Source organism: Pedobacter sp. UYP1 (assembly GCF_040547305.1).
In the GTDB taxonomy this organism is placed as follows: Bacteria; Bacteroidota; Bacteroidia; order Sphingobacteriales; family Sphingobacteriaceae; genus Pedobacter.
The window spans coordinates 1-57671 of record NZ_JBEPPL010000010.1; the positions used below are offsets into that span (position 1 = coordinate 1).

Sequence of the window (57671 nt, forward strand, 5' to 3'; positions counted from 1 at the left end):
TTTTGGGGGGTGGGGTGGTGGGGGTGGTCCGCCCCCATCACCCCCCCCCCCCCCCCCCTTCTCAACACCGAACACTGATACTTGCTGAATAGTTCATTGTCTTTCGTGAAACGATAATGATTAATTGATCTCTTTTGTTATTTATAACAGTATCATATCAGCTTCTTCTGATACCTGATTTATCTATCATTTGATTAAACGCATCTTTAATAACACGGTTTAATTCCTGCTGTTTATAACCAGCTGTCAATTGATCGAGCTGATGTAAAACAGACAAGCTTAATCTTGTATCCTGCAAATAAGCCTGCTGGAATTCCGGGGCCAGTGTACAGACATAGCTGAACTCCTGAGCAAGGAAACCAGCTGTTTCTTTAGTGAGCTGATTCGCCTCTTTAATCCGGTTCAGCGCATATAAATTCTGAATGGTACTAATCCTGTTTACCGTATCTCTTACCGAATAATTAGTCAGTGGTAAATCTTTCAGACATTTCTGTATCAGATGTGCGGCCTTTGCGGATTTTCCTTCCATAATCAGATTGCCAGCAAGTGTATTGTTAAATCCCCAGGTAGAAAATACAATTCTTTTGGATTCCTGATCCAGATAAGATGCCTTATTGAATCCGGTATAATCCATTTTTTGCATCACATTTGCATACATCACATCCGAATTAGTCTTGTCACTTTTATCTCTGCTATCCTCTGCTGAAGTTTTGAAAGGGAGTAAACGGTATGCATATCCTTCCAGGTAAAGATATTGATCAAGACCTATATAAGTATCTTGTGATACCGAGGTCGCAAAGTATATCGGGCGCTCCCAATTGTTATGAATGAGGATATCAAATAGGGCTAAATCGCCTTTACTGGCATAAGATTTATTAAAGTTCCACTCCATCGTTTTGCTCACCTGCGCTTGCTGAGCAGGAGTGATGGTATGCGTTTTAACGAGTTGTTCGGGATCTATAGTGAGTTTTAGCTTTTTAGTGGGCAGAAAATTCATAAATGTGCCATCGGTCATCTGTACCTGATCTTCTTTGTTTTCAGAAGTCATCACAGAAAACAAATCCTTCAACTCTACACTATCAGTCAATCCATAATCTACGTAAGGCAGATAATCCCTGACACCAGAAACATACTTTTCTTCAGCCATCGTGATAGGTAATGCTGCAGATTTATTCATTTGCTTCTTCAGTTGATTAATAAAAGAGGCATCGGGTAAAAACTGCATACAGATGACACGTACATCAGTTCTGAAACCTTCTACTTCCTGTGCATACCAAAGTGGAAAAGTATCATTATCTGCATTCGTAAAAAGGATCGCATTCGGTGCGCAAGAATTTAAATAATTCTTAGCCCAATCTGTAGCCGTGGTTTTATGGGAGCGATCATGATCATCCCAGCCTTGCACACCCATTAATACGGGTGCCGCCAGTAAACATATTCCTGTAGCGATGACCAGGCTTAACTTCTGCCTGGCTATTTTTGATAAAAGTTCTCTGAGGGCCAGTACACCAAAGCCGATACAAATGGCAAAGGCATAAAATGAACCTGCATAAGCATAATCTCTTTCTCTTGGTTGTAATGGATCTTGATTCAGGTAGAGGATAATTGCTATTCCAGTAAAGAAAAACAAGGTAATTACCACAATTCCGTCTTTTTTGTTTCTGCGGTAAAGCCAGATCAGTCCGGCAATTCCCATTAATAACGGTAATCCATAATACACCTGATGTCCGGCATTGGTGGTGATTGTGGCAGGGAGATCAGTTTGACTACCTAAACGTAAGCTATCCAGCGGTTTAATGCCGGTAATCCAGTTTCCATCTTGTACATTTCCAACACCCTGAACATCATTTTGTCTTCCTGCAAAATTCCATAAGAAATAACGCCAGTACATAAAACCTAACTGCCATGAAGTAAAAAAGCTCAGATTCTGGGTAAACGTTGGCGTTTGCCCTTCGCTCAGACTTAGCCATTGCTGATAATATTTATCATGTCCTGCTTTCTGACTGAAGGTTCTTGGAAAGAGGATGTTTTTGTCGTAAACAGTTTTATAGGTTTTTCCGGATATTTCGTATTTTGAAGCTCCTTTACGGTATGTATTTCCGGTTTCTTTATTCTCTACTACTTTAGCATCAAAAGTATTACCGTAAATTAAAGGTACAGATCCGTAATTTGTACGTCCCAGATAATCGTAGAGAGAAAATGGCTGATCCGGATTGCTTAAATTGATATTGGTTTTTGCATCTGCCCTGATCAAAATCATCAGGTAGGAGCTAAAGCCAAAAAGAACAAATACCAGGCAAAGCAGCCCCATGTTCAGGTTATACTTTTGGTGACGTATGGAGTAATTTATTACGCCATACAAAATTGCAGCAAAGAGTAAAATGAAACATATTGCACCTGAGCCAAAGAAAAGGCCAAAAGTATTGACAAAAAGAAGGTCAGCTTCTGCGGCGAAAAGAACAAAATACTGAATCAGGACAAACTGAACAATTCCGACGATCAAACAGCCAATTAAAAAGGCTTTAATTGTTCCCAGGATTCCAGGTTTATTCACCTTTTTAAAGTAATAAACGAGGGTTACAGCAGGTATGGTCAATAAGCTTAAAAGATGAACACCGATAGAAAGACCGACAATAAAGGAAATGAAAATGAGCCAGCGGTTATTGGTTTCGCTCTCCCATCTCAAAATGGCCCAGAAAGTAACTGCAGTAAATAGTGAGGAAAGCGCATAGACTTCAGATTCTACTGCTGAAAACCAAAAGGTATCCGAGAAGGTGTAAGCGAGCGCACCTATAGCTCCGGCTGCAGTGATACTGAAGGTTTTACTGCCAACTTTTTCTTTGCTATAAACTTTGGAAGCAAGCGCTGTGATGGTCCAGAAAAGGAACATAATCGTAGCTGCACTGGCAAGCACGGCACTGAAATTAATCCAGTAAGCAATTTTTGCCGTGTTACCCATGGCCAGCAGACTGAACATTTTACCGATCATCAGAAAAAGAGGAGCACCTGGCTGGTGTCCGACTTGTAATTTGTTAGCGGTCGCAATAAATTCTCCGCAATCATAGAAACTTGCAGTAGGTTCCATCGTAAGCCAATAAGTTAATAGCGCAATGCTAAAAAGCACAAAGCCAGCAATCGTATTGATCAGGCGATATTTCTTTTTTTCTTCTGGCGTATTGATCAGTTCGCTGAATTCTGCAGCGATCAATTCACGCACTTCAGTCATATTGAATTTAGCAGAAGCCGGTTTTTGTTCCAGAGCAGTAAGGAGATGATCATATAATTCATCGAGCATGTTTTCAGTGAGCGATAAGCTCAGCAGATGCTGCCGTATTTCTAAATGTTGCTGCGTAGTTAATTTCATGAGAGCTTAGATTTGAGGTTAAGCAGCAATTGCAGATTCCCAATAAAACTCTCGGCTTCCTGAAGTTTGTTTTCTACTTCTTTTTTGCCCGCAGTGGTCAGTGCATAATATTTGCGGACTCTGTTGTCCACTAATTCTGTACTGGTGCTTAACATACCATCAGCCTCCAGTTTATGCAGACTGGGATACATGGCTCCTTCTGTTAGTTTAATTTCTCCATTGGTGATTTCCTTCACCTTCTGGGTGATCTCATAACCATACATCTTCTCATTTTCCTGAAGAAGTTTCAAAATGATAGTTTGCAGGCTGCCCTTTAACATTCCGTTTGCTGTACTCATAACACAAATATATAACTTTCTTATATACATAAGAAAATTATGTATACTGATTTTTAGTTATTTAATGTGTTTTATTGAAGGGAATTGTAAAGAAACAGCCTTTTTAAAGCGAAAACCATGCTTACACTTACTGTATCTTGGTATAAATTTCCACGATTTCCTGATTGATATTTAAGCTGTCAATTTTCTCAATACCTTTCTGTGTGATCGTATCATTCTTTAAAGTCAGTGTGAATTTAAAATCTCTGTTTTCCCAGTCACGGTAATTACAATATTCTAAATGTTCCTGATATTGATCACCTTTAAGTGAAAAGGTCCCGGCGCCAGTATCGTAAACTGGAACTGGTAAAGCCCCTTTTGCTAAATCATGTTTAAAAAAGGCAAAATGTGTCCCATTAAATAATTTAATCATTTCCTGTCCCTTTACAGGGTAAGTAACCTCTGTTTTAGCACCTGTAGTGACCTTACTGGATACCAGTTTCCAGGTACCCGCAATAGATTGATTTGTTAATGTAGTAGAAGACGGAGCTTTGTCTGTGCAGGCAGCCAGGCTGGTAAGTCCGGCGAGCAGTAAGAATTGAAATTTCATTTAACTTGGTTAAGGGGTTAATTTAGGTTAAAGCGGCATTTAATTAAAAAATTAAAACAGATACAATCTAGTAAAATAATTGTATAACGGGGAATTTAAATTAAATAAACAGTTATCTATAGTGTTTTTAATTAGTTAGTTAGCTAAATTATTGCGTGTTAATACGCTTGGTAATCTGAAGGCATATCTGGTATTTTTATAAGACCCGTTATTCGCTTTCCCTGCGATGATTGAATCAGAGCTTAAAGGAGATTGCAACATCGGTTTCTGGGATCAGGCACCCTTGTTTAAAGAAGAGCTGCTGCTGAAAATAAAAAAACTAATGTCTATCGGATCTTCCTGCTTGATGAAGGACTTTCAGCTTTCTACCTCAGCTGGCTAAATATGCAAAAGTGGATGCAGGTGCACATGACTTCACTTTTTCAAATATGGGTTACGCTACTATTCAGGAAAACTACGGCCCGGTTGAAGTTGAGGTCATATATTCGCCGGTCACAATATTTCCTTTTGGAAACCCATCCACTTTATTTGCATCTGCTTTTAGGGGACAGCTTGATTTTATGATGACCTCAGATGAACATTTTCTTAAATATGAGGAAGCTGTAATGCTCAAAGATAAAGCTATGGAGTTGCTAAAAGTGCAGCTGGATTAATGATAGATTCCGATTTTATGTGTTCTTAATTGATAAGCTGAGATATCCGTTTTTCCAGCCTGCTGAAAAGTGATAACTCCGGAAACCTGTTTGGGCATGTGGCAGTCTATACAATTTGTTTTGACTATTGCATTTTTTAAAGTCAGCGCACTATGTTTAATTGTTGCATGGCAACTGATACAACGTTGAGAATAACTTGTCAAATTCCCTTTCAGGTTTTCATGTGTACGGTGACAGGAAGAACAATCCATCGTTTTGCTCTGAATAAAACATTTGCTTTCAGCTAACATTTCGCTTTGATTGCCATGTACATCCGGTGTTTTTTTTGCATTATTTCCGGCTGCATTGCTATAATAATCACGCAGATCATCACCAGGTTTAAAGGCGAATATGGATTTCAGTATTTCCATATCATTTCCTCCATGACAAGTTGCACAAGCATCTGTTTTTTGCTTCCTGGTCAGTGTTTGATATAGTGCAATATATTTAGCCGCTTTTTCCTGAGGATGTTCTAAATGGAATTCTACATGTTTTCCTGCCGGGCCATGACAACGTTCACAATCAATCCCATAAATCACAGCACTTTTAACTAATTCTTCTTTTACTTTTAAAGGCCCATCCTGCACTAATTTGCGCGCTGCAAAAGAGCTGTGGCATTCCAGGCAGTGCAGGTCAATTGTCCTGCCAAAATGTGCTGTGTTTTGCGGAAATCCAGGGCTGTTCACCCAGCTTTTTACCTTTCTGAAATAGGAGAGGGGGAGTTGTTTAAGCTGATTTCCTTCCCAGGTTCCATAAGTAACCGCTTTTTCTCCAGAACCAAAAGAAATATCAAAGCGACGGGCGATGGTTTCTACACCATCATGATAAGCAACTTGATAGGCGAAACCGTTCCGCTGCTCCACTTTCACTTTTAAGTGAGCATTAAAAGCATAAACTGATGAAGGTAGTGGAGAGTTATTTATAAGTTTAGTACCCGTAACTGCATGAGAGGTTTGCTGATGAGGGTTTTGAAGATAGGCATCCGAAATCTGTGCATGGCATTGCCTGCAAGTAGCAGCCCCGGCAATAGTTTTTTCAGTTGCTGGGGTTGCTTTTTTAAAATCGATACATTGAATGAGCAGTGCGACCAGCAAAGCCATCAGACTTAAAATATAGAATAACCGTCTTTTCAATTTTTAATAATTTAAAGATATCTTCCTGATCAGGTTTGCTAGAGGGGGTAAATAAGGAAGGTGAATGTAAAACATTCACCTTGCACTCAAAATAACTATTAATACTATTATTTAGTACCGCCCCATTCTTTACTTTGAACGAGTTTAGTATTCTCCAATTCTTTCAATGGAATAGGTAAAATTTCATGTTTCCCGGCAATAAAGCCTTTGGATGCTAAAACGGTAGCCGCTTTGCCCCATCTGATCAGATCGAACCATCTCTGACCTTCAAAAGCAAGCTCCGCACGTCTTTCTGTAATGATATTATCTAACGTCGCATCTACAGCATGATCTTTTCCGTCTTTAAAAGCACGGTTTCTTACTGCTGCAATTAAAGCTCTTGCTCTGGAAAGATCGCCGCCACCGCGTACTATGGCTTCGGCTTCCATCAGGTAAGTATCAGCTAATCTGATTTCGTATGTGTTTTGCGGATAGTTTAATTCTGAAGGCCCTCCTCCGGTAGATTTGTCTGATGCCCTGCCTGCAAATTTCTCCACAAAGAATCCTGTGTTTTCATAACTATTGTCATATTTAGCAACCCCTGCTTTTTTCAAGCTGTCCAGGTTGGCAACAGAAGTTTTATTACGGGGGTCAAAATGGATAAAGTCAAAGAAGTTTTTAGTGACTATCAGTGCGCCATATCCAGATACATAATCCGGTGCTCCAGGTAATAAAGCCGTATAAGCTCTTGGTGCAAGCATAATACTCAATAAGTTTCCTTCTGTACATTCTATACAAGACCAGGCTCCGTTTCCCTTAGAAGTATGGGAGATTTCTAATATCGACTCTGTATTAAATTTGTTCACAGTTTTCCAAAGCGCAGCAAAATCATCCAGCAATTTATAACCATAAACTGAATTCAGTTGACCAGGCACTCCATTTACCAATGCAAATTCAGCAGCAGATTCTGTGAACTTTTTCTCATAAAGATAGACTTTGCCTAAAAGCGCATGTGCAGTACCTTTAGTCATTCTTCCTGCCTCAGTTGCTTTAGGGACAGTATTTGGTAATTTGTCTTCTGCTATAGCTTCTTTCAGGTCTTTTTCAATCTGTGTATAAACCTCTTCCGGCGTAACTTGCAATACGCTATAAGCTTGTTCTGGTGCAACCGGTGTAAGCATTAATGGAATGTTCTTAAACAAGCGTACCAGATCAAAGTAGTAATAAGCTCTTAAAGCTTTAAGTTCTGCTTTATATCTCGACCTGATATCTTCGGGCATAGTTGCTCCATCTATTTTAGAAAGTAAGATGTTTACTCTGTATACGCCTAAAAATCCACCTTTCCATAGTGCATCTTGCGGCCCATTAGCTGGTATTAACGTATAATTGGAAATGGCCTGCAGCGGTGTAAAATCACTCGAACCTCCACCACCGGCAAGGTTATCATCTGAACCTGCGTTCATCGCCGTAATTTTACTCACATAATCACCACCTTGAAAGCCCAGCGGGTCATAAGCAGCAACCAAACCATTGAACACCTCTGCCTGATTTCTGTAATAACCTTCCTGAGTAAATTGACCTCTCGGATCAGTTTCTACGAATTTTTTGCAAGAACTGAATAATGAAAGTACAATTGAAAGTCCTGCTGTATATGTTATATATCTTTTCATTCTGTTTTATTATTAAAATCCAATATTTAAACCAAGCATAAATGATCTTGCCTGAGGATAGATACCTCTGTCAATACTTAATACGCCACCACCAATTTCCGGGTCATAGCCAGTGTAACCGGTAAAGGTGACCAGGTTTTCGCTCATCACATAAACACGGGCTTTTTGTAGTCCCAGTTTGCTGATTTTAGCTTTTGGCAGGTTATAGCCAATCTGAAGAACTTTTATTCTGAAATAGTCACCCTTCTCCAGGTAGAAATCAGAAGGGTTAGTGAAGTTCTTATTAGGATCTCCATCTACAACTCTTGGGTAAGTATTGCTTGTTCCTGCACCAGTCCAGCGATTTAATACACTCGTTTGATAATTGGCATTGTTGATATCCAGACGACGTAAACCCTGGAAAATTTTATTACCTGCAACACCTTGTCCGAATACGCTGATGTCAAATCCTTTATAGGCAGCATTTAAGGTAATACCAAATGAATATTTTGGAGTAGGGTTACCAATAAACTGACGGTCATTTTCACCAATCACGCCATCCCCATCTGTATCCACCCAACGGAAATCTCCAGGTTTAGCATTAGGTTGTATTTTTCCTTTTGGACCGATATAGTTATCTACCTCAGCCTGTGTCTGGAAAATACCTGCAGTCTTAAATCCATAGAATGAATTATAAGCCTGACCTACAGCTGTACGGGTAATAGGATAGGTGGTCGCTTTGAAACTCTGGCCACCTGACAGAAAATCAATACCATCACCCAGATTAGTCACTACGTTTTTCAGGTAAGAAAAATTACCATTTACACTAAAGTTAACTTCTCCGATTTGTTTACGGTAACCTAATTCAATCTCAATCCCGCTGTTTTTCATGTCTGCAATGTTCTCAGCTGGATTACTTGCTGATCCCAGGTAAGATGGAATACGAGGTTTCTGAAGAATATCTTTGGTTAGTTTATTATACCATTCTACGGTTAAAGTGAAATTTTTGAAAAACGTTAAGTCCATACCAATATTGGTCGCTCTTGTTTCTTCCCATTTCAAATTAGGGCTCGCATATGCAGCCTGAGGGCTATAACCAATGTTATAAACCTGATCGGTACCAAAAGTATAATCACGGCCATCACCAATCAGCGCAACATATTGGAAGTCATCAATGTTGTCATTACCTACCACTCCATATCCACCTCTGAATTTCAGACTGTTAATGACATCGTTTTTAGGAAAGAAGTCTTCTTTTGAAACCACCCATCCAGCAGAAACTGATGGGAAGACACCAAACTTATAGTTGGAACCAAAACGGGAAGAACCATCTCTGCGGACTACACCTTCAATAATATACTTCTCATCGTAATTGTAATTTAAACGGGCAAATACGGAAGCTACTTTATGTATATTTCCTTCAGAACCTAAGGCTACTTTTTTGTCATTAGGAACTTTGAAATTCAGGGATGCTTCTTTGAATGTAGTTACTGGGATTCCAAAATAGGTAATATCAGTACCGATGCTGTTATTGTCTGAGTATAAACCTTGTCCTATTAAAACACTGAAATTATGTTTGTCAAAGGCTCTGGTATAAGAAGCCGTATTTTCTAAATTCCAGCTGATCGTGCGGTTTAATTTACGGTTAAAGGAGGTTTGAGTCGTAATTGAAGACGAGTTCAAATAAGACATTGGCGAGAAGTTCTCATTGCCATAATAGGCCAACTTAGTACCCAATGTAGATCTCAGTGTTAATCCTGCAATTGGTTTTAATTCAGCATAAACGTTTCCAACAATATTGTCGGCCCAGCTATTATTTCCCTGTCTTACTTGCATGTAAGCAAGTGGGTTAGTCATCTCCTGTACTACAGACTGAGAGATCCCATAAGGACGGCCCAGTGCATCTCTTACAATATCAGGTCTATTGTATGGCGATAAAGCTGCTACTGCAGGATCTGTAATTACAGCCTGTGTAATAGGATCCAGGTTAATTGCCGAACTTAATGGGCCCCCAAATTCAGAATTGGTATTCCCAAGTCCGAGTGATTTGTCGTGCGAATAGCCCAGGTTCTGTCCAAGAGTTAACCATTTAGCTAATTTATGTGTTGAGTTCAAACGGATATTTGTTCTTTTATATTTAGAAATATCCGTTGCTACAATCCCATCTTGCTGTAAATAACCAACAGATGAATAGAAGGTAGATACATCATTACCTCCGCTTAAGCTGAATTCCTGAGATTGTCTTTTTGCACTACTGTTGAAGATAATATCCTGCCAGTCTGTTCCTTTGCCTAAAGATTGTGGATCTGCAAAAATAGCAGGCTTACCAGCATTTGTTTTGGTCTCATTCTGAATAATGGCATATTGAGTAGCATCCAGTAACTTTAGTTTTTTAGATGGCCCTGACACACCATAATATCCATTGTAATTTACGCGGATACCACCTGCTTTACCTTTTTTAGTGGTTACCAAAATTACACCTGCTGCTGCTCTTGCGCCATAAATTGCTTGTGAAGCCGCATCTTTTAAAACTTCAATAGATTCAATATCCGATTGATTGATAAAACCGATTCCTCCGTTATCTATAACCACACCGTCAACGACCCATAATGGCTGGTTATTGTCACCATTTCCATCTCTGTTAAAAGAGCTGATCCCTCTTACTCTTACTGTTGCTGCAGCGCCCGGCTGACCAGAACTGCTGGCAATAGTTATTCCTGAGGTTCTTCCTTGTAAGGATTGTTCAATACGTGTAACAGGCTGATTTTCCAGATCTGAAGCTTTTAAGCCAGATATCGCACCAGTGACTACGCTTTTCTTCTGTACGCCGTAACCTACGACAACAACTTCTGATAATGCTTTTGTATCTTCTGTTAAGGATATATTCAAAAGTGCATTGTCTACTACCGTAACTGTTTTATTAGACATTCCGACCAGTCTGATCAACAATTTTGCACCGATAGGGGCCGATATAGTAAACTTACCATTGGGATCTGTCGAGGTAGCCCTGGTAGTACCTTCTATGGTAATTGAAACACCAGGAAGCGGCAATCCGTCTACCTGGTCTGTTACTTTACCTAATACTTTGATATCCTGCGCAACTAATGTTGCGGGGAAAAAGAGTACACAGGTAAGCAAGAAAATAAGAGTAAATCTTCCTTTCATACATTGGGAATTTAAAAAGTAAATATTTGATTAGTTAATAGTTGCACGTTTGGGTAAACCGAGTTGTTTTTTTGAGATGGTGATTATCATTATCTGGTTAATTGGTTTCAAAAATGTTAATCATTTAATTTAATAAATAAGAACAATTCGTTAACGCCGGCGCAATTTAGAAAAGGCAATAAGTAACTCCTTACAGAAATGTGTTATATCAGCTCATTATACGTTTGTTTCTTGATTTCAAACGTTTGAAATAAATCGGGGTTTGTGTGCTTCTAAAGGAAGCTTATCGGGGAATTCATGATGGTGTAAATTATACGTTTAGTCCCGTAGTTTCCGGAGACTGCCAACGTTAAAAAACTGAACCTGACAGAGCCGGATTTCGGGTCATAGTAAATCCTGATTTATTTTCTCTATTAGAAAATAAACCGGAAATTATCCGGGAAAAATGTTTGAATTTTATGAATGCAGAACCAGCTCACAGTCTACCATAACTTCTTGGTATTCCGTTGCGTCTGTTTTCTGGTCAATTAACTTTAAAAGTAGTTTAATCGCATTTTCACCCATAGACTCGGGATTCTCTTCAATAGAGGCCAGAGGAGGGTTGTCCAGGTAACGGATAAATGGCATATTTCCGAAACCAATGAATTCTGTTTGTTCCATTTTTTCATATTTGTTGGCACGAAGGTATTTCATGGCATCAAACAGAATCTGCTCTTTAAAAGCTACTAATGCGGTAGGCGGGTTTTCACTATTGTAAAATAGCTCTTTAATTGCACTATTGGTATTCTCCTTGTCAAAGTCTGTATAAGCGACCAGGCTGGCATCAAAAGGGATATGGTTATCATTCAATGCGTTGATATAACCTTTAAACCTGTCATGCGTAAAACTGATCATTTTCGGGCCGCCCAGGTAGGCAACTCTTTGATGTCCGCGCTTAATCAGGAAATCTGTTGCTTTATAACATCCCTGATAAGTATTACTTAATACTTTATGACAACTTAAATTAAAGCTTGGGTTTCTGCCATAATAAATGATTGGCAGGCCAAGGTTTTCAAACATATCTAAATGGTCAAAGTTCTGTGTGTTTTTAGAAATGGCAATAATTAAACCGTCAATACGACTTTTCAGCAACATATTGGCGAGATCAACTTCCTTTTTCAAGTCATCGTAAGATTGACCGATAATTACATTATAGCCATATTGCCGGGCATGTTGTTCAATTCCGAAAATGCTTCTGGTAAAGTAATGATCCATCAGGTCTGGCAAAATGATACCAATGGTATAAGATTTCTGAATCTGTAAATTAAGCGCAGATTTGTTCGGCGTAAAATGCAGCTCAGCGGCCATTTGCTTTACCCTTTCTTTGGTATAGGCGTTTATGGTAGGGTAGTCGTTAAGAGCTTTGGATACTGTAGATATAGATATTTTTAGCTTTTGAGCTAAAAGTTTCAGGGTTACGGGCGTTTTTGTACTCATTAGGTTAGTTAACGATCGCCTAAATATAAAGATAATAAACTATATCAAACGTTTGATAAGCAGGGTCAGCATGTTTATCGCCTGAGAACTAAGAATTAAAATGTTCCTCAGCTATTTTAATTATTAAATAAATCTGATATTGAGTAACCATAGCAAAGGCTGTTAACAGGCTGTAAAACCTGATTTATTTCAAACGTTTGAAACGGAGAATCAAACGTTTGACGGCTAATTGTAACAGATTATATGAATGATATGCCTTTGGCCTTTTATAAATTGCGTCCACATAACGATGGTTTTTTAGAATAGTTTTATTGAAAAGATTTGAATAATGAGTGTAACAGAAAAATCAGTTATTTATAAAATGATACAGACCATGCGCTGGTTTGGCCCAAACGATCCTGTGATCCTGAGCGATATTCTGCAGGCAGGCTGCAGCGGTATTGTCAGTGCTTTACACCATATCCCGAATGGGGTAGTCTGGGAGACCAGGGAGATCGAAAAGCATAAACAGCTGATCGAAAATGCAGGTTTAACCTGGGATGTAGTGGAAAGTTTACCCGTACATGAAGCGATTAAAACACAGGCTGAAAACTTTGAATACTATATTAATAATTACAAGCAATCTTTAAAGAATCTTGCGGCTTGCGGCATCAATACTGTTACTTATAACTTTATGCCTGTGCTGGACTGGACGCGTACCAATCTGGCTTTTGAATTGCCAAACGGAGCCAGGGCTTTGAAATTTGAAAAAGCAGCAGTATGTGCATTTGATGTTTTTATGCTAAAAAGACCAGCTGCTTCAAAGGCTTATACCAAAGAAGAGCTCATCAAAGGAGAATCCTGGTTTAATCAGGCCGATGAAGCACAAAAAAACCTGTTACAGCGTAATATCATAGCAGGCTTACCTGGAAGTGAAGAAAGCTTTACCCTGGAACAATTTCAAGCTGCTTTAGACCAATATCATGGAATAGATGAAGAAAAACTGACCAGTCACCTGGTACATTTTCTTTCGGAAATTATGCCTGTGGCCGATGAGTTTGGAATTAAAATGGTCGTGCATCCGGATGATCCGCCTTATGCGATTTTTGGATTACCACGTGTAGTGAGTACTGCAGTACACCTGCGTAAAATATTTTCGGCCGTGCCATCTTTAAATAATGGCCTGTGTTTCTGTACAGGTTCTTTCGGTGTTCGTGAAGATAATGACCTGCCTGAAATGATCAGAGAATTTGCTGCAAGGATCAATTTTATACATTTAAGGAGTACTAAAAGAAATGCTGAGGGTGATTTCTTTGAAGATAATCATTTAGAAGGTGATGTAGATATGTATCAGGTGGTTAAAGAATTGTTTAATCAGCAGCAATTGCGAAAGCTCAGTATACCTGTGCGTCCTGACCATGGTCATCAGATGCTGGATGATTTACGTAAAAAAACTAATCCAGGATATTCAGCAATTGGCCGTTTAAAAGGGCTGGCAGAATTAAGAGGACTTGAATTTGGAATCTTAAATGAATATCTGCTGAAGAATAAATCGTAAGAGTTTGTATTAACCAGGAAGAATCTGCAAGACCAATGTTATAACCAAATATTAAACCGAAAATTAGCTGATATGACGGAAAGTACGATCATTACTGATAACTTTTTATTAAGTAATAAAAAGGCAGTTTTGCTTTATCATGAATATGCAAAGCATTTGCCTGTAATTGATTTTCATAACCATTTGTCTCCGCTGCAAATTGCAGAAGATAAAAAATTTGATAACCTGACCGATATCTGGCTAAAGGGCGACCATTACAAATGGAGAGCAATGCGGGCGTTGGGGGTCGATGAAAAGTTCATTACCGGGGAGGCCAGTGATGAAGAAAAATTTAAAGCCTGGGCAGAGGTCGTACCTGCAACCTTAAGAAATCCCTTGTTTCACTGGACACATATGGAGCTTAAGAATCCATTCGGGATCAATAGCTATTTAAATAAAGATTCCGCAGACAGGATTTACCTGCAGGCCAATGAGCGCTTAGCTCAGGATGAATTCTCAGCCCGGAGTTTATTGAAAAATTTCAAGGTAGATATGTTGAGTACCACAGATGATCCTTGTGATGATTTAACCCATCATCAGCAATTAATCAAAGAAGGATATGAAATTAAAGTCAAACCATCTTTCCGGCCAGATAAGGTTTTTATGATTGGCGAGCCTGCTGCATTCAAAGCCTATCTTAAAGTATTGGGCCAAAAAGCAGGAGTTGAAATTACTACTATAGATTCCCTGCTGGAAGCCTTAAAAAATAGAGTTGACTTTTTTAATTTACAACAGTGTTCTATATCAGATCATGGTTTAAGTACTTTACCAACCCGTTTTATATTAACCCTTGAGCAAGAACAAGAGTTCAAAACCTTCCTTAAATCCGAGCAGGCCGTATTCTCTGATCCTGATGCCTTTGCAGGTTTTATTTTAACTGAGCTTTGTAAAATGTATCATGAAAGGGATTGGGTACAACAATTTCATGTGGGGGCTATCCGGAATAACAATAAAGGAATGCTGCACAAACTGGGGCCTGATACTGGTTTTGATTCTATCGGGGACTATAAGCATGCAGAGAATCTGACGGCTTTTTTAAGTCACCTGACTTTAACAGATCAGTTGGCACAAACCGTTGTTTACAATCTTAATCCTGCAGACAATGAGGTTATTGCAACTATGCTTGGCAATTTTGCTGACGGCAGGATTAAGGGAAAGATGCAGTTTGGATCAGGCTGGTGGTTTTTAGATCAGAAAGACGGGATAGAAAAACAGCTCAATACTTTATCAAATATGGGAGTGGTCAGTACATTTATTGGGATGCTGACAGATTCGCGCAGTTTCCTGTCTTATTCCCGTCATGAATATTTCAGAAGAATAATGTGCAATCTTTTCGGCTCAGAAATGGAAGCAGGATTATTGCCTGATGATGAAAAATGGGTAGGGGAGATGATTCAGAATATCTGCTATTACAATGCTAAAAACTATTTCGGATTAAACCGGGGCTAATCAATAATATATTAATGGAAAATCTATTCTCTTTAAAAGGTAAGGTCATTGTGGTGACCGGAGGAACCGGAATATTAGGCGGTGCATTTGTAGATGCAGTAGCTGAAGCAGGTGCTTCGGTAGGTATTTTAGGTAGAAATGCCAAGATAGCTCAGGAGCGCGCTGAGGCGATTAATAAAGCAGGCGGAAAGGCTTTGGCGCTGGTCGCTGATGTGATGGACGAAAGTCAGCTAATTCAGTGCAGAACACAGATACTGGATCATTTTGGTAAAATTGATGGTCTGGTTAATGCAGCTGGAGGAAATCAGCCAGAGGGTGTTTTAAAGCCTGAAGAGGATATTTTTAAGATGAATCTGGAAGGGATGAAAAAAGTAATGGACCTGAATTTATGGGGAACAATTATCCCTTCGCAGGTATTTGGTACTGCTATTGCCGAAACAGGTAAAGGTAGTATTGTGAATATTTCATCCATGAACTCCAAAAGAGCAATTACAAAAGTGCTGGGCTATAATATGGGCAAAGCAGCAGTAGATTATTATAACCAGTGGTTTGCAGTAGAGATGGCCAACCGCTATGGTGACCGGATCAGAATGAATGCAATTGCACCAGGATTTTTCCTGACTGAGCAAAACCGTGAGTTATTGACCAAACCGGATGGTGGTTATACAGATAGAGGAAGTTTAGTGATTACACAAACTCCTTTTAAAAGATTTGGACATCCTGATGAGCTGAAAGGCGCTCTTTTATGGTTGCTCAGTGATGCTTCTCAATTTGTTACCGGTGCTATGATCTGTGTAGACGGAGGATTCTCGGTCTTCGGAGGTGTCTGATCCTTATTAATCAACCTGAACCAAAAACAAACCAAATATAATGAACGAACAAAAAGTGGGTAACTACCGCTGGACAATCTGTGCCCTATTATTTTTTGCGACTACAGTAAATTACCTGGACAGACAGGTTTTAAGTCTTTTACACACCAGACTTGAGGCAGAGTTCAACTGGACAAACAGTGACTATGCAAATATTACCTCTGCTTTTCAATTGGTCTATGCTATTTCCATGCTATTTGCAGGCCGGATAGTTGACCGTTTGGGAACAAAATGGGGATATGCCGCCGCCTTGATCATTTGGTGCTTAGGTGCAATTCTGCATGCTAAAGCTATTTTTTTAGGCGAAGGACTTTCTTCTCTATTAGCTGTTTTAGGAATCACCGGAATTTCTGTTTCTGTGCTCGGATTTATTTGTGCAAGAGCAGTACTGGGTTTCGGAGAATCGGGTAATTTTCCCGCTGCTATTAAAGCCACGGCAGAATATTTCCCTAAAAAAGAGCGCTCACTTGCTACTGGTATTTTCAATTCCGGGGCGAATGTAGGCGCTATTCTGGCTCCATTAACTGTGCCCTGGATTGCTGAGAAATGGGGATGGGAATCTGCGTTTATGATCATTGGGGCTATTGGTTTCCTATGGTTGTTTTTCTGGTTTATCTTTTATGAAAAGCCGGAATCCCAAAAGCGTTTATCCAAAGCCGAACTGGAATATATCCAGTACGATCCTGATGAGCAAGTGGTGAGCATAACTGAAACTGAAAAAGTTTCCTGGTTTAAATTATTGGGTTATAAGCAAACCTGGGCATTTACTTTTGGTAAGTTTATGACAGACGGGGTGTGGTGGTTTTTCCTGTTCTGGTTACCTTCTTATCTCAAGGTTCAGTACGGAATGGACAATACAGACATCATGGTTCCATTAGCTGTTTTATATAGCATGACGATGATTGGAAGTATTGGAGGAGGATGGTTTCCTATGTATTTTATGAAAAAAGGATATACGCCATATGATGGTAGAATGAAAGCCATGTTTATCATTGCGCTGTTTCCTTTGGTCGTGTTATTGGCACAACCTCTGGGACATATTAGTGTCTGGATTCCTGTTATTTTAATTGGTATTGGTGCTTCTGCGCATCAGGCCTGGTCGGCTAATATCTTTACAACAGTTTCTGATATGTTTCCCAAAAAATGTATTGGTTCTGTAATCGGTATTGGCAGTATGGCTGGTGGTTTAGGCGGGGTGTTTATGTCAAAATTGGGCGGAGGGCTTTTTGATTATTATAAATCTTTAGGCCATATACAAACAGGCTATACGATCATGTTTACGATTTGTGCTTTAACTTATGTAGTTGCATGGACAGTGATGAAATTCCTGGTCCCAAAATATAAAGTGATTACTGATTTATAGTTTTTTAGCAGCAGTAGAATTTCTAATGATAAGTTCAGAGGGTATGATTGTGATATCCTGCTGAACTTTATTGTTTTTTGGATCAAGTGAATTGAGAAGCAGTGTTGCCGCAGTTTGTCCAATCAGAAATGCGGGCTGGGAAACAGTCGTTAAAGATGGATTTAAAATTCCGGCTGTTGGATTATTAGAAAAACTGATCACTTGCAGGTCTTGAGGGATTTTTAAGTTTAATTTTTCACAGGCCTGATAGATCGGTAAGGTTAGTTTATCGACGATTGCAATGAGACCATCCGGTCTGTCTTTAGCCTTTAAAGTGCGGTATAGCTGGTGATAACATTGCGTGTCGTCATCGCAAAACAAGAGTTGGGTTTCTTCCAGCGGAATATTATTTTCGGTCATCGCCTTTTGATAACCCAGGATTCTCTGCTTGCTGATCTCCAGATTTGCAGAAATCGTACAGACGCTTATCTTTTTGCAGCCGCAACTCAAAAGATGCTGAGTAGCCTGATAACAACTTTCAAAATCATTCGTTACTACCTTTGGAAGCTGCATTTGCTCCATGACCCTGTCGAAAAATATAACAGGTATATTCTCCTGTTCCATAACTGCAATGTGTTCCGTAGCGGTTGTATTTTTAGTTACGGATATCAATAACCCATCTATTCTTCCTTTTTTGATATATTCCAGTATTTCTTTTTCCCGGTTATAATCTTCGTGCGTTAAATAGATAAGTACGTGGTAACCTTTTTCCCTGGCTACGGCTTCTATACCGTTGATCACCAACGCAAAAAAGTGATCTGCAATTTCAGGTAATACAACTGCTATGGTTTCACTTTTCCGGGTTCTTAAACTCCTGGCATAGGTATTTGGCGTGTAATTAAGTTCTGCTGCTAATGCTCTTACTCTGTTTTTAGTAGGCTCACTGATCTCATAGCTATCTTGTAGGGCTTTAGAAATAGTGGTAGCAGATAAATTCAGTTTGCTGGCCAGTACTTTGATGGTTATGTTTTCCATAAGGAGCTCAAGTTTACCCAAAAAATACACAAAAATAATTGATTATTTACTTTATCGTTAACGTAAATAATTAACAGGATATCAATCAGTTTAAGGAAACAAATCGTGATATTTAAATAAGGTAATTGTTTAATAAACAGATCAGTTGATGATCAGAATCTTAAAACTTGTAAAATGAAAGAAGCCATCAAATCAACCCAGGAAAATCCATTGAATTCACTCGACCAATGGGAAGACGATCTGTTAGCACGTTACCCTGATCCTAAAGTAATTTCTCAGGAAAAGGATACTGCTGCATTCAGGAATTATGAGACACCTGAAAAAGCATCTGTAAAAGAATTTTACAGGTTGCAGCATCTTAACCAGACTTATGATTTTGTACAGCAGAAAAGAGCAAAATACCTGAAGTTTGATCAAATGGAAATGTCGGTTTGGGAAGCTTTTGATTTTTTAAATCAACTGGTAGATGACTCAGATCCGGATACTGATCTGGATCAGTTGCAACATTTATTACAAACCAGTGAGGCGATCCGCGCACAGGGGCATCCCGATTGGATGGTATTGACAGGGCTTTTTCATGATATGGGAAAAGTACTTTGCTTATTCGGTGAGCCACAATGGGCAGTAGTAGGGGACAGTTATCCTGTAGGCTGCGCTTATTCTGATAAAATAGTTTTTTCTGAATTTTTTGCAGATAATCCTGATTTTAAGAACCCATTATACAATACAAAGTATGGTATCTATGAACCCGGCTGCGGATTGGATAACGTAACCATGACCTGGGGACATGATGAATACGTCTATCATTTATTAAAAGATTATCTGCCGGAACAAGCTTTGTATATGCTTCGTTATCATTCATTTTATCCTCAGCACCGCGAAAATGCCTATGCACACCTGATGACCAGCCATGATAAAGAAATGTTTAAATGGGTAGATCTGTTTAATCCTTTTGATCTCTACTCTAAAAGTGCGGTTCCGCCAGACTGGAAAGCACTAAAACCTTATTATGAAGATCTGGTTGCTAAATATCTGCCCGCTAAATTAAAATTTTAAGCGTGGCTATGCCCACCATTTCTTTTAGATTCATTACATTTACCTAACACGGTTAGCTGTTAATGTAATGAATCTAATCCCCTCAATTCTACAACCAAATATCAAACTATGAACTCGACACTCTCAATGGGGGGTATTGGCGTCTTTGTAATTTATTTTATCATCGTCGCTTTATATGGATACTACGTTTACAAAAAGAAAAGTAAGGTTAATGACTCTAAGAATTTCTTTTTAGCCGAAGGGTCACTGACCTGGTGGGCAATAGGGGCTTCAATTATTGCCTCTAATATATCAGCGGAACAATTTATCGGAATGAGCGGAGAGGGGTTTTTCGCAGGTATAGCAGTTGCTGTCTACGAATGGCTTGGAGCTGCGGTACTGATCCTTGTTGCGGTATTTTTTATGCCGGTATATATCAAGAATAAGATCTATACGATGCCGCAATTCCTTAAAAACCGTTACAATGGCAGTGTAGCATTGATCATGAGTGTATTTTGGATTTTCCTGTACGTTTTTATCAATTTAACGTCTATCTTATATTTAGGAGCCTTAGCTATCAATGGATTAATAGGTGGCGACTATTTTCATATCGTCATGATCTGTCTGGCTGTATTTGCGATAATAATTACTTTAGGTGGTATGCGGGTAATTGGCTATACTGATGTGATCCAGGTAGGCGTCCTGATTATCGGTGGTCTGGCTACAACGTATATGACCTTAACTATTGTTGGCGAGAAGTTTGGCGTTGGCAGTGAAGCTATTGCTGGTTTTAAAGTGTTACTGAGAGAAGCACCGGAACATTTTCACCTGATGCTGGCCAAACCTAAACCGGGTGCTTCGCAGGTGGATATTAATAAATATCTGATTCTTCCCGCTGTAGGAATGTATGCAGCAGGTCAATGGATCAGCAATCTGAATTATTGGGGTTGTAATCAATATATCACACAACGTGCACTGGGTGCTGATTTACAGACTGCCCGTACAGGTATTCTTTTTGCGAGCCTGCTTAAAATATTAATGCCAGTCATTGTCATGTTGCCGGGAATTATAGCTTATGTATTGTATAAAGGAGGTCATTTACAGTTGACAGGAGGCAAAGACAGTGCATATTCTGCTATTCTTAGTCTTTTGCCCCCCGAATTAAAAGGTTTGGCTGCTGCTGCTTTAACTGCTGCTATTGTAGCTTCACTAGCTGGAAAATGCAATAGTATATCGACTATTTTTACGCTTGATATCTATAAAAAACATATCAATATACAATCAAGTGAACAGCGCATGGTATGGACAGGACGTATTGCTATCGTTATTTCTATGGTAGTCGCTGTACTGTTTACCTGGAATGATTTACTGGGGATCGGAAGGGCAGGTGGTTATACCTTTGTTCAAAAATACACCAGCTATATCAGTCCAGGAGTTTTTGCGACTTTCATTTTAGGTATGTTCTGGAAACGTACCAATAGTTTAGCCGCTTTTACAGGTATTATCTTTGGCTTTGTGATCTCTGTTTTCTTTAATGAATTTGCAGTAAAAGTATTTGGCCCGGAAACAATTTTATACACAGCTTTTCGAAATATGGACGGGATATATGAAATTCCATTCTTTATTTGCCTGAGCTGGTCTTTCATCATTACTGTGCTGGTTATGGTTGGTACAAGTATTTTAGGTCCGCGTATCAATCCTAAAGCTTTTGAACTGGATGCACAAATGTTTAAGCTAAAACCATCATCAATTGTGTTAATCGTATCTATACTGTTGCTGTTAATTGCAATTTATGCACGTTTCTGGTAACTAATCGTATTTCATCCCCGGGTGGCCCAATAATCTCCGCCATAAAGCAATCTGGCCGATGCAGCTGGCTTCCCGGTAAGTGGTAAAGGAAATGAGGTCATAAATGCTCATCTTATAACCAGGCATCATTTCAAAAATGCTGTCCAGTTTTTCATCGCTGACTTTCATCAGCAAGTCTTTTAGGATAGGGCTGATTTTATCCCAGTCTTGCTGAAATGTTTCCAGAGACGGGTAGGTAGTTTCATCCTGTATTCCCTGGTGATCTTTGAAAAGCTCATGCGCAGATTGCTGTAGTTTTGTTCCCAGAATTCCTGCCAATGTATATCTTTCCTGTACCAGACTGCCCGTAATCCAGGCAATGTGATTTGCTTTGGTATGGAGCCTGTTTTGTGCATCCTGATCCGAAAGACCATCTAAAGCTTTTGGGAAAAATTTAGTGTACATATCGTATAAAACGAGTAATGAATTCATTCTTTCGCTAGCTGTTTTCATCTTGTTTAGATTTACTAGTGGGTTAGTATTTAATTATTTATATAGTAAATCTAGGCGCTTTTATGTTAGAATATGGGGTGTGAATACGGCAATCTCAGGGGGTAATCAGGCCATTGGCCATTCACTGGTATCCTAAGTTTTCTTTTGGTAGGTGCTGGCACGTATACGCATATCTTCTTCAGCCTGCTTAACCTCATCTTTTTCAGCAAGGGGCTGTTCTGTTTTCAATTTGCCGGGCTTTACCTGGCCTGGTTTTAATCTCCCTGGCTTTGAACTCCCTGCTTTTGTCAGTGCTTTATCAGTATCATTGCCAGCTATCCTTTTTCTTTTTTCCATGATGATTAAAAATTAATATTAACCATTGAGATTAACTGTTCTTATTGCCTGATCAACTTGATAGCAGGTTGATCAGGCAATAAAAATATCTGGTAATCCCTTTTTTGGAAGCTTATGCTCAGATGATTCCTGGAATTTATTTTTGCCCCAGTCCCAATCTTCTCTGAAATCTTCATCTGCGTGAAAATAATATCCGCGTTTACGATAAGAATAACCTCTGACAGGGTCGGACTTTTCTTTTTCTTTGTTTTTCGTTTTCATAATCTGATCGCATTTATTCTGTATTTCCGGCTATAACAAGCTCTTTTATAAATGGTTTGTCATAAAATAAAATTGTGGAATTCTTTACGATGTCACCTTTCTGCTACACAATATTAATCTATACTATCTTTGTAGATTATTTGATATTTTCGTTTATGAAGCCTGAAAAAACAGTCATTAAATATTTTCTTATTTGTCTCTCGCTGATCTTTACCGTGAACCTTTACGCACAACAGCAGCGGCCCAATATCATTTTTGTACTGGCTGATGATATGGGATATTCAGATTTGAGTTGTTACGGAAATCCGGTAATCTTGACTCCTTTTTTGGATAAGATGGCCCAGAAAGGAATCAGAGCAACCAACTATGTCGTCTCAAGCCCTTCCTGTACACCTTCCAGAGCTTCTTTACTTACCGGAAGATATGCCACAAGAATGAATTTGCCTATCGTAATTGGCCCAGGATCAGCTATGGGGCTCCATGATCAGGAAGTTACTATTGCAGAGGTACTGAAAAAAAGAGGATATAATACAGCCATGATTGGTAAATGGCACCTTGGCGATCACGAGATTTATAATCATCCTAATGCCCAGGGCTTTGATTCCTATTACGGCATGTTATACAGCCATGATTACCATGCCCCATATGTGAAGACTGATACTACTTTGAAAATTTTCAGAAATCGCAAAGTGGAAGTAATCAAACCTGCTGATTCTTCTATTACTGAACTTTATAAAAATGAGGCGGTAAGCTATATCAAAAAGCAGAAAAAAGATAAACCATTTTTTCTATACTTAGCGCATAATATGCCGCATTTACCCGTAGCATTTGCTTCTTCTGATCAAAATAAGGGACGTTCTGAAGGTGGCCCATTGGGTGATGTTATTGAACAACTGGATGCAAGTCTGGCTGAAGTCTGGGCAGCCGTAGAAAAACAAGGCTTGGGCGATAATACTATATTTATTTTTTCCAGTGATAACGGGCCCTGGATAGACTTTCCTGACCGGATGTCTGCAGACGGTGCTACTAAACGCTGGCATGCAGGAACGGCAGGTGTTTTTAAAGGGAGTAAGGGACAAAGCTATGAAGGTGGGGTGCGTGAACCTTTTATTGTGTACTGGGAAAATCATACGCCTGTGGGGGCGACAATCACTGATATGATGAGTAACCTTGATGTACTGCCTACATTGGCATATTGGGCTAATGCGCCATTACCAGAAAATCGTACGCTTGATGGGCAGGTTATTGCTAATGTATTACTTCAAAAGGGACCTAAGCATCCTGCGCACAAAGAGATTTATATTGTCAATAGTGGCATTTGTGAGGCTGTCCGAAAGGGTAACTGGAAATATAGAGAGGTTAAAAGTGGGAAATCAGGTAACGGGATTTCAGCAAATGATATTGATGATAAAATTGAGCTTTTCAACCTGGCTTATGATCCCGGAGAACGAAGTAATGTCATCGCAGAAAATCCGGTAATAGCGCGTGAAATGAAAGCTCTTTTTGATCGGTATCCTGGTAAAACAGAGAATTGATTGTTGTGTGCTGCTTAAAATTACATAGAATTATTTAGGAATTAAATATACTGCTCAGGATTCAACGAAGTGGAGTAAAGATAAGTCTACCGTGTCATTGTACGGCAAGGCTACGTTTAGTTGCGGGAAATTTGATCTGAGAGCAAATGAAATAGTTTTCAATAAAAGCAGTCAAAAAGTAAGCGCGAAAGGTTTTAAAATTTATAATAAACAAACTAAGAAAACTACTACCGGAGTAAGCGGGGAATTTGATGTAAAGTGGATCAAGTCATAAACTTGTGGATCAGGGATTAAATTTCAAGTTTTGGGTTTGATATTTTTTGAGTTCAAAGCAGCTGGTTACGATTCTTTAATAAGCTAATTACTTCCTGATTTTATAGTTCAATTTATCCTTATTAAACGCTCCTGATTACTTTGATAAGAGATCGGTCAACGCTTCAACGGAATTCTCAGGGGGAGGAAAGATCCTGATTTTTCCAGGCTTGCTACTTTGACGAAAGTTCTCTGATGCCTTTCGGTTTCCCATTGGTTGTTTCATTGTGCCCCTTACAGAACTTTTGAAACAAGCTGTACTCCAAACTGCTGCTTTAAAAATGAAATCGTCCAGGATTCCCTTTGAAAATTTACCCGTTAAACTTCCCATAATAAATAAATACCTTTCCACCAATGTAGGCTATTCGCGTTAAAGATTATCCTGATGCGTAAAAAATGTCCGTAATTGTCCGCAGCTGTCTGCAATTGTCCGCTTTGTCCGTGGGTTAGTCAAGGGGAAAATTATAATTTCATTAATCTTCATCCGGTTATGATCTAGTTGTGCCTGAATAGAGATCGGGGTGACAGCAGGTTGTAAACAGCCTTTAAGCATAGCAACTCTAAGTCATTTCAACTAGTTGTTTTGACTTAGACTTGCCATGCTCTCGCGTTACTTTAGCACTGCTCTTACCCTAACGAGTACTCAGGCAGTACTCAGGCAGTACCCGGCCGGTATAGATTTATTATTTAGCTATTTTGAATTTATTTACTAACAGCCCGGCCTTGTTTCCCCTGAGTCATTCCCATGCAAATTGAAAGCTTTCAGCGCAACTTCCAGAGGCATAACAGCATCCGTGACAGCAAAGACTTTCTGTTGAGCGTGTCAAAAATTTATGCTTAAAAAAGAGCCTGCCCCACAAGTTTATGACTTGATCAGGAATTTGATGTAAAGTCTAAAATTTAGATGGAATAATAAATAAATAAAAAGACCGTCTGGTAATTACCAGACGGTCTTTTTATTGTTATGCGGACCGGACGGGTCTTTATGGAAAGTAGGCTAACAGCCTTTAAATCGTGTTATTTATTGGTTTCTTCTCTTCGATCAATTTTATATCAAGGTCAAGATGCGCGATCTTTACATCCTGACGGAACTTATCTATTGATGAATGGTATTCTTGGGCAATGTTTTTCATTGATTCTTCTAACATTTTTTCCTCTTTATTTGATAAGTGGAGTGCCTCATTGATGTCATATGAGAAAAAGCCATAGTCCTTCAGCGTCTTTGATAGCGCATAACTACGAATAAAATATGGATGCACTACTATTTACCAGGAAAAGGTTTCAGCAAAGAATACAGATAGACCGGAACTTAAAAAGCTTTTAGGAAGCCTTAGAATAGGTGATCAGGTTGTGGTATGGAAATTAAAATGCCCGTGGCCATTGGTATGCCCCATCCGCCAGAGGTTGTTGTATCACGATTAAATATGGTATAGATTAATGATGTCACAATTGTCGCCAATCGCACAAATCTAAATCAGCATCAAGTCAATCCAGGTAGAGGCAAAAAGCTCCGGGTAAATAGCTGAGTTTAATCTAATCAGCTGCTTACGTCCTAAAGAAACAACTATAATAGCTATATTGCAGTTCACACGACAATTCTTGATGATCAAAAAAATATTACTTTTTATTTTACATTTTTGCTTGTTAACCGCGGCCTGGGCACAGCATTCATTTGATCACATCACGGTTGCCAACGGCCTTTCACAAAGCACGGTGCTTTCCATTTATAAAGACAGCCATGGGTACATGTGGTTCGGAACAAGGTACGGACTCAATAAATACAATGCACACCATATTAAAACCTACGATTATCACAGTAACGATCCGTCAAGCATTAGCTGCAGTGATTATATCTATACAATTCTCGAAGATAAAAAGCATAACCTCTGGATTGGTTCACGTAATGGACTTAACCGCTATTTGCCGGAAAGTGATTCTTTTGAAAGGATCTTAAACAGACCTTCTAATCCTGCCGGACTGAGTGACAATACTGTACTCTGCAGTTATCAAGACAGCAAAGGGAACATATGGTTTGGAACAAACAATGGATTGAATATGCTTTCGTCCTCAGCATCAAGAAACTTCACCCATTTCTACGCATCAACAAAATCACATCCCGGAATCGCAGGTGCTCAGGTGTACGCCATTCATGAAGACCGGCAGCAGAACTTGTGGATTGGCACTAACAAAGGTTTAACCCGCATGAGCAGGAAAAATAGTGGTTATGTATTTACTTCATTTTCAGAATCTGCAGCAAATCCTGCAAGCTTAAAAGGTGATGTCGTAAAAACAATTGCCGAAGATCAGCAGGGCCGGTTGTGGATTGGCACGGAAACAGGCGGACTTAACCTGTTCCAGCCCGGAAGTTCTACATTCAGTCACTACTTCCATTCCCCTTTGCAAAAAAATAGCATAAGCAGTAACGATATCAGAAAAATTATTGTGGACCAGTCAGGAAAGTTATGGATTGCTACAATTGATGGCCTCAATGTTTTTGATACCAATAGCCATCAGTTTAAGGCATATGATCACGACCCCGAAAACCCAAAAAGCCTGAGTGATAATTCCATCAAGGATATCTATATTGACAATCAGGATGTAGTCTGGATCGGTACCATGTTTGGTGGCGTCAATGTGATCTATCCCAACGTGATACCATTTGTCACTTTCCAAAGCAGCAAACTCAGAAATAGTATCAGCAGCGATATTGTAAGCGCCATTATCAGTGACCCCAAGGGAAATCTATGGATCGGAACGGAAGGGAAGGGACTTAATTACTATGATACAACGCGGCATCATTTTAAGGCTTACCTAAATAATACGGTCGATCCCTCCAGTATAGGCACTAATTTTATCAAGGCAATATATAAAGATAAGGCAAACCGTATATGGGTAGGTCTGCATCAGGGTGGGCTGGATCTGTTCCTTCCTGCATCAAATTCATTTAAGCATTATCGTCACAATCCTGCAGATCAGCGGTCTATCTCGAGTGATATCGTGATCTCATTCCTTGAAGACAGTCGGCACCGTCTATGGGTAGGTACCTCCGCAGGGCTCAATATATTTGATCCCAAAACGCAGCAATTCAGCAATTTCCTCACTGATTCTTCGCATAAATTCCGTCTCACCAGCAATTGGATCAAGTGCATCTATGAGGATTCCAGACAAAACCTTTGGGTGGGCACAGGAACAGGGCTAAACCTGATGGAAGCCGGTTCAGTAAGTTTTAAGCCATTTCTGGCTAACACTGCAAACAAAAACAGTCTACAAGGGAATTATATCAATTGTGTTAAGGAAGATCATTCTGGCAGGATATGGATTGGGGTGTTTCATGGTGGATTAAGCCTTTATGAACCTGCCTCCAGGTCTTTCAAAACCTATACCATAAAAGATGGATTGCCTGGTGACAACGTTCTGAATATACAGCCGGATGACAACGATATTCTGTGGATCAGTACGGATAACGGACTATCTAAATTTAATGTAAATACAGGAACCTTTAAGAACTATACCGTTAGAGATGGTCTGCCTACTAATGAATTTAACTACAGCTCCTGCTTTAGGGACAACAACGGCAAATTGTACTTCGGTACCTATAAAGGTTTAGTAAGCTTTACCCCCAGGCAGATCCGCACAAATGGTTTTGCCCCGCCTGTTGTATTCACAGGCCTCAAACTCTTTAACCAGCCTGTGAGGATCAATGACCAGACCGAACTGCTTGCAAAAGATATAAGCATCAGTAAGGAGCTTACCTTTACACACGATCAGAATGTGTTTAGCCTGGAATTTAGTGCATTGAACTACAATAAGCCCGACCTTAACCGATACAGGTATAAGTTGGATGGTTTCGAAAAAAACTGGAACGAAGTGAGCATCCCTTCGGCAACTTATACTAACCTGCCGGCGGGTGACTATGTCTTTCTGGTCAGCGGCAGTAATAACGATGGTCTGTGGAACACGCATCCTAAACGTTTGCTGATCCATATCCTGCCGCCATACTGGAAAACCTGGTGGGCTTACCTTTTATATATCATTTGCTCGGCGGCTGTCCTATTCCTGCTAATTCGTTTCTTCCACAGGCAAGCGCGTCTGGAACGGGACCTGTATTATGGGCAACTTGATCATGCCCGGCAGCAGGGGTTGTACCAAATGAAGCTCGATTTCTTTACTAAGGTTTCTCATGAAATACGCACACCGCTTACACTGATCCTGGGCCCACTGGAAAAATTATTGAACATTACGGCAGGCAATGCACCGGTGTACCGTCAGCTAAAGCATGTGAAGCAAAACGCTGACAGGCTCATCAGGCTGATCAGTGAATTGCTCGATTTCCGTAAAATTGAAACTGAGCACCTGGTGTTGAAAGTGTCGGAACAGGATGTTGTTCAGTTTAGCCGGCGTGTTTTTGACTCCTTTGCAGGATGGAGCGAGGATAAAAATATCAGTTACCATTTCAGCTCAACAGAAGATGCTGTTCAGTTATACTTTGATCCACTTCAATTTGAGAAGGTGCTGTTTAACCTGCTATCCAATGCTTTTAAATTTACCGCTGAGGGCGGAATAATCCGGCTGAGCATTGAATGTTCAGAGGAACATGTAGAAATCGGCGTTACCGACAATGGGATAGGCATACCGGAGGATGCGCAGGCACGTGTTTTTGATACCTTTTACCAAAGTTCGCAAAGTTTGGTTTCTCCGGGATGGGGTCTTGGCCTTGCACTGGCCAAAAATATTGTTCAGCTGCACAAGGGAACCATTATGGTACAGAGTACCGCAGCCTTCGGAGACAATACAGGACATACCTGGTTTACAGTTACGATGCTAAAAGGTAAAGCTCATTTCTCCGCAAAAGAGTTGTGTGCTGATGATCATCATCAATCATATGCTCCGTCAGAGATGCAGGGCACAGCTGAAAAATATAGTGCCGAACTCCCCGGATTTATGGATAGCGACATTGAAATTGCTGAAGGACTGACGGTTTCTCCATTTCAGGAAAACTATACCATACTGCTTGTAGAGGATAATGATGAGGTGCGCGGTTTTGTAAAGGAATCATTGGAGGGGCAGTACATAATCCAGGAAGCTGTCAACGGAATGGAGGGATGGGAAATTGCTGTAAGTACTATTCCTGATCTGATTATCAGCGATGTGACCATGCCCGTGATGGACGGGCTTCAGCTATGCAGCAGGATTAAGGGGGATGAACGTACAAGCCATATTCCCGTTGTGCTGCTCACTGCACGGGCCGATTATATCCATCAGGTGGGCGGCCTGGAAAAAGGCGCAGATGCCTACATCGTTAAACCCTTCAGCATCCAGATGCTGGAGCTGAATGTGCGCAATCTGTTTCTTGCCCGCGAAAGTATGCGGAAGAAATACGGGCAGCAAATCACGCTGTTGCCACAGAATAAAGTAATCCAGTCTGAAGATGAAAAGTTTCTGGCCAGGCTGATGCACTGCATTGAACTACATATAGAAGATGCAGACTTTGGAGTAACGGCACTGGTAAATGAAATAGGCATGAGCCAGACTGTACTTTATAGAAAGGTCAAAGCGCTGACTGGTCTTACAATTGTAGAATTCATCAAGTCGGTAAGGCTGAATTATGCAATGCAGCTGCTGATCCAGCATCAGTTGGGTATTGCTGAGATAGCATACGCAGCAGGATTCAGCGACAGAAAATATTTCAGTAAAGAGTTCAGGAAACAATTCGGTAAGTCCCCTTCCGAGTTCCTGGATGATCATATGCAGCTCTAGTGACCACAAAATCACCCTCTATTCCTGTTCTGACCAATTTGTACCCCCAAAAAGGCGGAATTGTACCCTCCCTTTGCTGAGAATACTCATCAAATTAGCTCATCAACAAACCAAAACAAACAAAGATGAAGCTAACCATTACATGCTTTGTATTTTTCTGTACCTTATTCTTATGCCTGTCATTTAAAAAAGATCCTTCTATTTATAAAAGGGGATGGATAGACCTGAACAAGAATGGGAAGAAAGATATTTATGAAGATCCCAACGAATCTGCAGAAAGGCGAACTGCCGACCTGGTTTCGCGGATGACCCTCGAAGAAAAAACCTGCCAGATGGCAACCCTCTATGGATGGAAAAGAATTCTGAAAGATTCGCTGCCCACTGCGGCCTGGAAAAACGAAATCTGGAAAGATGGGATTGCCAATATCGATGAACACCTAAATGGCTTTGTCAGCTGGGGAGTAACATCTCAATCACCCCTTGTTACCGATATCAGGAAACATGTAAAGGCGATGAATGAAACCCAGCGTTTCTTCATTGAACAAACCAGGCTGGGAATACCGGTCGATTTTACTAATGAAGGCCTGAGAGGGGTAGAAGCTTATGAAGCTACTGCTTTTCCGGACCAGCTGAATATGGGCATGACCTGGAACAGAGTCCTTGTGCATCAGATGGGTATCATCACAGGCATGGAAGCCCGTGCACTGGGTTATACCAATGTTTACGCGCCAGTACTTGACGTGGCAAGGGACCAGCGCTGGGGCAGGCTGGAAGAAGTATATGGAGAAGACCCCTACCTTGTAGCGAGGTTAGGTGTGGAGATGGCCCGCGGCATGCAGCAAAACCATCAGATTGCAGCTACCGTGAAACACTTTGCGGTTTACAGTGCCAATAAAGGCGCAAGGGAAGGCCAGGCAAGGACAGACCCGCAGGTTTCTCCGCGCGAGGTAGAGAACATTTTACTGTACCCTTTTAAAAAGGTGATCAAAGAAGTCGGCGTAATGGGCGTGATGAGTTCTTATAATGATTATGACGGGATTCCGATATCGGGCAGCAATTACTGGCTGATCCAGCGTTTAAGAAAGGAAATGGGTTTTAAAGGATACGTAGTTAGTGACAGCGATGCACTGGAGTATCTGTATTCGAAACATCATGTAGCTGCGAATTTAAAAGATGCTGTTTTACAGGCATTTATGGCAGGAATGAATGTGAGAACTACATTTAAAAGGCCAGATAGTATCATTCTGTATGCAAGAGAACTGGTAAAAGAAGGTAAACTGCCCATAGATACTGTGAACAGCCGTGTATCAGATGTGTTGAGAGTGAAATTCCAACTTGGGCTTTTTGATCACCCTTATGTGGAAGATGAAAATGCAACCGCTAAAATTGTGAATTCAACTGCACACAGGGCCGTTGCATTCCGTGCTTCGCGGGAGAGCATTGTTCTATTGAAGAACAAGGGCAATATACTTCCGCTTTCAAAATCTCAACGGGTTGCAGTAATCGGCCCCAATGCAACAAATGATGAATACGCACATTCTCATTATGGCCCGCTGGCTTCCAGGAGCACAAATATCCTGGAGGGTATACGCGCTAAATTAGGAGATGGTAAGGTAACCTATGCCCTGGGATGCACTCTGGTAGATAAAACATGGCCCGAAAGTGAGATACTGCCGCAGGACCCTGATCAGGCAGAGCAGCAGATGATAGACCATGCTGTCAAAACTGCCTCAGAAGCAGATGCAGCGGTGGTGGTGCTGGGAGGTAATACCCTTACGGCCGGAGAAAACAAGAGCCGTACAAGCCTTGACCTTCCTGGCTTTCAGCTGCGGTTAATCAAGGCGGTTAAAGCAACAGGAAAATCAGTGGTAGTTGTGCTGATCGGTGCGCAGCCAATGACTATAAACTGGATAGATCAAAACGTTGCAGGCATCATATACGCGGGATATCCTGGTGTGCAGGGTGGAAATGCACTGGCAGATGTGCTGTTTGGTGATTATAATCCGGGCGGTAAACTGACGCTGACTTTTCCGAAATCTGTAGGTCAGCTACCCCTCAACTTCCCGGCAAAGCCCAACTCACAAACTGACGAGGGTGAGCAGGCGAAGATCAAAGGATTGCTATATCCCTTCGGGTTTGGACTAAGTTATACCACCTTCAGCTACAGTAACCTGGTCATCAGCCCTGTTTCAGTAAACCAGGATATCACAATTTCTCTAAAGGTAAGCAACACTGGCAAGGTCACAGGCGACGAGGTGGTACAGTTATACCTGCGTGATGTGCTGAGCAGCGTAACCACCTATGAAAAGGTGCTGCGGGGTTTTGAACGGATCACCCTGCAGCCCGGGGAAAGCAAAGACGTCACTTTTAAAATTGTACAGGACGACCTGAAGTTGTACAACAGGGAGATGCAGTACCTGGTAGAACCCGGTGTATTTAAAGTAATGCTCGGCTCTTCTTCTGAAGATATCAGACTGACCGGAAGTTTCGAAATAAAATAATCAGGACCACCCTTAACAGATTGATATGAAAATAAAATTACCAACTCTTCTATTGCTGCTCCTGGTCTTTGCAATCAGTGCATCTGCCCAGACAAAAGTTACAGGAATAGTAAAAGACGACAATAACCAAATCCTGGCCGGCGTAAGCGTACAGGTAAAGAATACTAAAACAACAACCTTGACTGACGGTGAAGGGAAATTTGCCATTAAAACCGCAGACCTGAATGCAGTGCTGATATTCAGTTTTGTAGGTTACAATACCCAGCAGCAGGCCTTGGGGGGCAGGAGTATACTAACTGTGAAACTTGTTGAACTGTCCACAGGATTAAACCAAGTGGTGGTGATCGGTTACGGTACTGCAAAGAAAAAAGACCTCACAGGTGCTGTGGGGCAGGTGAGTATGCCCGACCTGAATAAGGCACCGGTGAAATCAATCGATGAGGCACTGGCAGGAAGGATTGCTGGTGTGCAGGTAAGTTCATCAGATGGCCAGCCGGGATCGGCAGTGAACATCGTAGTAAGGGGGGCAAACTCGATTACCCAGGATAACTCGCCTCTGTACGTGATCGATGGCTTCCCGGTAGAAGGCTTTAACCTGAACGTGTTTAATCCGCAGGATATAGAATCACTGGAAGTATTGAAAGATGCATCCGCAACGGCCATTTATGGGGCACGCGGTGCCAATGGTGTGGTGATTATCACCACAAAAAAAGGTAAGGCCGGTAACGCTGTAATCACCTTCAATACTACACAGAGCTTCAGTAAAAACATCAATACTATGGAGCTGATGGATAGTTATGATTTCCTGAAATACCAACTGGAACGTGATCCTACAGCAGGATCAGCGGTAAACCTTACACCAACATATTCTTACCTGACGGTTCCGGGAAAAATGCTGGAAGATTACAGGAATGTTGCGGCTACCGACTGGCAGTCGCCATTTTTCAGAACGGGAAGCCTGAGGAACTATTCGCTGGCCATAAGGGGTGGTAATGACAAAACCCTGTACTCCATCTCCGGTTCAATCGATGATCAGGACGGTACGATCATCAACACGGGATATGGAAGGTCGCAAGGGAGGATTACGCTCGATCAGACAATCAATGATAAATTAAAAGTGGGCATTAATGCAAACTATGCACACCTCTCACAATCGGGCAACAGCGTTTCGCAGTCCACAAATAGCGCAACTACAAGTATCTTATACAGCGTATGGGGCTATAACCCGCTGATCCCTTATTCAGATAGCCAGGCACTGGACCCTACAACCGATTCTTCAAATGACTACAAGTTTAACCCGGTACTGAACCAGGCCAACATCGTTCGTAATATCAAAACTGATAACCTCAACGTCAATACCTATATCAATTATACTATAATCCCCAGTCTGGTGTTACGGATAACTGGCGTCCTCAATAACAGTACTGCCAGCAGGGAAAACTTCAACAACTCCTTAACCTATTATGGAAGCCCGCTCACCAACGCTGGTAAAACTAACGGGGTAAATGGCTCTGTTTCCACAGCGAAAGTGAACAACTGGGCCAATGAAAATACCCTGACCTATACAAAAACCTTCAATAAACTACACAATTTTAACGCCATTGCCGGTTTCACGGAGCAGGGAAACACATCCAGTACCTATGGTTTTGGTAGCAATTTCCTGCCAAATGAAACGCTCGGCATCAGCGGAATGGACGAGGGAACACTGAATCCGGCCTCAACCATTGCCCTAAGTTCGTTATGGCGTGCAGCCTCTGTACTGAGCAGGGTAAGCTATAATTACAACTCACTGTATTACCTTACGCTTTCTTACCGGGCGGACGGTTCCTCAAAGTTCAGCGAAGAGAACCACTGGGGGTATTTTCCCTCTGCAGCCCTTGCCTGGCGGTTTAGCCAGGAGAAATTCTTAAAGGACAGCAAGGTACTTTCTGAAGGTAAGCTGCGCCTGAGTTATGGCAAGACAGGGAACAACAGGGTGGGTGATTTCAGTTACCTGTCCACAACAGGTGTACCCGCAGCATTTACTTATTCATTTAATAATGCCTATGTATCCAGCATTAAACCGCTTACAGTAGGCAATCCCAACCTGAAATGGGAAAGCACGGCACAATATGATGCGGGGGTAGATCTGGGATTCCTGGACAACCGGATCAGTTTTACTGCTGATGTATACCATAAAAAGACAAAAAACCTGTTGCTCAACGCATCCATTCCAACCTCCACAGGCTACAATACGGCCATCACCAATATCGGAAGCGTGCAGAACCAGGGCCTGGAGCTTACGCTGAATACCACAAATATCAAAACTAAAAACTTCAGCTGGTCAAGCAGCTTCAATATCTCTTTCAACCGCAACAAGGTGCTTGCACTGGCAAACGGACAGGAGAGCCTTACGTCGTCTATTTCCTGGGATAATGCCTGGAGCTCGATACCGGCGTATATCGCTAAGGTTGGCCAGCCCCTTGGTTTGATGTACGGTTACGTAGCAAACGGGGTTTACCAATATGGCGACTTTAACAAAACGGCGGCAGGAACATATGTGCTGAGAGATAATGTTGCCGGAAACGGAAATACCCGCACCAGCATACAGCCCGGAGATGTGAAGTACAAAGACCTGAATGGTGACGGTACAGTAAACTCATCGGATTATACGGTGATCGGTCATAGCCAGCCTATTCATACGGGTGGCTTTGGCAACAACTTCAGCTACAAAAACTTTGACCTGAATATTTTCTTTCAGTGGTCTTACGGTAATGACATCCAGAATGTGAACCGAATGGTGTTTGAGGGCAATGCTCTGAGCAGGGTTTACCTGGAGCAATTTGCTTCCTATAACGACAGGTGGAGCCCCGCCAACCAGCAATCCTCAAATTACCGTGCAGGAGGCTATTATGGCGGCGGTTATTCTTCTGCTACTGTAGAGGACGGATCTTACCTGAGGTTGAAAACGGCCTCCATAGGATATAACCTGCCAAAATCACTTTTGAAACGGGTAAATATTGCGGCGCTCAGAGTCTATGTTTCTGGCCAGAATATCTATACCTGGACAAAATATTCGGGCCTGGATCCTGAAGTGGATACTTATAACTCGGTGCTGACCGGGGGATTTGATTACAGTGCGTACCCAAGGGCAAGAACGATTGCCTTTGGTGCAAACCTTACTTTTTAATCTTAAAATATTGTTTATGAAACGCTTAATATTCGCCATGATCGTTGTGCTCTGTACCGGACTGGCATCCTGCAAAAAGTTCCTGGACACTACACCTACAGACTCGCTGCAGCAGACAAGTTATTACAACACTGAAGCTAAGCTAACCAATGCCCTAGCTGGTGTTTACCAGCCCCTGGGCAACCCGGGTATCTACGGCGACAATATGTTTGATCAGCTGGGTGCAAGTACGGACGAGGGATTTTACAACCGCTCTGCCCAAACCACAGGCATCATGGTCTATAATTTTGATTATGGCAACGCCGATCTGAATAATTTCTGGACGCAGTTATACCAGGGCATAGAAAGGGCCAATATCCTGATCAGTAATATCGAGCTGCCGCCAATGGATGAAACCAAAAGGCAGGTGATCCTGGGAGAGGCATTGTTTCTGAGAGGATATTATTATTACCTGCTGGTAACTAATTTCGGAGATGTACCACTGAAAACCAGTCCTACAGCATCTGTTACGGAGGTAGATCTGATAAGAACACCCGCCAAAGATATTTACAAGCAGATCATAACTGATATGGAATCGGCCGAGGCGAAGGTAAACACTTCAACTGCCATAGGTTTCGGAGGAAGGGTATCGAAAACTGTTGTAGAGGGTATACTTGCAAGGGTTTGCCTCAGCATGGCCGGAAATCCGCTGAATGATGAAAGCCAGTATGCAAACGCACTGAAGTGGGCGCAGAAGGTACAGCAATCTGGTGAACATAGCCTCAACCCCAGCTACAGGCAGATGTTCATTAATCTCCACCAGGATATATACGATGTGAAAGAAAGCATGTGGGAGGTAGAGAACAAAGGTACCGGGGCCGATGGGCTGGGCAATACTAACCGTCTTGCAAATACGAACGGCATCCAGCTTACTGCTAACTCCGATGCAATAGGATACAGCTACGCGTTTATCAACACGACAGGGAAATTGTTTAACCTTTACAGCGCGGGCGACCAGCGAAGGAATTGTGCGATTGCACCCTACAGTTACAATACTACCACTACACCGGTGTCATATATTTACTGGACTCCGGCACAGATTTATAACCGGAATGCAGGAAAATTTAGAAGGGAGTATGAACTTTCTGCAGTTAAAAGTAAAAATTATACTCCTGTGAATTTCCCGCTGCTGCGCTATGCGGATGTATTACTGATGCTTGCAGAAGCTGAAAACCATATCAACGGACCAAGTGCTGCGGCCTACAATGCGATCAACCAGGTGAGAAGACGCGGTTTTGGCCTGGCTGCAAATACGGCGGTGGCCTCGGTATCTGTAGTCGGCAACCTGACGCTGGCAACCACCGGCAATACAGGATATCTAGCATCCCAGACTAGTGTGCCGGTTACTTTTACGGGTGGCGGCGGTTCGGGAGCAACGGGTGTGGCAACTGTAGCCACCACAGGAAAGGTTACTGCTCTGGCAGTGCTAACACCTGGTATCGGTTATACCTTTGCACCAACTGTAATCATTGGTACTGCCTGGACAGCAAATACCGTATATACGACTGGTACCCAGGTTTTCAACGGAAATAACTTATATACTGTTACTACTGCCGGTACTTCCAATAGCACCGCACCTGCACAAACTGCCGGTGCTTCAAACGGGACGGGCGCCATATTTACCTATGCAGGTCTGAGGGCCACGGCTACAGCCAGTATTGCTACATCGCAGGTAGATCTCACCGGACTTGACAAAGCAGGATTCCAGCTCGCCCTCGAAGATGAGCGTGCAAGGGAATTGTGCTTTGAATCGCTGAGGAAAGCCGACCTAATCCGATGGGGCAAATGGGTGCCGGTGATGAATGCGGTGAGCGCGGATATCAAAGCCAACGGGCTCACATTTTCTTTCGGATCACTCGCAGGGCAAAATATTACAGCACGGAACCTGCTCTTCCCGATCCCGGCTTCAGAGATTTCGGTGAATAAGCTGGCCACACAAAACCCGGGCTGGTAATATGATAACACGAACTGAATTAATGATATCGGAGATCTATTCCTCCATGAATTTTAAAGCTCAGATTATGCGCAAAACATTTGTATTCTTTATCGCTGCACTAACACTCGCTGCGGCATCCTGCAGTAAAAAAGATGAGGTTAAACCTGTATCATCCTTTACAGTACAGGCAACAACCAGAAATGGTTCTTCGGGTACGTCATTCGCCCTGGGCGATACCACCAATTTTGCCTTTACGGGTAATCCCGATATCATTACTTTTTATTCCGGCGAACCGGGAAAAAATTACGAGTACCGTACCCGGGTAAAAGCAGCAGGTATTCCACAGTTAAAGTTCAGCAACTTAAGAGCGGGAGGTCCCCAGGCTGGTTCGCTAAGCCTGTTGGTATCGTCGGACTTTAAAAGTGTAGTTCTGCGCACAGCGGCAGGTGTGCAGGTGCGCGATACCAGTGCTACGAATGCCAATATAGCCGGTGCTACCTGGACAGATATTACCAGCAGGGCATTGCTTTCCACCGGAGCGGCAGCAGCAGTGGCATCTGGTACAATCGACCTGTCAGATTTTTCTAAGGATGGTAAGCCTGTATATATCGCCTTTAAATATTTGGCGGTTGCCGGTACCATCCAGAACAAGTGGACCATCAGTGCGCTTACCCTCAACAATGTTCTTGCTGACGGAAGTACTTACACTAATGCAAGTTTAAACGGACCCACCAAGGCGATCAGCAATTATGGCAATTCAACCTATGGGCCAGGCTGGGCAGTATCCTACGATCCATCAAAAAACCTGAACAAGCTTGGTTGGGTATATACAGATGGTACTTCATTGGTGATTACCGGAGCTGCTACGGCCGCAGCCGCTACAGCACCTGCAGAAGCCTGGGCGATTATGGGACCAATAGATCTTTCAAGGGTAACACCTGATGCGGGGCTAGCCATTAAGAACATATCTGCAACACTAAGTTCTTACCAGTATAAATATACAGCCGCAGGAAGCTATAACTCAGTATTTGTAGCTGCGAACAGTACTGCAGATGAATCAGCCACCAAAGAAACCACCGTACAAATTATCGTAAAATAAGCACCATGAAAAAGAAACTCTTTACTTTAAACCTGATTTTTGCAGGGATAGCTTTATTCGCTTTCTCCTGCAGTAAACAGGCGCTGTTGCAACCCGCACCTGTAATGACGGCATCCTCAGCAGTATTGCCCGTAACAAACGCGGTAGCGGATCGTGTGATCGAAACTGGTATGTCATTGGCACAGATGAATGCTGTCATCGCCAGTGCCAATGCTGGTGATACAGTAAAAATACAGGCCGGCACCTATACTATCACCGGTAAAATTGTGATGAAAGCGGGTGTGAAACTGATTAAGCAAACCACAACAAACCCTGTTTTTGATGCAAGCGCATTGAGCACCATATTAACAATTAACTATAATAGTGAGTTTAACAACTGTCTTTTCTCGGGTATTACTTTCTGGAATATCAGGTTTGCAATTACAGGTGCAAAAAATACCACCCTCAAATATTGTCTGTTTGATTATGGAAAAAGGGCTGTAGCCACCAACAAAACCAATAACCTGAAAGATGACTACCTGGAGTTCCTGAGTAACGACAGCGCTCTGGTGACCAACTCTGTTTTTTGTCACCGTTCTGCTGATCCCGGCAGGGGCGTATGGGTAAAAAATACTACCAATGCCCGAATACTGAACAATACCTTTGGCAATGGTGGTTCTACAGGTTATTTTGTTTGCGCAATAAACGATAACAGCTTGGCAGGATCAACTATATCCAGTAATATACTGAACAGGAATACAGCACTGAATCCAATTGATTCTCTTACCGATCATGGACTGTATGCACATAGCTTCAATGGCTTGGTCATTTCCGGAAATACCATTTCAGGATGGCCTGCAAATGGGAGCGGTGGAGCGGTAAAAGTGCGTAACGGACAGAATGTTACGATCTCTGGCAATACAATGAATGGTTCCGGAGTGCTGCTTTATGAATATTCGAACCTGCCGGCCTTCCCTTATCTTAAAAATGTAGTTGTCTCTGGCAATACCATCAACATGAGTGCAACAGGTAATGATGCCTATCACGGAATTGGCTATTACAGGGATAATGCTATCGATATGGAATATTCCATTAAAATCAATAATAACATGATACCGGCGGGAACAATATGGCTGAATGGAGCTAATCTTAACGTTGCCAATTTCAATGCAAACGGTGGTGGCGTGTATTCAAACCAGACAGCTGCCGGTAACCTCTTCCTGAAAACTGGAATCAGTAATTCGGGAAATTATTAGAAGCCTGCAAATTAAATCAAATACTATTAATTTTATGAGTTACAAATTTATTTTTATTTTACTGTTGCTGACAGCTGGATCTACAGCCCGGGCAGCAGCTGGGCCCGGATATCCGCAGGACAGTATTTACAAGGATATGAAAAGGGTGGCCGACTGGCAGTGGAAGCAGGTGGATACACATGGCTGGGCTGATGATCAGAAGGATTGGACAAATGGGGTCTTGTATACAGGAATGACCGCGTGGGCCAGGCTTTCAGGTAACAAGACCTATGAAAGGCTGATCGGGATTGGAAAGGAGAACCACTGGCAAATAGGTAAGAACCGATTTTTTGCAGATGATTATTGCATCGGGCAAACTTACGTACAGCTCTATGAGATCTATCAGGATCCGGATTATATAAGAGATTTCAAAAGTATGGCGGATAGCCTTGTGCAGATTCCTCACAGCGAGCCCTTGGAATGGGTCAACAAAATTCATTTGCGGGAGTGGGCATGGTGTGATGCACTGTACATGGGCCCGCCTGCGCTGGCCTATCTGACTCAGGTAACCGGAGATCAGAAATATCTTGATACTGCTGTTAGGTTATGGTGGAAATCCAGCCGTCACCTGTATGATGATCAGGAACATTTGTTTTTCAGGGATAGCAGGTATTTTGAGCAAAAAGAGAAAAACGGGTCAAAAGTATTCTGGAGCCGTGGAAATGGATGGGTCATTGCCGGATTAGCCAGGTTATTGTCTACCATGCCAGACTCGAACCCAGAAAAGGGGCCCTTAGTAAAACAATACAGGGAACTTGCCAAGAGGATCATTTCGCTGCAGCAAAGTGATGGTTCATGGCACGCCAGTTTGCTTAATCCCGAGGCTTATCCCTCACGGGAAACCAGTGGTACGGCATTGTTCTGCTATGCACTGAGCTGGGGGATTAATACCAATACCTTGTCTTATGATGACTACTATCCAGCAGTGTCAAAAGCATGGAATGCCCTGCGAAGCGCTGTTCTTCCAGATGGTAAACTCGGGTTTGTACAACCTAAAGGGGCTTCGCCTGATGTGGTAAATGAGGAATCAACCGATGTATACGGTGTGGGTGCTTTCCTGTTGGCCGGTACCGAAATGCTTAAAATGGAGTTGTCTAAGCAACCGGATGTTGTATTGGTCAACGTAAATAATCCCACTTCAGCTTTGCAAAATGCCAGAAGAGTCAACGTAAGCTGGTCACAGATTGTGCTTAAAATAAAAGGTGCCACGCAAAAAAACCTTCGGGTAGTAAATGCCCTTACCGGAAAAGAGGCTCCCTTTAAAATTGAACATCAGGGAGGAGAGGTTAGCCTTACCTTTCAAACACCAATCCCGGCTGGAAATCAGCAATATTGGCTGATCAAAAGATCTTAGCCAAACATTAACCTGAAAGTATACGCTATTAGCTATAATTATATGAAATCAAAGTTGCTCATCTTACTCATTTTCTTGTACCTGCCCTCCATTGCACAGCAATGCCCGATCATCCCGATGCCCAACCATGTCGAAATGCTGAAAGGCAGCGCAGTGGTCAGCAATGTTGCATCAATCATCGTTTTATCTCCCGGGCTCGCCTCTCATCCAAAAAAGCAACAGACTTATCTTTCTTCGCCTTTTCAATCAAATGTTTCAGCTCTTGGGCAACAATAGTATGCCCTTGTCTAGGCTCCGAGGCTGCAATTTGCATAGCGGTAGCGAAGAACCGATGTTCATCGTCCTCTGCATAGGATTTAATAAGGCTCTTTATTTGATCTGGTGCTGCCATTTTACAAAAATATACGTTTTATTCTGAATTGTGCCTGGAGACTCCGTCTGTTTTATGATTATGGTTTTATGTATTTTGTCTGTAGAAACACAATTAACCGCCATTTTGTTAGATTCTTTCTTTTTTAACAGTAGTACTTTCAGTCCATCCTGCAGGACTTTCCACTCTTTTGGTTCGATGCGGTAATATAAACTTGTACCCTCTATAGTTCCTGTATAATTCCAGCGTTCTTAAGCTCCTGCAGGTGCTGAGAGATTGTTGCCTGCGCAAAGCCAAGTTCTGAGACAAGATCGCCACAGGTACAGACGCGAACTTTGATCAGTTCCTGCAGGATGGAAATAAGGATTGGATGTGCAATCGCTATCAATTGTACTGTAAGTCCCTTCCGTTCCTTTGTATATATCTGATTATGTTATCTCCATATCACAATAAATAAAACACCCATCTGCTCCTATTCTTTAGACTGTATATCCACTAACATTCGCAAATTCTTGCTTCCGAAATTAGGAAACAGTTAACAGAAAGTAAGAACAAAAAATAACAGCAATGTGTCTTCAATACATGTGTTGTTTTGTTATGATAACCAAATTTAAGTGATTGATAAAAAGGTGATTGTAATTGCGAACAAGGCAACGTAACACAATAAAGGGACAAGGGCTCATAGAAAACCATCTAAAAAACGACACTCACTATAGTGACAGGGCACTTTTAAAAAAGACCAAACAAAACAGAAAACGCCATTATTCTTAGGATACTTGCCGTTTGAGGTTGATACGGCTACCCTTGCAGGAAAATTAAAGGCATATCGGTACATGAATGGGCTTAGCCAAAAGCAATTGGGGAAGATTCTTAGCGTTGATGGAGCTACGTTTTGTAGCTGGGAATTGGAAGAAAGCCAACCAAATAAGGCAGTAGTGGTAAAGCTAAATACAATGTTGTAACCATTATCATTATTCCACCGTTTTTTGATAGGAATTGAGATGAGTATTTAATGAAACTAGTTTTCATCTCCAGCGAAGTTAACCTTGAATTCCGATTTTATATAATATCTCCTATCAGCTACAAAAGGTTAAAAATGGAGCCTAAATGAACGTTTGAGCAAAAAGAAATAGGACGTTTAAGCAAAACATAGCAATTATTGTGTATCTACTTTTGTAAAAAAAATAAATGCTAATCAATATTTTGCACATCACATCCAGTCACAAAGGGCAGAACTCGATAACTACAAAACTTGGAAAAGCAATCATAAATAAGATCAACCTGCAGCAGAAGGACGAAATAAATGTTGAGGAGCTAGATCTGCTTTTAAATCCATTTCCTCATTTCAGCTCCTTGCAGTGGGAAAGCTACCATACTCCCGTTAATAAATTGACACCTGATCAAGCCCAGACGGCCCATAGGTCAGATCAAGCCATCAGACAATTACTTGCTGCCGACATACTCGTAATTAGCGCGCCGATGCATAATTATGGCATTCCCTCAGCCTTGAAAGCCTATTTTGACCATATCGTGAGAGCTGGTGTAACTTTTGGGTTTTCTGAAAAAGGTCCGGTCGGGATATTTGAAAATAAGAAAGCATATATTGCCTTTTCTGCCGGCTGGGATTTCACTGATCCCTCCCTAAAATCTCTTGATTTTGCAACACCATACCTCAGAGCTGTTCTTGACCTAATTGGTTTTGAAGTTGTTGGTGAATTTCGGGTGGAAGGGGCGATCGGTACGCACGCGAAAGATGTTCTACTTAGGCAGGTGTTAGAAAGTATGATAGTTTAACAATGATTTTAGTAATAAACGAACTTTTAAGCAAAGTTAAAAACGACGTTTGGGCAAAGCTCAATAAAAACTCAAAGTCGACCTTTGATGAAATTTAACAGGAGAATGGAAAAATATAAAAATAACTATGATGGGAAAATGCAGTTTCCAATCAATTCCGGTTTTGATAGAAATACAAACGCAGATGAAGTTATAAAAGGTGTAGACCTCAATGGTAAAATAGCCATAGTAACTGGTGGACATTCAGGTTTAGGATTAGAGACTACTAGAATACTTGTCGCGGCTGGTGCAACGGTGATCGTTGGAGCACGTGACATTGAAAAGGCTACAGAAAATTTGGAAGGTATAGCTAATGTGGAGCTGGTATCTTTGGAGTTAACCGATCCGGGATCTATTGAAAGTTTTGCCGCGAAATTTATTGCCTCTGCAAGGCCTTTGCATTTCCTGTTCAATAATGCAGGTATTATGTGGGTACCGCTGCAACGCGATGCGAGGGGTTACGAAAGTCAGTTTTCAACCAATCATTTGGGACATTTCCATCTGACAGCCCGATTATGGCCGGCATTAAAACAAGCTGAGGGTGCAAGAGTAGTGAACACTTCTTCATGGGGACATCATAATGCGCCAGTCGACTTTGAAGACATCAATTTTGATCACAGGGAATACGAAACAATGAAATCTTATGGCCAGTCTAAAACGGCAAATGTATTATTTGCATTGGAATTGGATGAGCGTGGGAAGCCCTTCGGTGTTCGCTCTTATGCCATCCATCCGGGGGTTGTGCAAAGTACCGGTCTGGCACGTTCACGCAGCCTGGAGGATATGAAAAAGCTGGGTATGCTGGATGCCGATGGGAAACCTGTTTTAAAAGCGGTTCCTGGTGCTAAAACTGTACAACAAGGAATATCTACACAGATCTGGTGCGCAGTAAGCCCACAACTCAATGATATTGGTGGGGTATATTGCGAAAATACCGATATTGCGGTATTGGATGTTAATTTTGATCCGAATGTTGACTGGCGAAAAAATGTTGAAAGTATCAAAGGCGTAATGCCTTATGCTTTGGAAAAAGAATCGGCTAAAAAGCTCTGGACAACAAGTGAAGAGATGAGCGGAGTGGTCTTTAACCTATCTTAACAATTATTACTCTGAAAAGTCAGGTATTACGGAGCCTGACTTTTTATAAATATTAGCTATGTACTATGGCATTAAAACGTGAAAACAAGTATGCAGAAATGGTTTTCTCCTGCAGTGAAGATCAGCAGTACCGGGGTGAGAAAGTACTTGAAGATCATGCGCTCGTCCGTGTCGTTTCCGGTGAGCTAAAAGTTATACAGGCTGATAAAATTTTCCTCTTTAATGCAGGTGATACATTACTGTTTCCACGCAACCAGTTATCGACGCTGGTCAAAACAGCAAAGGATGGTAGAGATTATAAATCCATCGTGATCAGGTTGGCTTCTGCTCAATTGAGGGAGTACTATACCAAGAATAAATATAATCAGCTGCATGCGCATACTGTTGGGATCCTGCCTCTTGAAAAGAATGTTTTATTGGAAAGCTTTGTCTCTTCTGTATTACCATATTTCGATCTTGATAAGCAGTTACCTCAGAAAATACTGGCTCTTAAAATTACTGAGGCAGTTGAAATACTAAGAAATATAAATACGGATGTGGACAGTATCTTGTCAGATTTCACAGAGCCAGGTAGAATCAATCTACAAGATTTTATGGAAAAAAATTACATTTTTAACATTCCATTAGTAAAGTTCAGCGCTCTAACAGGCAGAAGCTTGACCACTTTTAAACGAGATTTCGAAAAAGCTTTCCACCTTACCCCGCAACGGTGGTTAACCCAAAAACGTTTGGAGCTGGCTCATTATTACATTTCAGAAAATCACCTCAAACCAATAAACGTTTATTACGAGGTTGGATTTGAAAACTTATCACATTTTTCCCGGGCGTTTAAGAAGCATTTTGGCTATCCACCAACGAGTATAAACCAAGGATGAGATATTCCTATTATGCATAGGGTTTTACGTATTTTGTATCACATCGGGTTGATTAGGAATGAAACTGGGATATCCAAACTCCATCCTTATTACCATTATTCCCTCATTAATTAATAATCGATTAGGCCGGGGAATATTTTATTTTTATCTCATAAATGACTTCCCGAAAATTATTCCCTTCAGGGCTGATTATCATAAACCCATTCCATTATTCAAATCAAAATTTTAGTTTTTGATAATGAGTTTTTGATAATTTGGGTTACATAAAAACGCCTGTTAAATGGTGCCGTCGAATAACAAAAATTAAAGAGAAATCCTTCGTGAACAAGGCAACGTAAGTTAGCCACTTCGACAGGGGTGCGTTGCTATTTCCACCGTATAAAAAAATGGATAATACACTTCATAAAGTATATTATCCAGACAGCCCACGTATATTTAGATTATACGCAAGTAATAGCAGAATTAAACTGGAATTATTGCAATGTGCTTAGTGGTTTTTACAACCAAGCTTTCTTAAGGATACTTTCGATTGTAGAACGCTTGATTTTCCATTGCTCTTCCGATACTTCTACATGAGTAACCGTAATCGTGTATGTTTTTTCGCCTATTCTCCGTTTAAATTTTTTCTTGTTCGGAGCAATCTTATCATTTTCAAGATGTTGTTCAGCATTGTTCTCTGGCTTTGAACCCTTGTTGCCATTTAGCCGTTCAATTTTAATCTCTTTCATGTATCCCGTTATATATTGATTATATAAACAAATTAATTTACAGGTTTTGTTTTCATCCGGTTTCAATAAAATTAAAAATAATTTAACATTAATACAATTTATTGTGATGAACCGTGCTATGCGGCGCATAGAAAAAGAATAGCGAAAAGCTGTTCGAAAAATTTTAAGTCTGCAATACATCAAAGGCCAATACCATTACGTGTTGGCCTTTTCTTTTAAGTAAGATTTTATGAAGAAAATCAGGATAAAAATCTATAGTATAAAAAAACACGAAAATCCACAAGCAGAATTTTTCGAGATTATCAGAAAGGCGGCGCGCATTAAAAAATAAACAGGAGCATTAAAGTCCGGGGTGGGATTTATACTGCAAAAGCCAAAGAAGGAAGGTATATATACAAAAACCCTCCGTTTGGCTATTACAAAGTGGGCGAACGCAAGGAGAGAAAACTCATGATCAATGAAACTGAAGCGGCTACAGTTCGGTTTATCTTCGATGTCTACCTGAAAAACACACCGATTTATATCATAGCCGAGCAGGCAAAAGAAAGAGGCTTTAAAAGATCAGGTAATGTAGCCATCCAACGCATTTTAAGTTATCCGCTTTATGTAGGTATGCAATACGTGGAACCATTTAAAAACTACCCAGGTGGCATCTTTCCAGCCATACATTAACCAATAGTAGATCTTGCCACATGGGAACAGGTACAACGTAAACTTAAAAAGCCCGAAAAAGAAAGAGTCGTAATAAGCGACGAAATGCCTCTACGTGGAGTTTTGAAGTGCGCTTGCGGTAAAATGTTAACAGGCGCCCCTTCGAGAGGAAAGCTGGGCAAATATTACTACTACTATAAATGTGACAAAACCAGACATCTGAACTTAAGTGCGATAAAAGCACATGATCAGCTCCAGCAGGTTTTTGCATTGATGAGCTTGCCCGAAAATGCCATCAGGCTCATTCGCAATAATTCTGACCAGATTTTTGAAAACAAGATGTTAGAAGATAAACGCTTGGTTATGGAAAAGAAAAGAGAGCTTGAATCAGAAGAAGCAAAGCTCTTTTCAATAGAGGAAAAGTGGATTGCGAACAAGATAACGCACGACACTTATGAAAGGTGGTTTTCTACCATTAAGAATAATAGGATCGTTTTAAGAGGCTCTATTGAACGCCTCAGCGGCAACCAAAATAAAACATATAAAATACTCCAAGGGAACCTGGAAAAGCTATCAGACCTTGAATTTGTTTTTAAGAAAACGAATCCTTTAGAGAAACAAGAGCTTGTAAGATTGGGGTTCGAGCAAAATCTCTACTATCAAGAGGGTATGTGTCGAACCCCGACTATGATAGATTTACTTGCTCATAACTCTAATAAGATTAGGGAGTTATGCCTGTTAGATTATACAAAAAAGCGGGAGGATTTTTCAATTCCCCCGCTCAGCGGACCGGACGGGACTCGAACCCGCGACCTCCGCCGTGACAGGGCGGCATTCTAACCAGCTGAACTACCGGTCCGTTCTCCTTTGCATCACTCACATAAATGTTTGTTTAGATGCGCTTGGGGCTGCAAATATACACGGTTTAATTAAAAAACAGCCTAAAAATTACTTATTTTCAAATATCTTCTATAACTCGCTGGATGTGAGTGTGATTTATTATAATTATTTTTTCATCAGGACCAGAAAGTTATGATTGCGCTCTGATTAGCATTTAACAGTCTTCTTTTTTACAATAGAAATGTGTTTCTCTGTAGCTTTTCTAATATAATCTGCTGCGGAGGCAACCTTACATGCTGTTCCATTCTGTTCTACTTTTACAACCCCTATTTTATGAGCGACAGCAATAGCCTCCTTATTTAAGGAAGCAACATATATACCAGTTGAAATAATAAAGCTATTCATAGTTGATCGCACCCGGTTAACAGAGGAGTGAATTGTTTGCTCAACCCGTGTTAACAGGAGTAGGAGAATTTCGGTATTCAATTCATTATCTGGTTTTAAGGATACAAGATTGGCCAATGTTGCCCAGCCCGTGGCAGCAATATGTTCCTCCTCAAAATTGATCCAATCTACAGCAAGCTCAAAGCCAGAAGAGCTTCCCGCTGCGACCCATGGAACGGTATATTCACTGATATTATTTGAAACTGCTTCTTTAGCCCAGAGCTGCAGGTCGGCTTTTGTCATTTTTTCATCGTCGGCAATTAATCCGGCCAGATACATGGCATCGGCATTGCCAGTAGCAAATAAATCCTTTGCAAGCTGATAATCTCTTTTGATTTTTTTCTGGATAGTTTTTAATTGGGCTACTTTGACCCCGAAAAATGGCTCTTTAACACCATGTTTCAAGAGTATCTTTTTGACGCTTTCGCTACCCATTGTTTGTAGCTCCGCCATAATTTCATTGACAGTCATTTCTATGCTGAATTAAGTATTAAAATTATAAGTTTTTTCCTAATTCTCTTGTTGTTGTTTATTGATAATACCCTGAGCTAACACCTGCGCTTACTGAAAAATGGGGCCGATTATTAATTTTTATTTATTACTTTCGGGGATCCACTGATGGATTATAATTATGATGAATAAAGGCTGCCTTCCTCCTCCAGCAAAATAAGTACTTAATCAAGTTTCGAAACGGGTAATGATAAATTATTCGGATGGGAGCATTATGCCGGTTCGGCAAACAAGTAAATATTCATCAATTCCAATTTGTACCTCACAAATTGTATAATTCATTCAAATGAAAAAATCTTATATACAACTGCATATCGCAGTTTTATTGGCAGGCTTTACAGGTCTGTTTGGTCGCCTGATAAATTTAAACGAAGGATTGATCAGCTGGTACAGACTATTAATATCAGGCCTGGTGATGTGGATCTACTTATCATTTACTGGTAAGCAACAAAAGCTTTTACTAAAAGAAAGAATTAAAATCGGTTCAATAGGTTTTATTTTAGGTATTCACTGGATTTTCTTTTACGGAAGTATCAAATACTCAAACATTTCAGTGGGGGTGGTATGTTTTGCATTAACGAGCTTTTTTAACGCTATTTTGGCCCCGCTAATCAACAAAAAAAGACTGTCTGTCCAGGAAATAGGTTTAAGCAGTCTAACCTTGTGTGGCATTGCATTGATCTTTGGCATGGATGCAAGCTTCAGAATCGGAATAGTGCTGGGAATAATATCGGCTATCTTTTCCGCTCTTTATACCATCTTTAATGAGCGTCTTGTTCAGGAATATGAAAGTAATACTATTATATTGAATCAAATGATAGGAGGTGGTCTGGGATTAACTTTTATACTGCCTGTATTTTTACTGTTTTCACCTGCAGAATACTTGATTCCGACTATAAATGATTTGGGATGGCTGCTAATCCTTTCTATATTTTGTACTGTCCTGATGTATTTTTTGATTACCAGTGCATTAAAAAAGATATCTTCATTTACTGTAAGTCTGACTTATAACCTGGAGCCATTATATACTATTGCACTTGCAATCGTAGTATATAAAGAAAACAGAGTACTTTCAACCGGATTCTATATTGGACTATCATTGATATTAATTTCCCTGATGCTTCAGATGTACCGGGTTAAAGCCAAAAGTGGCGGTCTTATACTGCCATAGATATTTATAATATAGCAAAGAGGCCGTGCCTTTAATTTGCTGTAATCTTGTTAAAATATACTGTTATCAAAAGATAACAGTATATTTTGACCAGGCATTTCCAGTTAAAGAGATCATAAACTCGCCTGCCTTCTTTATAGCATCCTTTCCTTCAGGTAGTAACGAATGCCATAAAGGGAAATTATGAATCATTTGAGGCCATACTTCGAATTTGACATGAACTCCTGCCATAGCTGCATTATGGGTAAAAGTTAAGGCTTCACTCAACATTTCTTCGGCTTCTCCGACAATAACATAGGTTGGAGGAATACCATGAAGATTAGCATAAATAGGAGAGGCAACCGGAAGACCGGGATCTGCACCGCTAAGATAAGCAGCTGTTTGCGCTTTAATGGCCTTAAGATTAACAATTGGATCAATTCCTTCCTTTGTCCTGTAAGTCTCACCACTTTGACCTAAATCAATCCATGGAGATATAATTACCCCGCCAGCCGGCATAGGTATGCGCTGATCACGTAAAGAAATAAATAAATTGATAGTTGCGTTTCCGCCCGCAGAATCACCAGAAATAATAATATTTTTGGGGTCAAACCCTTGTGCTAATAGCCAGATATATCCTTCCAAAATATCCTCTAAAGGCTGTGGAAATGGATATTCGGGTGCAAGACGGTAGTCTAAAGCAAAAGTTTTCATTTTTCCTGCCCTTCCCAGTTCACTGATTTCCCCACGATGTGTTGCCGGGCTGCCAATTAAAAATGCACCACCATGTATATAATAGAGCACATGTGTATCTCTGGCTTCGGGAGAAGTTGTCCATTCGCCTTTTAACTCTCCAACAGATACAGTTTCATATTTTATATCAGTAGCTACTGGTAAAGTAGCATACATTTTATCTGCCTGAATACGCAATTCTGGAATGGGTGCGTTTAAGTCGAGATAAGTTTTGAAGTAATCTCTTGCAATTTTTAAATTTTTGTCCATGCTTTTATTAATTATATAATAGCAGCAAATTTCGGCTTAGCACAATGGGACAGTTAGAAGATTAGTGTTCAATATTGGTGTTTTCCGTGCCAGCTATCGAAAATTTAAGAACTCAAATATTTTTTATACATCAACTTGCGGTATTCAGCAGGAGTAAATCCTTCTTGTTTTTTAAACTGGCGGGAAAAATAGGAAAAGTCTTTAAAGCCCAGCAGATCGCTGATTTCACCGATGGAAAGATTGCAATAAACCAGCATCCGTTTCGCTTCAATCAATCCACGGTCGCGAACCATCACTCCGGCAGTTTTACCGGTTACATTCTTAACGATTTTATTGAGGTAATTAGCTGAAATATTCAGCTTGTCTGCATAGAAAGCTAAGTCAGGTTCTTCTTTATAATATTGTTCTATTAGTTTTTTGAATTTTTTATGTACCAATACCTGAAAAGAATCTGCAATTATTGGTTGTACTTTGTTCATTAACCTTTGAATGCGATTGAGCAAGGCAAAAAGAAGAGCGTTGATAATTATCGGAGCTTTTTTATCCCTGTTCAGCTCTTCCATGATCGGGTCAACAATCGCTTTGAGTTCTTTTCTCGCATTTTCATCCAGGCATAAATAGGGGGTAGTTAGACTTTCATCCAGAAATGTGAGTTCAAAAATAGATTCTTGTGTGTGATGTGCAAGCAGGAATTGTTCTGTAAAGGAGATACTATAACCCTTTACTTTTTCTGGCGAATTTAAAAGATGAATCTGACCTGGGGAGGTAATCAGTAAAGTATCAGTTTTAACAGCAATATCATGGTAATCTATGGTATGTGTAAATTCTCCTTCTGTTAACCAGATAAGCTGATAAAAATTATGCTTGTGAGGCCACTCTAAGTTTTTTGGCCACGATAAGTCTTCAAATCGTTCAAGCTTAAACAAATTCTCAACTGCTTTAGTAGATGGGAAGTCTTCGATTTTATAAGTTGGAATCATTATAGCATCAGATAATGGGCAAACTTAAGCAATTGAATGAAAAAATAGTGTTCCTTTTCAGAAACGAGTACTTTAATCGACACGTTAATTTGCAAATATGTTTCTTTAAATGATAACTAAACAATCTTAAAATAACATTATAAATTGCGGCATTTCCATATTAACTTGTACGCATAGAACTGGAACTTATATGCATGGAACTGGCAGCTATATTTTTATTGGTCAATTGTTGATATATTATGATTGTTTGTGCTAAAGTATCGGTATTTCCGGAATATGCTTTGATGCATCAGGAGCTTAAATCTGCTTCACTGCATTGGGATAATCATTTTAATAGTGGTAACTATGAAGGTAGCTGGACAGTATTACCACTCAGGTCAATCGGGGGTCAGGATACTATTGTTCCGGGTTTAACAGCAAATGATATTTTTGCAGATCATCCGAATATGGACCTGTTTCCTTCCATCCGAAAATTACTGGCTGCCTTTCAATGTACAGTTAAATCTGTAAGATTATTAAATCTGGCTGCCGGGGCAGTAATCAAGCCGCATTGTGATCAAGAACTTTCTTTTGAACATGGAGAAGCAAGACTGCATATCCCCCTGATCACGAATCCGGATGTCGCATTTTATATCCAGAATCAGCGGATAACCATGCATCCTGGAGAATGCTGGTATATGAATGCGAACCTGCGGCATCATGTTACCAATGGAGGGAAAACAGACCGGATACACCTGGTCATAGATTGTGAAGTAAATGCCTGGTTAAGCGAACTGATAAATTCAGCCGGTTATATTAGTCGTACATCAGATTATAGTCAGGAGCAACTCCTTGATATGATTTGTGAATTAAGAAATCAGGATACGGTAACATCGAATCAGCTGGCAGATGAGTTTGAAAAGCAATGCGATCAGCGTCGGCCTCTGGATCAGATTCTATCATTCTTGCAAAAGATCGGGTTGACCTATGAGCTGGAAATAATTGAAGAAGATACTTTTCTACCCGGTCTTAAATTACGGAATGGTGCTTTGGTAATCGATACTAAGCGATTGCTTTACCCTGGTGATGTGCTACATGAAGCCGGACATCTGGCCTGTATGCCGCCCGATATCAGGCAAAATATGAATAATAGTCTCGAAGATTGTGATCTGCACAGAGGTGGAGAAATGATGGCTATCGCCTGGTCATATGCAGCCTGTATCTTTCTTAAAATAGATCCTGAAATTGTATTCCATCCTGATGGCTATAAGGGTGGGGGGCAAAATCTAATTCAGAACTTTAATGCGGGGAATATCATTGGTTTACCCTTGTTACAATGGTATGGGATGAGTTATGATAAGTCAACAGCGGCGGCATCCGGATACCAACCTTTTCCACATATGATGAGGTGGACTTGTATGAAACAACCTTTTGAATAACATTTTAAATCAGTTACTATGCTTTCTAATTCACTAACGTCATCCCAGGAAACAGGAAAATTACAAGTCATGCACCTGAAACGGTTTTGGGAAAAGACTCTACTTAAAAGGGAAGGGAAAATAATTGATGATAGGCTGAAAAAAGAATGGAGATTTGATAAAATCCTGATGTCTGCATTAGGACTGGGACTGGAGCAGACTTCTATATACTTATTTGAAACTGTACCTGGTTTTGAAGAATTTGAAGACTGGATTATTAAAACAGCCGGTATGCCTCTGTCTGAAACTATTGCCCGTTATAATCGTGAATTTGGCAGCGGGGAATTGTTAAATAAAGATATTCCTGATGTGCTGAGTGATGAACAGCTTAAATGCTGGGATCAAAACGGATACCTCATTTTAAAAAATGCTGTTGCTAAAAAAGAATGTGATGAGACGATTGAAATTATCTGCGAGTCTATAAAAGTAAAGAGAGAGGAGTCTGAAACATGGTATCAGCATCATGCTTCCCGGCAGGGAATTATGGTGCAGTTATTTCAACATCCTGCAATTCAAAAGAACAGGGAGTCAGCTATTATCCGCCAGGCATATGAACAACTCTGGAGCCGTACAGATTTATGGTGTACAGCTGACCGTGTAGGTTTTAACCCGCCGGAAACAGCTGAATGGAAATTTCCAGGGCCTCATCTGCATTGGGATGTAAGTTTAAGCTTACCTATTCCTTTTGGTTTACAGGGAATACTTTATCTGGCTGATACGGAATCAAACCAGGGTGCTTTAACAGTCGTCCCGGGTTTTCAGAACAGATTAGAGCAATGGATCGGTGAACTGCCAGCAGGTGCTAATCCAAGACAGCAAGACCTTCATGCACTGGGTAGTTTCCCTATCGCAGCCAATGCAGGCGATTTTATCATCTGGCATCAGGCTTTACCTCATGGTAGTAGTCCTAATACTTCACAAAAACCAAGATTTGTTCAGTATATTAATTATGAACCTTTAAATCTTTTTGAGGCTGAGGAATGGATTTAATTGACTCAAGGTAGTATGAGAAAGATTGAATATTTCTGGAAATCTCTAAATCAAAAAAGCCTTCAATCATACGATTAAAGGCTTTTTGAATGTTTTACTACTTATTATGCGGACCGGACGGGACTCGAACCCGCGACCTCCGCCGTGACAGGGCGGCATTCTAACCAGCTGAACTACCGGTCCGTTTCTCCCTTGCGGGGCTGCAAAGATAGAAAACAATAATTCAAAACCAAATCTATTTCTTCTTTTTTTTCTTTTTCCTGTTTAACCAGATCATAAACCCAGTTACAGGTAAGCTTGCTGCAACCAAACTGGCGATAAAAGCTATAATTTTTCCAGGTAAACCTAAAATAGCGCCCACATGGATATCATAATTCATCCCAATCAGCTTTTCTCCAGCATTTTGCTCCTCGTAATTCCTTCTGTAGAGTAATTTTCCAGAATACTGATCAAATTGTAAAGCATCTGCATGATAATACGTTTCCTTGCCCTGTATTCCATAAATATAAATCACCCCATCAGCACCAGCAGCAGGGGAGACGTTTATTCTGTCTGAAGCAGGTAATAACACTTTCGCTTTATTAAATGCAATATCTACCGGATACGATGCAGAAAGAGCAGGTTTTGATTTCACCTGCTTGATTTCAGGAGGAGTTACTGATCCGGAAGCCACTGCGTATACCGTTGTTTGAAACCACTTAAAAGCGAATACCATGCCCGTTAAAGCTAAAATCAACGTAATTAACATCACATAAAATCCAGAAACGTTATGAAGATCATAAACTACTCTTTTAAATCCGGCCTTCCATTTGATCTTAAAACTTTTATTGATATTGGTCTTACTCCATTTTTTTGGCCACCACATGATCATACCAGTAATCAGCATGAACACAAATATCAATGTACTATAACCAACAATATTCTGTCCGTAAGTATCATTTAATAATAAACTCCAGTGAATGAACTTTACAATATTAAAGAAGTCATACTTATAATCATGTAAGCCTGTAACCGCTCCAGTATAAGGATTGATGAAAACAGAATCATAAAAATCAATTGATCCAAAGTAGGTTAATGCTTTTGGATCACCTGCTTTATAGGTCATGAATTCCCACGCATGCTCTTTATCTTTATAAGTTGTAGAAAAATTAACCGGCCGGTCCTTACCCAATGCCTGTTCAGCCTTCTTTAAAAGCGTGCTGTAAGGTAGTGTAACCGCTGATACAGGTGGCTTTACAAAGAATGTTTCCCGATGAATAAGATCAGATATCTCCTTTTGAAAAACAAATAAACAACCTGTAATACTGACTATCAGTACAACCAGTCCAGTAACTAAACCTAGCCAGAGATGTATTTGACCTATAACTTTGCGAAACCTTGTCATTAGAATTTATAAGCAAAACATACGGCTTCAGACGTAAAAGTGATCATTGATTGTTTTTATTTTAAGAAAGGTTAATTCTTTTAGCTGCACTCTAAGCAATCTATTTAGACTTATTAAAAATTATGCAAATCAACAAATATTTGATCTTAACATCAAATATTTTGACAATTCTTTTTTATTTAAATTATCAAAAGTGTATTCAGGCCCATTTTTATCCTCATTTTAATCAATATCTTACGATATGATAAGATTATTGATATTGGGAAACTCTAGCTTTGTCATGTGGTAAGGGGGGACAGATTTAGCTGGCAACCTGGATCCGGTAAAAAAAGAGGGTGGAAATTAATTATACAGGATAATGCGAAAACAAATCCGTTCTATAAGAGACAATTTAATCGGATATTATATATCTCTGCATTTCAAAATGTATTAGATTTGCTTAGAATATGAAAAGGATTTTAACTTTAAACTTAGCACTGCTTTTAGCGTGCGGGTTTTCAATGACTGCGAATGCTCAGGAAGGAACAAAAACCTCAAACGATGAGCCGCGATATAATTTCTCTCCAGCTTTTGAATTTCTGCGTTCTACGCATGGCAATTACTTTAATGGACCTTCATTCAAAGTAACCAGGAATCTCGAAAGCCGTTTTAAACCAGGTATTGGAATCGGTTATGCAACTACAAAGCTGCATTTTGATAATGCATTGCTGCTTCATAACATGAAATTAATCCCGGTTTATGCCAATGTAAGTTATGATATTACGAATAAATCTAAGTTTGAACCTTTCGCAGAGGCTTCAGCGGGTATTACTTTTCTAAGATATGACCGTTCCAGTGAAGCAGATCCGCTAGCTGTAAATCGTATAAACGAAAGAGGATTATATTTGTACGGTGGTTTTGGTGTCCGTTATAAAGTAACAAATCGTATCGCACCCTATGTATCGGCTGGCTTTAAAGGATTTAACAATACCCTTAACGACCTGGATATTAATCCTCATGGTATAACTTTTCAAGCAGGAGTACGATTTTGAGTACTGCCGACGAACAGATAACACATCATCATAAGCGTTTCGAAAATATAAACTACGAAGAAAAACATCTGGTCGGTCGTTATTTCGAAGGATGTACCTTTTATAAATCAACTATAAAGGGATGTCTGTTTGAAGACTCTACTTTCAATAACTGCACTTTTGAAGAGTGTGATATTTCTCTGATTAAATTTAAAGATACTTTTATAAGTAATTTGACCGTAGTGAATTGTAAAGCTATCGGAATACTTTGGTACGATACTTTGAATCCTTTCTCCATCATTGCCAGAAATTCTATATTGAGTTATTCCAGCTTTTTTGGAAAGACTCTTAAAAAAATACAGCTTACTAATTGTACAGCCAGGGAGGTCGATTTTTCCAACTGTAACTTAAGCAATGCTGATTTTAGCGGTACGGACTTTTTAGGATCTACCTTTTCCAGTACTGATCTCAGGATGGCTAATTTCACTGCAGCACAGAATTATCAGATAGATCCTGCAGGTAATAAGATCAAGGGAGCTATTTTTCAATTACCAGCGGCTATTTCTTTTTTAGATAGTCTGGGAATAAAAATCGTTGATTAAAAAGAATCATCCTAAATGCAATGCCTAAAAATTCAAACACTTTCCAGGCAATGCATTTAGGATGACTCTTTTTAAAAAGATAGCTTAATAAGCAGCAGTAAAACGTTGCTTTACATGTTTTGCATCCTCTAATTCGTCAATAATAGCAACCGCTAAATCTTCCACTGATAAGATACTTCTGC

Annotated in this window: 48 protein-coding genes and 2 tRNA genes (1 of these 50 running past the window's edge); 26 read left to right on the top strand and 24 right to left on the bottom strand. The window is 40.6% G+C overall.

The features are described 5' to 3' along the window. Positions 1-157 precede the first annotated feature (157 nt). The 3 genes from ABIB30_RS18135 to ABIB30_RS18145 all read right to left on the bottom strand — a co-directional run bounded on the left by ABIB30_RS18135 (position 158) and on the right by ABIB30_RS18145 (position 4291). The gene (locus ABIB30_RS18135; protein WP_354304431.1) at positions 158-3364 is read right to left on the bottom strand and encodes a glycosyltransferase family 117 protein; all 3207 of its coding nucleotides are present in this window, start codon (positions 3362-3364) and stop codon (positions 158-160) included. Next, on the bottom strand, positions 3361-3702 hold the full coding sequence (locus ABIB30_RS18140) for a PadR family transcriptional regulator (protein ID WP_354304433.1): 342 nt from the start codon (positions 3700-3702) through the stop codon (positions 3361-3363). Before ABIB30_RS18140 ends, ABIB30_RS18135 begins: the two co-directional genes overlap by 4 nt. 127 nt (positions 3703-3829) lie before the next feature. Then, on the bottom strand, positions 3830-4291 hold the full coding sequence (locus ABIB30_RS18145; RefSeq protein WP_354304435.1) for a hypothetical protein: 462 nt from the start codon (positions 4289-4291) through the stop codon (positions 3830-3832). A gap of 226 nt (positions 4292-4517) precedes the next feature. Between ABIB30_RS18145 and ABIB30_RS18150 the strand changes: the two genes are divergently transcribed. Both ABIB30_RS18150 and ABIB30_RS18155 read left to right on the top strand, forming a co-directional pair. Then, entirely contained in the window at positions 4518-4673 is a 156-nt protein-coding gene (locus ABIB30_RS18150) for a hypothetical protein (RefSeq protein ID WP_354304437.1), read from the top strand. Positions 4674-4683: 10 nt separating this feature from the next. Then, positions 4684-4944 carry a hypothetical protein gene (locus ABIB30_RS18155; protein ID WP_354304439.1) on the top strand — a complete coding sequence of 87 codons (261 nt, stop codon included), beginning with the start codon at positions 4684-4686 and terminating at the stop codon, positions 4942-4944. Here ABIB30_RS18155 and ABIB30_RS18160 read toward each other — a convergent pair. The 4 genes from ABIB30_RS18160 to ABIB30_RS18175 all read right to left on the bottom strand — a co-directional run bounded on the left by ABIB30_RS18160 (position 4941) and on the right by ABIB30_RS18175 (position 12385). Next, positions 4941-6116 carry a multiheme c-type cytochrome gene (locus ABIB30_RS18160; RefSeq protein ID WP_354304441.1) on the bottom strand — a complete coding sequence of 392 codons (1176 nt, stop codon included), beginning with the start codon at positions 6114-6116 and terminating at the stop codon, positions 4941-4943. The genes ABIB30_RS18155 and ABIB30_RS18160 overlap by 4 nt on opposite strands. A 107-nt stretch (positions 6117-6223) precedes the next feature. Continuing rightward, positions 6224-7765, bottom strand: a complete 1542-nt coding sequence (locus tag ABIB30_RS18165; RefSeq protein ID WP_354304445.1) for a RagB/SusD family nutrient uptake outer membrane protein — start codon at positions 7763-7765, stop codon at positions 6224-6226. Between the two features lie 12 nt (positions 7766-7777). Continuing rightward, complete coding sequence (locus ABIB30_RS18170) at positions 7778-10909, bottom strand: SusC/RagA family TonB-linked outer membrane protein (protein ID WP_354304448.1); 3132 nt, start codon at positions 10907-10909, stop codon at positions 7778-7780. 456 nt (positions 10910-11365) lie between these two features. Further along, positions 11366-12385, bottom strand: a complete 1020-nt coding sequence (locus ABIB30_RS18175) for a LacI family DNA-binding transcriptional regulator (RefSeq protein WP_354304450.1) — start codon at positions 12383-12385, stop codon at positions 11366-11368. Between the two features lie 328 nt (positions 12386-12713). Between ABIB30_RS18175 and uxuA the strand changes: the two genes are divergently transcribed. The 4 genes from uxuA to ABIB30_RS18195 all read left to right on the top strand — a co-directional run bounded on the left by uxuA (position 12714) and on the right by ABIB30_RS18195 (position 17642). Then, positions 12714-13922 carry a mannonate dehydratase gene (gene uxuA / locus ABIB30_RS18180; RefSeq protein ID WP_354304452.1) on the top strand — a complete coding sequence of 403 codons (1209 nt, stop codon included), beginning with the start codon at positions 12714-12716 and terminating at the stop codon, positions 13920-13922. Positions 13923-13994: 72 nt separating this feature from the next. Continuing rightward, positions 13995-15410, top strand: a complete 1416-nt coding sequence (uxaC, locus tag ABIB30_RS18185) for a glucuronate isomerase (RefSeq protein ID WP_354304454.1) — start codon at positions 13995-13997, stop codon at positions 15408-15410. Positions 15411-15424: 14 nt separating this feature from the next. Next, positions 15425-16240, top strand: a complete 816-nt coding sequence (locus ABIB30_RS18190; RefSeq protein WP_354304456.1) for an SDR family oxidoreductase — start codon at positions 15425-15427, stop codon at positions 16238-16240. A 40-nt stretch (positions 16241-16280) separates the two neighbouring features. Then, positions 16281-17642: an MFS transporter gene (locus ABIB30_RS18195; RefSeq protein ID WP_354304458.1), complete on the top strand. Its 1362-nt coding sequence runs from the start codon at positions 16281-16283 to the stop codon at positions 17640-17642. On the opposite strand, the gene ABIB30_RS18200 is transcribed toward ABIB30_RS18195, so the two are convergent. Next, the gene (locus tag ABIB30_RS18200; RefSeq protein ID WP_354304460.1) at positions 17637-18656 is read right to left on the bottom strand and encodes a LacI family DNA-binding transcriptional regulator; all 1020 of its coding nucleotides are present in this window, start codon (positions 18654-18656) and stop codon (positions 17637-17639) included. The genes ABIB30_RS18195 and ABIB30_RS18200 overlap by 6 nt on opposite strands. Positions 18657-18830: 174 nt before the next feature. On the opposite strand from ABIB30_RS18200, the gene ABIB30_RS18205 reads away from it, so the two are divergent. Together ABIB30_RS18205 and ABIB30_RS18210 are read left to right on the top strand one after the other, a co-directional pair. Next, positions 18831-19712 carry an inositol oxygenase family protein gene (locus ABIB30_RS18205; protein ID WP_354304462.1) on the top strand — a complete coding sequence of 294 codons (882 nt, stop codon included), beginning with the start codon at positions 18831-18833 and terminating at the stop codon, positions 19710-19712. Between the two features lie 108 nt (positions 19713-19820). Next, positions 19821-21500 carry a sodium:solute symporter family transporter gene (locus ABIB30_RS18210; protein WP_354304464.1) on the top strand — a complete coding sequence of 560 codons (1680 nt, stop codon included), beginning with the start codon at positions 19821-19823 and terminating at the stop codon, positions 21498-21500. Here the strand turns inward: ABIB30_RS18210 and ABIB30_RS18215 are convergent, their stop codons facing one another. The 3 genes from ABIB30_RS18215 to ABIB30_RS18225 form a co-directional block, all read right to left on the bottom strand. Further along, positions 21501-21992, bottom strand: coding sequence for a DinB family protein (locus ABIB30_RS18215; protein ID WP_354304466.1), 492 nt, complete (start codon positions 21990-21992; stop codon positions 21501-21503). Positions 21993-22124: 132 nt separating this feature from the next. Continuing rightward, positions 22125-22328: a hypothetical protein gene (locus tag ABIB30_RS18220; RefSeq protein ID WP_354304468.1), complete on the bottom strand. Its 204-nt coding sequence runs from the start codon at positions 22326-22328 to the stop codon at positions 22125-22127. A gap of 72 nt (positions 22329-22400) precedes the next feature. Then, on the bottom strand, positions 22401-22589 hold the full coding sequence (locus tag ABIB30_RS18225; RefSeq protein WP_354304470.1) for a hypothetical protein: 189 nt from the start codon (positions 22587-22589) through the stop codon (positions 22401-22403). Between the two features lie 155 nt (positions 22590-22744). On the opposite strand from ABIB30_RS18225, the gene ABIB30_RS18230 reads away from it, so the two are divergent. Next, positions 22745-24124 carry a sulfatase family protein gene (locus ABIB30_RS18230; RefSeq protein ID WP_354304471.1) on the top strand — a complete coding sequence of 460 codons (1380 nt, stop codon included), beginning with the start codon at positions 22745-22747 and terminating at the stop codon, positions 24122-24124. 409 nt (positions 24125-24533) lie between these two features. Here the strand turns inward: ABIB30_RS18230 and ABIB30_RS18235 are convergent, their stop codons facing one another. Together ABIB30_RS18235 and ABIB30_RS18240 are read right to left on the bottom strand one after the other, a co-directional pair. Then, positions 24534-24788 (bottom strand): hypothetical protein, encoded by a 255-nt coding sequence (locus ABIB30_RS18235; RefSeq protein ID WP_354304473.1) that lies wholly within the window; start codon positions 24786-24788, stop codon positions 24534-24536. A gap of 655 nt (positions 24789-25443) precedes the next feature. Then, positions 25444-25569 carry a hypothetical protein gene (locus ABIB30_RS18240; protein WP_354304475.1) on the bottom strand — a complete coding sequence of 42 codons (126 nt, stop codon included), beginning with the start codon at positions 25567-25569 and terminating at the stop codon, positions 25444-25446. A 130-nt stretch (positions 25570-25699) separates the two neighbouring features. Here ABIB30_RS18240 and ABIB30_RS18245 point away from each other — a divergent pair, with 130 nt between their 5' ends. From ABIB30_RS18245 to ABIB30_RS18280, 8 genes are all read left to right on the top strand, one after another. After that, a complete protein-coding gene (locus ABIB30_RS18245) occupies positions 25700-25858 on the top strand; it encodes a recombinase family protein (protein ID WP_354304622.1) in 159 nt (52 codons plus the stop codon). Positions 25859-26038: 180 nt separating this feature from the next. Further along, the gene (locus ABIB30_RS18250) at positions 26039-30193 is read left to right on the top strand and encodes a two-component regulator propeller domain-containing protein (RefSeq protein WP_354304477.1); all 4155 of its coding nucleotides are present in this window, start codon (positions 26039-26041) and stop codon (positions 30191-30193) included. A gap of 125 nt (positions 30194-30318) precedes the next feature. Beyond that, on the top strand, positions 30319-32694 hold the full coding sequence (locus ABIB30_RS18255) for a glycoside hydrolase family 3 N-terminal domain-containing protein (RefSeq protein WP_354304479.1): 2376 nt from the start codon (positions 30319-30321) through the stop codon (positions 32692-32694). Between the two features lie 25 nt (positions 32695-32719). After that, positions 32720-35863 (top strand): SusC/RagA family TonB-linked outer membrane protein, encoded by a 3144-nt coding sequence (locus ABIB30_RS18260; protein ID WP_354304481.1) that lies wholly within the window; start codon positions 32720-32722, stop codon positions 35861-35863. A 16-nt stretch (positions 35864-35879) separates the two neighbouring features. Continuing rightward, positions 35880-37856, top strand: coding sequence for a RagB/SusD family nutrient uptake outer membrane protein (locus ABIB30_RS18265; protein WP_354304483.1), 1977 nt, complete (start codon positions 35880-35882; stop codon positions 37854-37856). Position 37857: 1 nt separating this feature from the next. After that, positions 37858-38937, top strand: a complete 1080-nt coding sequence (locus ABIB30_RS18270) for a DUF5017 domain-containing protein (RefSeq protein WP_354304484.1) — start codon at positions 37858-37860, stop codon at positions 38935-38937. Between the two features lie 5 nt (positions 38938-38942). Beyond that, entirely contained in the window at positions 38943-40172 is a 1230-nt protein-coding gene (locus tag ABIB30_RS18275; protein WP_354304486.1) for a right-handed parallel beta-helix repeat-containing protein, read from the top strand. 34 nt (positions 40173-40206) lie between these two features. After that, a complete protein-coding gene (locus tag ABIB30_RS18280; protein WP_354304488.1) occupies positions 40207-41565 on the top strand; it encodes a glycoside hydrolase family 88/105 protein in 1359 nt (452 codons plus the stop codon). Positions 41566-41603: 38 nt separating this feature from the next. Here ABIB30_RS18280 and ABIB30_RS18285 read toward each other — a convergent pair whose 3' ends face one another. The 3 genes from ABIB30_RS18285 to ABIB30_RS18295 form a co-directional block, all read right to left on the bottom strand. Next, positions 41604-41744 carry a hypothetical protein gene (locus tag ABIB30_RS18285; protein WP_354304490.1) on the bottom strand — a complete coding sequence of 47 codons (141 nt, stop codon included), beginning with the start codon at positions 41742-41744 and terminating at the stop codon, positions 41604-41606. Beyond that, positions 41741-41956 (bottom strand): hypothetical protein, encoded by a 216-nt coding sequence (locus ABIB30_RS18290; protein ID WP_354304491.1) that lies wholly within the window; start codon positions 41954-41956, stop codon positions 41741-41743. Before ABIB30_RS18290 ends, ABIB30_RS18285 begins: the two co-directional genes overlap by 4 nt. Positions 41957-42158: 202 nt before the next feature. Further along, on the bottom strand, positions 42159-42323 hold the full coding sequence (locus ABIB30_RS18295; RefSeq protein WP_354304492.1) for an ArsR/SmtB family transcription factor: 165 nt from the start codon (positions 42321-42323) through the stop codon (positions 42159-42161). 800 nt (positions 42324-43123) lie between these two features. Between ABIB30_RS18295 and ABIB30_RS18300 the strand changes: the two genes are divergently transcribed. From ABIB30_RS18300 to ABIB30_RS18310, 3 genes are all read left to right on the top strand, one after another. After that, positions 43124-43729 carry an FMN-dependent NADH-azoreductase gene (locus tag ABIB30_RS18300; RefSeq protein WP_354304493.1) on the top strand — a complete coding sequence of 202 codons (606 nt, stop codon included), beginning with the start codon at positions 43124-43126 and terminating at the stop codon, positions 43727-43729. A gap of 105 nt (positions 43730-43834) precedes the next feature. Further along, entirely contained in the window at positions 43835-44866 is a 1032-nt protein-coding gene (locus ABIB30_RS18305) for an SDR family NAD(P)-dependent oxidoreductase (RefSeq protein WP_354304494.1), read from the top strand. A gap of 65 nt (positions 44867-44931) precedes the next feature. Further along, positions 44932-45741: a helix-turn-helix domain-containing protein gene (locus ABIB30_RS18310; RefSeq protein WP_354304495.1), complete on the top strand. Its 810-nt coding sequence runs from the start codon at positions 44932-44934 to the stop codon at positions 45739-45741. Between the two features lie 497 nt (positions 45742-46238). Here ABIB30_RS18310 and ABIB30_RS18315 read toward each other — a convergent pair whose 3' ends face one another. Beyond that, complete coding sequence (locus ABIB30_RS18315) at positions 46239-46469, bottom strand: hypothetical protein (RefSeq protein ID WP_354304496.1); 231 nt, start codon at positions 46467-46469, stop codon at positions 46239-46241. A gap of 450 nt (positions 46470-46919) precedes the next feature. On the opposite strand from ABIB30_RS18315, the gene ABIB30_RS18320 reads away from it, so the two are divergent. Next, a complete protein-coding gene (locus tag ABIB30_RS18320; RefSeq protein WP_354304497.1) occupies positions 46920-47141 on the top strand; it encodes a recombinase family protein in 222 nt (73 codons plus the stop codon). Between the two features lie 764 nt (positions 47142-47905). On the opposite strand, the gene ABIB30_RS18325 is transcribed toward ABIB30_RS18320, so the two are convergent. Next, positions 47906-47979, bottom strand: a tRNA-Asp gene (locus ABIB30_RS18325). A 188-nt stretch (positions 47980-48167) separates the two neighbouring features. Beyond that, a complete protein-coding gene (locus tag ABIB30_RS18330) occupies positions 48168-48875 on the bottom strand; it encodes a DNA alkylation repair protein (RefSeq protein WP_354304498.1) in 708 nt (235 codons plus the stop codon). Between the two features lie 325 nt (positions 48876-49200). Between ABIB30_RS18330 and ABIB30_RS18335 the strand changes: the two genes are divergently transcribed. Beyond that, entirely contained in the window at positions 49201-50085 is an 885-nt protein-coding gene (locus tag ABIB30_RS18335) for a DMT family transporter (protein WP_354304499.1), read from the top strand. A gap of 66 nt (positions 50086-50151) precedes the next feature. On the opposite strand, the gene ABIB30_RS18340 is transcribed toward ABIB30_RS18335, so the two are convergent. Together ABIB30_RS18340 and ABIB30_RS18345 are read right to left on the bottom strand one after the other, a co-directional pair. Then, positions 50152-51066 carry an alpha/beta hydrolase gene (locus ABIB30_RS18340; RefSeq protein WP_354304500.1) on the bottom strand — a complete coding sequence of 305 codons (915 nt, stop codon included), beginning with the start codon at positions 51064-51066 and terminating at the stop codon, positions 50152-50154. Between the two features lie 104 nt (positions 51067-51170). Continuing rightward, positions 51171-52046 (bottom strand): helix-turn-helix domain-containing protein, encoded by an 876-nt coding sequence (locus ABIB30_RS18345; protein WP_354304501.1) that lies wholly within the window; start codon positions 52044-52046, stop codon positions 51171-51173. 239 nt (positions 52047-52285) lie between these two features. On the opposite strand from ABIB30_RS18345, the gene ABIB30_RS18350 reads away from it, so the two are divergent. After that, entirely contained in the window at positions 52286-53464 is a 1179-nt protein-coding gene (locus ABIB30_RS18350) for an aspartyl/asparaginyl beta-hydroxylase domain-containing protein (RefSeq protein WP_354304502.1), read from the top strand. Positions 53465-53482: 18 nt separating this feature from the next. Beyond that, positions 53483-54493, top strand: coding sequence for a phytanoyl-CoA dioxygenase family protein (locus ABIB30_RS18355; RefSeq protein ID WP_354304503.1), 1011 nt, complete (start codon positions 53483-53485; stop codon positions 54491-54493). A gap of 109 nt (positions 54494-54602) precedes the next feature. On the opposite strand, the gene ABIB30_RS18360 is transcribed toward ABIB30_RS18355, so the two are convergent. Next, a tRNA-Asp gene (locus ABIB30_RS18360) sits at positions 54603-54676 on the bottom strand. 52 nt (positions 54677-54728) lie between these two features. Continuing rightward, positions 54729-55877 carry a PepSY-associated TM helix domain-containing protein gene (locus tag ABIB30_RS18365; RefSeq protein WP_354304504.1) on the bottom strand — a complete coding sequence of 383 codons (1149 nt, stop codon included), beginning with the start codon at positions 55875-55877 and terminating at the stop codon, positions 54729-54731. A gap of 446 nt (positions 55878-56323) precedes the next feature. Here ABIB30_RS18365 and ABIB30_RS18370 point away from each other — a divergent pair, with 446 nt between their 5' ends. Continuing rightward, a complete protein-coding gene (locus tag ABIB30_RS18370) occupies positions 56324-56908 on the top strand; it encodes a hypothetical protein (RefSeq protein WP_354304505.1) in 585 nt (194 codons plus the stop codon). Continuing rightward, positions 56905-57489: a pentapeptide repeat-containing protein gene (locus ABIB30_RS18375; protein ID WP_354304506.1), complete on the top strand. Its 585-nt coding sequence runs from the start codon at positions 56905-56907 to the stop codon at positions 57487-57489. The genes ABIB30_RS18370 and ABIB30_RS18375 overlap by 4 nt, the downstream gene beginning before the upstream one ends. An 84-nt stretch (positions 57490-57573) precedes the next feature. Here ABIB30_RS18375 and ABIB30_RS18380 read toward each other — a convergent pair whose 3' ends face one another. Continuing rightward, positions 57574-57671: the 3' portion of an NAD(P)-dependent oxidoreductase gene (locus ABIB30_RS18380; RefSeq protein ID WP_354304507.1), read on the bottom strand. 556 nt of this gene lie beyond the right edge of the window; only the last 98 of its 654 coding nucleotides appear in the window; the start codon falls outside the window, past its right edge; the stop codon is at positions 57574-57576.

Coding starts and splice junctions, on each gene's coding strand:
- ABIB30_RS18320 (WP_354304497.1), top strand. CDS start 46,920: ATGATCAATGAAACTGAAGCGGCTACAGTTCGGTTTATCTTCGATGTC.
- ABIB30_RS18290 (WP_354304491.1), bottom strand. CDS start 41,956: ATGGCAGCACCAGATCAAATAAAGAGCCTTATTAAATCCTATGCAGAG.
- ABIB30_RS18300 (WP_354304493.1), top strand. CDS start 43,124: ATGCTAATCAATATTTTGCACATCACATCCAGTCACAAAGGGCAGAAC.
- ABIB30_RS18195 (WP_354304458.1), top strand. CDS start 16,281: ATGAACGAACAAAAAGTGGGTAACTACCGCTGGACAATCTGTGCCCTA.
- ABIB30_RS18370 (WP_354304505.1), top strand. CDS start 56,324: ATGAAAAGGATTTTAACTTTAAACTTAGCACTGCTTTTAGCGTGCGGG.
- uxuA (WP_354304452.1), top strand. CDS start 12,714: ATGAGTGTAACAGAAAAATCAGTTATTTATAAAATGATACAGACCATG.
- uxaC (WP_354304454.1), top strand. CDS start 13,995: ATGACGGAAAGTACGATCATTACTGATAACTTTTTATTAAGTAATAAA.
- ABIB30_RS18280 (WP_354304488.1), top strand. CDS start 40,207: ATGAGTTACAAATTTATTTTTATTTTACTGTTGCTGACAGCTGGATCT.
- ABIB30_RS18285 (WP_354304490.1), bottom strand. CDS start 41,744: ATGATTGATGCAACATTGCTGACCACTGCGCTGCCTTTCAGCATTTCG.
- ABIB30_RS18200 (WP_354304460.1), bottom strand. CDS start 18,656: ATGGAAAACATAACCATCAAAGTACTGGCCAGCAAACTGAATTTATCT.
- ABIB30_RS18250 (WP_354304477.1), top strand. CDS start 26,039: ATGATCAAAAAAATATTACTTTTTATTTTACATTTTTGCTTGTTAACC.
- ABIB30_RS18305 (WP_354304494.1), top strand. CDS start 43,835: ATGGAAAAATATAAAAATAACTATGATGGGAAAATGCAGTTTCCAATC.
- ABIB30_RS18260 (WP_354304481.1), top strand. CDS start 32,720: ATGAAAATAAAATTACCAACTCTTCTATTGCTGCTCCTGGTCTTTGCA.
- ABIB30_RS18315 (WP_354304496.1), bottom strand. CDS start 46,469: ATGAAAGAGATTAAAATTGAACGGCTAAATGGCAACAAGGGTTCAAAG.
- ABIB30_RS18340 (WP_354304500.1), bottom strand. CDS start 51,066: ATGGACAAAAATTTAAAAATTGCAAGAGATTACTTCAAAACTTATCTC.
- ABIB30_RS18210 (WP_354304464.1), top strand. CDS start 19,821: ATGAACTCGACACTCTCAATGGGGGGTATTGGCGTCTTTGTAATTTAT.
- ABIB30_RS18275 (WP_354304486.1), top strand. CDS start 38,943: ATGAAAAAGAAACTCTTTACTTTAAACCTGATTTTTGCAGGGATAGCT.
- ABIB30_RS18335 (WP_354304499.1), top strand. CDS start 49,201: ATGAAAAAATCTTATATACAACTGCATATCGCAGTTTTATTGGCAGGC.
- ABIB30_RS18150 (WP_354304437.1), top strand. CDS start 4,518: ATGATTGAATCAGAGCTTAAAGGAGATTGCAACATCGGTTTCTGGGAT.
- ABIB30_RS18175 (WP_354304450.1), bottom strand. CDS start 12,385: ATGAGTACAAAAACGCCCGTAACCCTGAAACTTTTAGCTCAAAAGCTA.
- ABIB30_RS18240 (WP_354304475.1), bottom strand. CDS start 25,569: ATGAAAAACATTGCCCAAGAATACCATTCATCAATAGATAAGTTCCGT.
- ABIB30_RS18345 (WP_354304501.1), bottom strand. CDS start 52,046: ATGATTCCAACTTATAAAATCGAAGACTTCCCATCTACTAAAGCAGTT.
- ABIB30_RS18230 (WP_354304471.1), top strand. CDS start 22,745: ATGAAGCCTGAAAAAACAGTCATTAAATATTTTCTTATTTGTCTCTCG.
- ABIB30_RS18270 (WP_354304484.1), top strand. CDS start 37,858: ATGATAACACGAACTGAATTAATGATATCGGAGATCTATTCCTCCATG.
- ABIB30_RS18220 (WP_354304468.1), bottom strand. CDS start 22,328: ATGGAAAAAAGAAAAAGGATAGCTGGCAATGATACTGATAAAGCACTG.
- ABIB30_RS18365 (WP_354304504.1), bottom strand. CDS start 55,877: ATGACAAGGTTTCGCAAAGTTATAGGTCAAATACATCTCTGGCTAGGT.
- ABIB30_RS18205 (WP_354304462.1), top strand. CDS start 18,831: ATGAAAGAAGCCATCAAATCAACCCAGGAAAATCCATTGAATTCACTC.
- ABIB30_RS18165 (WP_354304445.1), bottom strand. CDS start 7,765: ATGAAAAGATATATAACATATACAGCAGGACTTTCAATTGTACTTTCA.
- ABIB30_RS18355 (WP_354304503.1), top strand. CDS start 53,483: ATGCTTTCTAATTCACTAACGTCATCCCAGGAAACAGGAAAATTACAA.
- ABIB30_RS18135 (WP_354304431.1), bottom strand. CDS start 3,364: ATGAAATTAACTACGCAGCAACATTTAGAAATACGGCAGCATCTGCTG.
- ABIB30_RS18140 (WP_354304433.1), bottom strand. CDS start 3,702: ATGAGTACAGCAAACGGAATGTTAAAGGGCAGCCTGCAAACTATCATT.
- ABIB30_RS18170 (WP_354304448.1), bottom strand. CDS start 10,909: ATGAAAGGAAGATTTACTCTTATTTTCTTGCTTACCTGTGTACTCTTT.
- ABIB30_RS18310 (WP_354304495.1), top strand. CDS start 44,932: ATGGCATTAAAACGTGAAAACAAGTATGCAGAAATGGTTTTCTCCTGC.
- ABIB30_RS18330 (WP_354304498.1), bottom strand. CDS start 48,875: ATGACTGTCAATGAAATTATGGCGGAGCTACAAACAATGGGTAGCGAA.
- ABIB30_RS18265 (WP_354304483.1), top strand. CDS start 35,880: ATGAAACGCTTAATATTCGCCATGATCGTTGTGCTCTGTACCGGACTG.
- ABIB30_RS18145 (WP_354304435.1), bottom strand. CDS start 4,291: ATGAAATTTCAATTCTTACTGCTCGCCGGACTTACCAGCCTGGCTGCC.
- ABIB30_RS18255 (WP_354304479.1), top strand. CDS start 30,319: ATGAAGCTAACCATTACATGCTTTGTATTTTTCTGTACCTTATTCTTA.
- ABIB30_RS18190 (WP_354304456.1), top strand. CDS start 15,425: ATGGAAAATCTATTCTCTTTAAAAGGTAAGGTCATTGTGGTGACCGGA.
- ABIB30_RS18350 (WP_354304502.1), top strand. CDS start 52,286: ATGATTGTTTGTGCTAAAGTATCGGTATTTCCGGAATATGCTTTGATG.
- ABIB30_RS18215 (WP_354304466.1), bottom strand. CDS start 21,992: ATGAAAACAGCTAGCGAAAGAATGAATTCATTACTCGTTTTATACGAT.
- ABIB30_RS18225 (WP_354304470.1), bottom strand. CDS start 22,589: ATGAAAACGAAAAACAAAGAAAAAGAAAAGTCCGACCCTGTCAGAGGT.